We start from the raw sequence: 57,489 nt of genomic DNA on the forward strand, positions 1-57,489 counted from the left end.
GATTGCCGATTCACTGGATGTCGATGCTATTCAACGTCATTACAGGTGTGGCGATTGCAGTGATGATCCCAATTGCGGGAGCGTTATTGATATCAGCGATCATGGTGTTACCAGCTGCCATCGGAATGCGGATCGGTAAAGGGTTTAATACGGTCATCATTATTAGTGTTATTATGGGATTGATTGGCATGCTAACAGGATTGACGGGGTCTTATTATTTAGAAACACCGCCAAGTGCCAGCATCACATTGATTTTTATCGGATTGTTTATTCTTGTCAGCATTGTCCGTAAAGGATTGATGACTTTGCAAAGAAATAAGAAGATGAGTCAGCGATAAATTCGCTTAAACTAGCGTAAGATAAGAGGAAAAACGAAAGTTTTTTCTCTTATCTTCTTTTTTGTTTCTTAAATTGCGAACTATTTTTTATTTTTGCTAAAAAATGCTCGATTTTTTTTGGAAAACACCCTATAATAGGGAACGATAGATTGTAAGGGCGTATCATTTATTTTACCTATTAAAAAAATGAAGAACAAACCTATAAAAAATAAGGGATAATCATTATTCTAATGAATAACAACCCTTAAAGGAAAGAGGAGAAGAAGTGACAGATTCTAAAATTCGGAGAAGCGAACGATTGATTGATATGACACAGTACTTGTTGGATCATCCCCATACTTTGGTTTCTTTGACCCATTTTGCACAGCGTTATAAATCAGCCAAATCATCGATTAGTGAGGATTTAGCGATTATTAAAAAAACATTCAAACAAAGAGGGACAGGTATTCTTGAAACGATTCCAGGAGCAGCCGGTGGCGTTCGTTTTATCCCAGAAATGCCATACGAAGAGTCAAAAGAATTGGTTATGGCTTTGTGTGACCGTTTATCAGAACAAGATCGTCTGTTGCCAGGAGGATATGTGTATCTTTCTGATCTATTAGGACAGCCGGAATTGTTGCGCCAAGTTGGGAGAATTATTGCTTCTAAATATTTAGGTGAAAAAATCGATGCGGTGATGACAGTGGCGACAAAAGGGGTGCCAATCGCACAAGCTGTCTCCTATTACTTGAACGTGCCGTTTGTAATTGTTCGTCGTGACTCAAAAATTACCGAAGGCTCGACGGTTAGTGTGAATTATGTTTCTGGATCATCTGAACGAATCGAAAAAATGGAATTATCAAAACGTAGTCTAAAACGTGGTTCAAGAGTCTTAGTCGTGGATGACTTCATGAAAGGCGGCGGAACCGTTAACGGAATGAAGAGCCTGATTGAAGAATTTGAGGCGGAACTTGTTGGGATCACCGTGTTTGCAGAGTCTAAATTTAAAGGACAACGTGCGATCGAAGATTATACTTCGTTACTTTATGTTGAAGACGTGGATACGCGCACGAAAACAATCAATGTTGTGCCAGGAAATTATTTTGATAAATAGAGGTAAGATCAGCTATCAGAAATGGTGGCTGTTTTTGTTGAAAAGGTGGGAATTTGCATTTAAATGAGCGGACAAATGATTGGTGTAAAATGAGAAAAAACAACGAGCTACTTATCAAGTGATAGTAGATAATGAATTGGTTTGTTGTAAAGAGATAAGTAGCTAGTTGAAATTCGCAGGTTCTGCATCCCTGCTCGTTTTTTACTTAACGACCCATCTTCCGCCAGGCGGATCGTTAAGAATACTGATGCACGAGAAACAAATCTTACATTGTACCATTCAATCGGGTAAAACAAGTAGAGCGTTTATTTCGTTATTACTTTCTTAGGACGGTTCATTATACGCGCATTGACTTAGCTGCCTTTCTAGATTGAATGGGAAATGTATGGTAGTGATCGATTCTAGTAACATCAGCTCGCAAGCACTAATTGGTAGAATGTAAATACGAAAATATCGTATTTAAAAAGGAGAAAGAAGTGCTTGCTGTTTATAAAAAGAGCGAAAAAAGACGGTATTAGCCACCAACTAATACCGTACAAAAGTGCAACAAATAACTACCAACTGCTTCAAATGAAACAAGAATTGTAAAAAGTACTAGTATTTCTTACAAAAATTGAGTAAAATGAAAGAGTCGATATGAAAATATTGACTTCGGCAACTTATATTATTAGTTTGTGCTGATAATATGAGGCTCTGTATTCGGGTTACCGCCCTTGTACAGAGTGCCTTTTTATTTTGTTTTTCGCTCTAATTACCTGATTTTAAACACAAAAAAATGATATTAGTCAGCTACTAATACCATGAAGCGTTCGTTAAATAACCATTCACTAACAGTATTGAGCAAGAAAAAAGAATGGAAATCTCTTCTTACTTTTAGTACAATAAGGGTAGTCGATAAGAAATTATTGGCGAGGCAACTTGTATTATTAGTTTGTGCTGATAATACAGGGCTCTGTTTTGAAGATTACCGTCTTCTGACAGGGCGCCTTTTTTTATTTTATGTTGTAAATTTATTTTAACTTAAAGACGTTAGAAGAGTCAATAGCATAGTGGGAAAGAATTCAAATAGTCAAAATAGTCTAGAAAAATGGACAAATTTGATAAAAATGGTGGAATTTTTAAATTTCACTTGCGTTGTTTGAAGTTCATTCATAGGCGAATACTTGAGTGGCTAGAAAGGACTGTTTAAAATTCTTTTTACCTTGATTATCGACTATGCGGTGATTAGTTTATTTTGGAAAATATTGGGAGAAAAATGAGTGTGTAAAAAGTAGGGATACAAATAAAAAACAGTCAAAACGCTTCTTTTTATGGGATAAACTGAAATAAAAGTAGTTGAGATGAATAAAAACATTTGGTAAGATTAGGTTGTAGATAGTTTAAAACAAAAAAAGCCTGATTGGCGTCAGACTTCTTTTACTACTAATTTTGATACATAACATAAATAATTAGGCTTGCAAAAAAACAAGTTGGCATTCCTGATTTAGTATCAAAAAAAGTATTGTATTACATACTTATTTCTTTGAACGACCACAAGATGCCTTCGAAAACTTCTTGTTGGTCTTTTTTTTGCTTCTACATCTGATTTTGGTTCTTTTGGTTTTATAATGTTCCCTGATTATTGATTCAGGGACATTTCTAAATAGTACCAAAACAAACAAAATCACAGAACCCCACAAGGGGAATCCAATGATGTGGCTAAGCAAAAAAGTACTTACTGATGTACTTTGTTTCATTCTGACCCTCACGTAATTTAGTTACCAAAGTGAGTTTACAATCATTTTTCATGTATCACACTCCATTTGATAGTATTAGGAGTGCTACTTGTTTTCATTGTTCAATCTAGAATAGATCGTATAGAATACTCTTTAAAAAAGTAGTTCAGAGAAGTTCTTTAGTGGATAAAAGGATTCTATAAGTTTCCAGAATGATTTACATGCTAATTTTGTAGATATATAGGAGACCTCTGAAAGTAATACTTTTTTTGAATTATTTCATAAATTTCACATTCTGAACGAACGCTTCCAACTCTTCTCTACGCTCGATAGTATGATTATATTTTTCACTGTCATAGCAAATATAATTTCCACGCTTTGTATACACGCCATCACCTGATTCTTTCACCTTAGACAAAAACATCGAAACTTCTGACGTTTCATGACAAATCGGGCAGATGCCTTTTTGGGTTGTAGGAGAAATCGTTCCGGAAACACCAACTAGCTGTCCATCGATTACAGCGAGAATAAATTTTTTCTGTTTCCAGCTATAAAATGATCAACACTTTCTAAGAAAGTCTTGTACTTTTCAACATCAGTTGATTTCATTCACTGTGTTTCAAAGCAAAAGTGAAGCGGGCTTGTTTAATCTTGACAGAAAGAGTTGATTTATCTGCGCTCTGTTCCATAAGTTAACGGTACTAGCATAATGTTCATCCATTATAACGCAAACACCCAAAATTATAAATTGGTATAGCAAAAAAGTAATTGGTTCAGTTGAAAAACCATAAAGAGTAGGCTAAACTAAAACATGGCGCTATTTTGAAAGTAACAGAAACGATTGAAAATAAAACAAATCTTAGGAGTGAAGCAATTGGAAAACAGATATGTCATCATCCTGGCTGCTGGTAAAGGAACACGCATGAAATCAAAACTTTATAAAGTGTTACATCCTGTCGCTGGAAAACCAATGGTGGAACACATCATGGATCAAGTAGAAAAAACGAATCCAAGTGAAGTTGTGACGATTGTAGGTCATGGTGCTGAGGCAATCAAAAGCCACTTAGGCGAACGTAGCCAATATGCTTTACAAGCAGAACAATTAGGAACAGGGCATGCCGTGTTACAAGCAGAATCACATTTAGCAGGAAAACAAGGCACAACTCTTGTGATTACAGGGGATACACCGCTATTAACTGCTGAAACATTGGCGAATTTGTTTGACTATCACCAAGGGAAAAACGCCAGTGCGACGATTTTGACCGCTCATGCGGAAGATCCAACTGGATATGGACGTATTATTCGTGATCATGTGGGCATTGTAGAAAAAATCGTCGAGCAAAAAGATGCGTCTGAACAAGAAGCTCGCGTTCAGGAAATCAATACTGGAACGTTTTGTTTTGATAATGAAGCATTATTTAATGCGTTGTCTAAAATCAATACGAACAATGCACAAGGGGAATACTATTTAACGGATATTATTGAGATTCTTAAAAAAGAAGGCAAGACCGTTGCAGCATATCAAATGGCGGACTTTGAAGAAGCGATGGGAATCAATGATCGTGTGGCTTTAGCTGAGGCTAATAAAATCATGCACCGCCGCTTGAATACGATGCATATGAGAAATGGTGTATCATTTGTTGATTCTGATTCAACCTATATTGACGAAGGCGTTGTAATCGGTTCAGATACTGTGATTGAAGCTGGTGTTCATTTAAAAGGGAAGACAGTAATCGGTGAAGATTGTATGATCGGCGCACATTCAGAGATCGTTGATAGTGTGATCGAAGATAACGTAAAAATTACACAATCAGTTGTTGAAGAAAGTATTATTCGCAAAGATGCGGATATAGGGCCATTTGCGCATATCCGTCCAAAAGCTGAAATCGGGGAGCGTGTCCATGTCGGTAACTTTGTAGAAATCAAGAATGCGACCGTGGCAGAAGATACCAAAGTGGGGCATCTAACTTATGTTGGTGATGCGGATTTAGGGAAAGATATTAATGTTGGTTGCGGTGTAGTTTTCGTTAATTATGATGGAAAAGACAAACATCGGACAACGGTTGGAGATCATGCGTTTATCGGGTCGGCAACAAACTTGATTGCACCTGTGACTGTTGCAGCGAATTCAGTTATCGCAGCAGGTTCAACAATTACAGAGGATGTGGCAGAGTTTGACTTAGCGATTGCTCGTGCAAGACAAGTGAATAAAGAAGGGTATGGGAAAAACATGCCTTATATGAATAAAAAAAATAAAGAATAAAAAAGAAGGTGAACGCTGATGTTTTGGCGTTCACCTTCTTTTCTTGTCATACGGTAGAGTGTTGTTTTTGAAAGATGTTTCCAACATAAAATAAAAAATGATACATATTTTTATAGTTATCATTCTCTTTTTGTGTCATAATTAAATATAAGTGTGACATTAGGGTGATAATGTATTTTTTATCATGGAAAAGGAGTGAAATGTATGGCATACCATACCTATGAATTCTTAAAAAAACGACGAAATGATCCTAAATGGCGGTCAGCATATATTTCTGCAAGAAATAAAAAAATTATTTCTTTTTTAGTCTTGGGAAATATCATTCTTTGGGGTGCTATTTTTTGGCGATATATTGAGCGTAATAACATAGATGTGATGAGTTATCTGAATGAGCTTCAACAAAGAGTTCTGGATCGTTTAAACGAACTTTATTGAGAAGAGAATTAATGGAAAAATAAGAAGAGGTTGGGACAGGAGTTGCTTCTGCGCCCACCGTTTGTTCGGTTACTAAGAGCCTGAAACATAACCTTTTTAGTTATGTCCCAGGCTCTTCTTATTTTATCCGATTTTCCGTTTTCGATTATAGTCATACAAACCATAACCAGAAAGACCAATAATTAGTGAACCTAAACTACCATAAGCGACAATTGTTTCACCCATTTTCGGATAGTCCGCTGTTTTTCCTGCAGGTTTGGCTACTTTTACTTCGTCTGGTTTCGTTTTCATTGGATCTTTTGGATCTGGAGTTGGTACAGGTTCTGGTTTGTTTTTCTTATTGAACTCAGCTTCTGAAATAGAAATGATCCGTTCGCCTGGAAAGGCTTCTTTGTATTGTGCAAGATCGATAGTTGTTGCGGCATTGTATAGACGCAGGTTAGTTCCTTGTTTTAGATGATCGATGAAGATGGTATCTAAAGAAGGGCCTTCTTCACGTTTTCCACCTAACATATCGTAGCCATCGCCGCCTGCAGCTAAGAAATCATTCGTTGCCATATGATAAATTGCGTTTTCATCAATCGGTGCAAATTTTCCGGTCGTCCGGTCTTGAATCTCAACTTGTAAAACCCGTTCACCAACAATAGTTTTATCTGTACCGTTGCCTTCATCTGCGGGCAGTAGAGAGCCTTTTTTTGTTGAGTCGTAATGGACGCGAATCGTACTTGAAACATGAAGAAAACCTCCATTTGCACCTAGTTTTGGCTGCTTGTAATCGTCTAAAATAATGTCACCATCTGCATCTTTTTGCGCCATTGAACGAAGAGAAAGCTCAAACATTTCTTTGATTTCTGCTCCAGTAACGTCGATTTGAGAGATACTATTACCAAACGGCATGACCGCAATAATGTCTCCTAATGTCACTTTACCTGGTTCAATAGTTGCCCGAATACCACCGCCATTTGTGACAGCGAAATCCGTTTTATTTTTGAAACCATGCTGTCCATAAGTCAACATCGCATCGCCAATCAGATTTCCTAGATTTGTTTCTCTAGTCCGAACATTATCGCGTTCTCCGTTAAATTGATAAGGGTTATTTTCAATCACAACTTCTGATCCCCATGCTTCAAAGTTTGCTCTGGCTTGATCGACTAACGCTTTGACAGCAGGATCTTCTTCTAGATTTGCTAACGTTTGCGCTGGAGTTAATGAAGCTATTTTTTTGCTAATATCTGTCAAGTCAACGTCAACTAAGCCAACGTTGTTTAGATAATTTCCAGTTTGAGTGTACATTACGTTACCAAATTTTTTTCCGCCGTCAACAGCAGTATGTGAATGTCCGTCCAAAACAGTAATAGACAAATCGGGAAATTCTTTGCTTAATGTTTCAGCTAAAGTATCGCCACGCCATTCATGTGGAGTGGTTTCGTCAATTCCTAAATGACCTGTAACGACATAAGCGGTGATTGCTTCTCCTGAATTTTTGATGTCATTGATTGCTTTTTTTGTTTCAGTGATCGGATCTGCAAACGTCACATTTGCTACATTATTTGGATGGGTTTTTGTTGCCGTTTCTGGTGTGGTTACGCCGATAATGGCATATTTTTCGCTACCTTTTTCAACGACTGTAAAGGGTTCAAAAACGAGCTCTCCCTCTTTAAATGTATTATTAGATAGGATTGGGAAGTTTAATTCATCTTTATAGTCCAAAGCAGTGTCCAAGCTAAAATCAAATTCGTGATTTCCCACCGCCATTGCATCATAACCAACTTCATTCATCACTTTGACCATGTCTTTGCCTTTAGAGAAATTAGAAATCGGTAGTCCTTGGAATGCATCTCCTGCATCAATCAAAAGATCAGGATTTATGGCGTTTTTATAGGTTTTCAGACGTGCCATTCCTAAGACATCTTTTCCATTTCCTTCTAACCGACCATGAACATCATTGGTATGCATGATCGTGATCGATTCTGAATCAGGCTGGTAACCTGCATTTAGTACATCTTGTTTTGTGATTGGCTTGACATTAGGTGTTCGACCGTCAGCAGCAGGCGTTGTATGCAACGTACCATCGTTGACTAATTGGACGGCCAATTTCCGCCAGTTGTTAGTAAAATGATAGCCAATCACTTCCCAGTTATGCTCGATTTCTTCTGCTGGATCAAGGATTTGTTTGTTGCGAATATAATCCGCAATCAATCCGCGCAGTGTTTCAGGATCGGTGGATTTGATTGGTTCCTCTGTAACAAGCCCTTGTGTTAGTAAGCCTTCGTAACGATAATTATTCATAGCAATCGTATAGTTTGTAGTAGGATCAATGGGTTTCCCTTCGATTGTTGGGTTGATGATGCGTTGTCCACTTGGTTTAGAAATATCGATCTTATAAGAAACACCTGAAAAAATATCGTAGTTATACACACGGATTTTTTCATTAAAACTGATCGTTAAATCGTCTGGTCCTGGTGTATTATAATAATCTGCCTGACTTTCCATATACTTTAGCAGATTTTCTCCAGTAATATGGACACTGATTAGTGTATTTGGGTATTTATAAATATCAAAAATAGTGGAATACGAAATATCTCCTGCATTTAATTTACTGTCTGCTTTAAAAAGTGCAGAGGCAGCAAGCTGTGCCCCAGTTGCTTGTCGTTGCACATTGTTGATTAGAGAAATCATCGCTGTGGGACGAAGTTGAGCTTCAGGAATTCCATTTACTTCCTCAACGGGTAAGAAATCACCAGTCGCTGTTCCGATTTTTTCCGAGATAAATTCTCTTGTTTTGTCATGGTATTCTTTTGTTTCTGCTTTTAAGGCTTCGTCTGCTGGAACAGTCTTAGTATTTACGATAGCAGCATCACTGTTTTTGACGTGCCATTTGGCATCAATTTTTTCGACATCAAGGTCGATTTTAATCATTTCTGTTCCAGTATCTTTAGGACCAGCAACTGGAACAAGTCCATTTGGTCCTTGGATCTTCTCTGCGAAAGAGCGGTGATCATGACCCAAAATATAGGCATCGATACCAGCTACATTATTGATGACTTGATCAGCACTTGCAGAGAGATCAGTATTTTGACGGCCAGCATGTATCGAAGCGATGATAATATCCGCTTGATCTTTCAACTCAGCTACCGCTTTTTCGGCCTCTTCTTTCAATGGATTGAAATAGAGACTATCCACTTTAGCGCCGTCCCACAATGGAATTTGAGGTGTGGTTAGACCAATGATCCCGACAGTTAAATCTAAAGTACCATCGTTGTCTAAATCTATTTCCTTTTTCGTTGTGCCGCCAACAAATCGGTTGTCTGTTTCTTTTACATATGTGTTAGCAGATAGGATTGGAAATTCGGCTTCGGTATCGAGCTTTTTGATCAAGTCCAATCCAAAGTTAAATTCATGGTTTCCCAAAACCATGGCATCATATTTCATGTAATTCATGGCTTTGATCATTGGATTTGGCTGATCGATCAATGGTGTTTTATTATACAAATCATCTGTTAAAATTGTTCCTTGGTTCATATCGCCGTTATCAATCAGAATTGTACCATAAGGATTTTCTGACCGAATATTTTGTACAACGGAACTAACTTGAGAAAGTCCCACAGGTGTTTGTTTGTCATCTTCATATGACCAATCCCATAGCTGACCGTGAACATCTGAGGTACCTAAAATAGTCAGTCGCTGTGGTGTTTCCATCTTATTAGTTGGAGTGGTGGTATCTTGTTCTTCCGAAGTTGTGCTTGAAACAGTAGAATTTTCTGGTTGTGTTGTTTCTGTCGCTTGTTGTTCGATCGCCAATGCAGTAGTGGCAGTGGTACCTGCAAGTAAAATTGAAACCATCAATACTTGTAACCCAAGTTGTACTTTTTTCAAAACAGACTTTTTCACAAAATTCCTCCTTCTTTGCTGAAAAATGATAATACGCTTTCATTGTTGTATCTATTTAAATAGTAATATATATCTTGTGTATTGTCATTAGAAAATACACCCATTTTTTTAAAAGGAAAGGACAAAATCCACATATTTTGCCAGCTTTTATTTTTTTCCTATGAAGATGAGCTGATTTTTATTAGAAAATCGTATTAATTTAGAGGAATGCCTCAAAATCACTTGATTTATTTTGAAAAAGTGACTACTATTTATAAGGAGACTATTGTTCAGTAAAAGAAAGTGGAGGTCCTCATGTCAAAACATTATTTTGATCCTAGATTGAAAATCTTTTCTCTTAATTCAAATCGTCCATTAGCGGAAAAAATCGCTGCAGCTGTCGGTGTAGAATTAGGAAAATCTTCTGTCACTCAATTCAGTGATGGTGAAATTCAAGTAAATATTGAAGAAAGTATTCGTGGTTCTCACGTTTATATCATCCAATCAACAAGCAGTCCAGTTAATGATAATTTGATGGAATTGTTGATCATGATCGATGCCTTAAAACGTGCTAGTGCAAAAACAATCAACGTTGTAATGCCTTATTATGGTTACGCACGTCAAGATCGTAAAGCGCGTGCTCGTGAACCGATCACAGCGAAACTTGTAGCAAATATGCTTGAAAAAGCAGGAGCAACTAGAATGTTGACATTAGATTTACATGCCGTTCAAATCCAAGGATTCTTCGATATTCCAGTAGATCATTTGATGGGTGCTCCGTTGATTGCAGATTACTTTATGGAACATGGCATTCAAGGCGATGACGTTGTTGTTGTGTCTCCTGACCATGGTGGTGTGACACGTGCTCGTAAACTTGCGGAATATTTGAAAGCACCGATTGCGATCATTGACAAACGCCGTCCGAAAGCGAATGTTGCTGAAGTAATGAATATTATTGGACAAGTAGAAGGAAAAATATGTGTCTTGATCGATGACATGATCGATACAGCTGGGACAATTTCATTAGCTGCTAATGCGTTACAAGAAGCTGGTGCAAAAGAAGTGTATGCTTCATGTACACACCCCGTTTTATCAGGACCTGCTTTACAGCGTATTCAAGATTCTGCAATCAAACGTTTAGTGGTAACAGATTCAATCTATCTATCTGATGATCGCAAAATTGATAAAATCGATGAGATTAGTGTGGGTGAATTGATTGGTGATGCGATCAAACGTATCCACGAAAACAAACCTGTTAGTCCATTGTTTGAAACGAAACGTCGTTAAAATAGATAATGAAAAATAGAGACCTGAGCGAAACGAATTTAGTTTTGTTCGGGTCTCTTTAAATTATATGCTAGCTTTTTTTATCGGATAACAAATTTCCGTGATATATAATTCTTCCTGCTCCTCTGTCGCAGGACTAGAGTGATAAATGTTAAACACATTCCCAGAGAGAATATACTCGTTTAAACGAAGCCAAGTTTTCATATCTTCATGTACTTTGGGCATGCGTTCATAGGTACCGCTAACGACGACAGAAGCAATTAAACCAGGAGCGAATAACGTTGCCTTAGAATAAGTGGATTTGAGTTTCTTTGGAATACCGATCATGACTTCGATATCTATACTATCCGATAGATCATTTTGGAAGACCGCAATCGAGTTGCCTAAGGTTGCTCGATCCTGTAGGTTGATTTTAGCGAATAATGTCTGCCAAAGCTGCTCCTCATGATAATAGGATTCGACTTTTTGGCGATAAGGAAGAACAAGGGTCTCTTTCATCATTCGTACTTCGATAGGGTAATTTATTATTTCGCTATTTGCTGCTGCACTTTTTTCTTCTAGTAAGCCTAAGTAGGTTAATTGTAGCTTTTTCTCTGCTAGTTCGGTTTCAAGTAATGTTCGCTGTCTTGCTAAATAATCGCTCATGTCGTCTTCATTTTCTAAAAGCGACTTGATTTCTTTTAGTGGAATACCAATAGTTTTGAGTGAAAGAATTTGATTGGCTTGATTGATCTGTTCAGGAGTGTAATAACGGTAACCGTTCTCTTTTTGGATAGTCTTTGGTTTCAATACATTTAATTTGTCATAATGCCGCAACATGCGTGGACTTATGTTTGTTAGTTCCGAAAATTCGCTGATTTTAAACATTTTTAGGCTCCTTAGGTAGTGGAGAGTCGATTGTTATTAGTATACTTGACTTTGACAGTATGACAAGGTTTAAACTAAGGTTAAATGATGAATGGAAAGGAGTAATACTATGAGAACATATAAAAATAAACAAGAATTGATCAATGAAATCAAGAAAAGGTACGAGAAGTACGAGGCGGAATTTGACCAAGTACCCGAAGACTTAAAAAATGAACGAATTGAACAAGTAGATAAAACACCTTCTGAAAACTTATCTTATCAGCTTGGTTGGGTGAATTTAATTCTTCAGTGGGAACGTGAGGAGCAGGCAGGGAAAATAGTTCAAACTCCTGCGCCAGGATATAAATGGAATCATTTAGGCGATTTATATCAGTCGTTTTATGAAAAGTATGGTGTATATAGTATTGCTGAACAACGAGAGAGGTTAAACAATTCAGTGACGGAGTTATGCCAATGGCTTCAAACGCTCTCTGATGAGGAACTCTTTGAATCAGGACAAAGAAATTGGGCGACAACTAAAGCGATGTGGCCTGTCTATAAATGGGTTCATATCAATACAGTGGCTCCCTTTACAAATTTTCGCACAAAGATACGCAAATGGAAGAAATTAGCTAAGCTAAACGAGTAAAATTGACTAGGATAGAAGTGGAGGACACTTTTATCCTAGTCAATTTTATAAATAGTTCATGTATTTAATAAGTTTCTCTAATGTCTAAATGAGTTGTGTCATATAACACACGGGCATGATTTTCTTTGATTAATGTCTTTTCTAATAAATTACCTGTTCTTTTATCGATGCATTTTCTAAAAATTTGTCCATTACGGAATACTTGTCCGTTTTCTCTTGAGAAGTATTCATTTTCTGCACGAATATGATAGCTGTTTTTTTGTTCATTATCTGAACGAAGTTCGCCATTAAGATGTGTTTCACTTACAGAGATGATCAATTGATAGGTATTTTGTGTATTATTTTTAAAACGATAATCCAAATAATTATAAACAATCGATGTTCCCGTGCCAAAAGGGATTTTACGTCCATAGTCTGGGAAAAGATCTAAGCCGTCATGATGGTGATGCTCAGTGATTTCCAACGGCGAATGAAGAATGATCCAATGAATCAAGTTCGTAAATTGGCAGAGACCGCCACCAATTCCAGGACGAACAGCATCGTTAAAAATCGTTACCCCATTTTTATACCCTTTACTTACGGAACATTTACCAACTAAATGCCAAAAAGAAAAAGATTCATTAGGTTTTATCAAAATGTTTGATACTTTAGGTGCAGCTAACCGTAGATTAGTAGCTTTATTTTCTTGTAAGGTGAGATCTGTATTACCTAATTTTCTGTGTATTAAAGAAGCATGCTTGTAAACGGATACAGGTAAAAGCGTATCTGATTTAGTTTGGGCAAGCTTTTCTGGCTGAATAAAATCTTGTACGTTTCTCTGCAAAATATTTTTTTTAACTGATATTTCGTAAGTTAGTGGTGATAGTTCGCTAAACAATTTTCTTTTCATCATTTATAACCCCAATCCATTTTGTAATCTCATTGTAACACAAAAGACTTTTTTTAGAAATGGAAATGTAATAATTAAAAATTTTTAAAGAGTAGTGTTTTGTTAATGAAAAAAGAGCCAACCAGTATGAATGGTCAACTCTTTTTCTCAATCCTTTAAACGGTTAATAACTTTTCAACAGATAATTCAGTCATAGAAGCTACTTGCAAATCAGCTCCAGCTAAGTTTTCTGTCTCAGAAATTCCGACAGCATACATTCCTGCAGCTTTAATTCCTTCAATTCCTGCTTGAGCATCTTCGAAGCCTATTGCATCTTTCGACTCGATCTTGATACTTTCAGCTGCTTTTACAAAGATTTCTGGGTCAGGTTTTCCTTTTTTCAGCGTTTCTGGGTCAACGATATGCCCAAAGAAATCAAGAACCCCCAATTTTTCTAAAATCATCGGTGCATTTTTTGAAGCCGAAGCGATTGCGCAAGGAATGTTACGCTCTTTTGCTTGGACTAAAAAGTTGTGGACCCCAGGTAATAAGTCTTTTTCAGAAAGATCCGCTAATAGTTTAACATATTCCTCATTTTTCTTTTGGGCCAAAGCTTCCTTTTCTTCGGTAGTAAAATCATTTTCCTTGTGGCCATAAGCTAAGATTTTCTCTAATGAATCCATGCGGTTGATACCTTTTAATGTCTCATTGAAGGTTTCATTAATCGTTATTCCTAACTCTGCAGCTAAATTTTTCCAAGCAATATAATGGAATTTAGCTGTATCGGTAATCACGCCATCTAAATCAAAAACAAAGCCTTTTTTCATGTGTATTCTCCTATCTGATAATTAGTAGTTAATCATTGTGACTTTATCGGCCCTCAATTGATGTGGTTGATTTTGTACAATTACCGTTGTATCTTGTGATGGACAAACGTGGACAGTATTGTTTGTAATAAACAGATTATAATGAATTCCTTTGTGATCAATATTAAAGGCCATCTCAGTCCAATTTTTCGGTAGATTTGGTTGAATCATCAGGCGGTTCTTTTTGATATCGATTCCAGCATAAGTCGTCAAAGTAACATAAATTGTTGCAGCCATCACGCCTGTATGGATGCCTTCAGCGGTCGTTCCACCTTGAATATCTTGATAATCTGAGTACAGGGCTTCTTGATACAGTTTCCAAGATAAATCGTGAAAGGCGACTTGTTCTGCTAATTGTGCATGAACGATTCGTGATAAAGTTGAACCATGTGATGTGCGATTTAAATAGTACAACAGATTTTTCTCAAGATAATCTGCAGGTAAGTCGTAGTCAAGTTCCTCTAAAATTTCGTCGATTTTTTCTTTATTTAAATTGTAGAATAACATTAAAGTATCTGCTTGTTTTGACACTTTATAGTCATCAGGTGACTGACCTTCTGCTTTTAAAATACGATCCATTCGATAAATATTACCGTATTTCTCTTTTGCTTTTTCCCAATCGATTTCTTTTAAATCAAAATAGCCTTCATATTGGGCGATAATCCCATCTTCATTGACTTCAATGGATAGACGTTTACGAATAGCTTCCATTTCTTTCAGATTTTCTGATGTTACGCCAGTTTTATTGAATAATTCTGCTTGTTCTTGCGTATCTAATAGTGAAAGGATCGTTTCTAACTCTTCAAATAGCCAAACCACCATCAAATTGGTGTAAGCGTTATTTTTTAAACCGCTCTCGGGACTATCGGGATATGCTTCATGAAATTCATCAGGTCCCATGACTTTATCGATATAATATCGATTAGTCGTGTCATCAAACGTCGTGGCACTACGCCAAAAATTGGCGATCTCTACTAACATTTCTGCCCCATATTCTTTGATGAATCGATCGTCTCTTGAATTGTTCCAGTACATCCAGACATTGTACGCAATCGCTAATGAGACATGACGCTGAAGAATACTATGGTCTTCACCCCATTCGCCGTTCAATGGATTCAAGTGCAGTTTTTGTGTATCTTCGCTACCATCAAGACCCGATTGCCAAGGATACATCGCACCAGCGTAGTTGCTTTCGCAAGCATTTTCCTTCGCTTTTCCTAAGCGATTGTAGCGATACATCAACAGTTGTTTCGCTGTTTCAGGGAAATGCAGAATGTAAAATGGCAAGATAAAAATCTCGTCCCAGAAAATATGACCGCGATAGGCTTCACCATGTAAGCCACGGGCAGTTACAGAAACGTCTAAATCATTATTATTAAATGGAGAAGCAGATACTAATAAATGATACGTATGAATTCTCAATAATTTTTGAGACATTAGGTCGCCAGTGATTTGAACATCTGATTTGTTCCATAATGTTTCCCATGCTTGTTTGCTCTCATTGAATTCAGAGTCAAAAGAAGCTGCTGGAAGTAAGGTAGTTTGCCAATTTTCTTCTGCTATAGAAACTTTGACTTGGACTTGTTTTTCGAAAGTATATGTTTTATGTTGCTCAGCATAGAAGGTGATTTCTTGTTCAATACGTTCTTCGCCGATAGAATTTTTGATTGCATCAACATCAAAAAAATCACCCGTGATGGTTGCCATTTGTTGGACATTTATTTTCGATTGATTCGTTTGAACTTCAATCATTGAGGTGTTTTTTTCTGCCAGTAATTGTGTTATATGGAAATGCTTAGCGGTTAGATTACGATAGCGCTCAACATTAAAATTGTAGACAGAACCATCAGTTGTAGTTTTGACTGTAATGTTTTTAGAAAAGTTTAGTGGTTTGATTGAATATTTAATGCTGTAATTATTCTTTTTAGCCATGTTGACTATTTTTTGGGCTGTTATTTTTACTTGATGTTGGTGGGAATCTTCAAGAATCATATGAGAAGAGAATAAACCCGTTTTTAAGTCTAAATTTCGGTGCAAATAATGAAGCGAGGCTTTTTCAAGAGTTAGCCATTCATCGGCTCCGTCTACTTTTATGCGAATAAATTGATTGTTGGGTGTATTGACGAAGTCTTCATTTTCAACGATTTGCCCCGCAACTTCTGATTTTTCCTCGTTATAAAGTCCTGCAATATAAGTCGCAGGATAATGTTCTTTTGAAAGGGTCATTTCAGGAATTGTGCCACGTAAGCCCATAAACCCATTACCAATCGTCAATAATGACTCAACTGAATACTCTTCTTTACCAGGGGTATAGCCGAAGTAATCTAAATTCCAAGTTAAGTATTCTGATTTTTCTTTGAATGCTGCAGCTAAATCTTTGGCTGTGTCTAGTTCAGAAACGGTAAGAATCGGTAAATTCAGTAATTCTGAAAAATGTTTAATAATATTTTCTATCCCTACATTCAAAGCTGTTATTTGTGTGTGTTGGCTATAAAATTCAGGCGCTACGTCATTGAAAACAGCACCTGTAACGCTCGGAAATTGTTCTTTGATCTGTGTCGCTAATATTTCCGCTGTTTTAGGGAACTCAAAATCACTAAAAGGAATTGTATACTCTGAGAGTAGATTGTCTTGTTTTTTTTCTTGGATATGTAAGCTATTTTGCGTAAGTGTAAGGAAAAGAAAGTTCATTATGAAGGACTCCTAACTAAGATTTATTTAAACTTGTATAGACATGTTGTTGTTTTCGTTTTCATTATAGTATGAATCTCTTGTAAATACAAGTCGGATAATCTAAAAGAATTGTTTCAAGTCGAAAGCTTACTTGCTGAGAATGCTATTTTTTTAAGGAAGAATGTGCTATCATTTTCTGTGAGTATCCTAGGTTGGAGGGGTGGACATGAATAAATTTCATGATATATTTTTAGAGCTTGAAAAAGGGATTTTAGAGGGAGATTATCAGCCTGGAACATTATTACCAAGTGAAAATCAATTAGTTGAACAATATTCCGTTTCAAGAGAAACGATTCGTAAAGCATTGAATTTGTTGATCAATGCTGGGTATATCCAAAAACAGCAAGGTAAAGGATCAATTGTTTTAAATGTAAGAAAATTCGATCTACCGATTTCTGGTGTTATCAGTTATAAAGAGCTACAGAGTGCGCAACAAATACATAGTGTTACTAGAGTTGTGGAACTCAAAGAAGAGAGTGTCACTGAATCTTTGGCTCGTTTGACGGGTTGGGAGAAAGAAGCTGCAGTTTGGCGATTGGTTAGACAAAGGGAAATCGACGGAGAAGTAGTGATTATCGATATCGATTATTTACTAAAAGAAATCGTCAACGAGTTGCCAGAAGTTCGAGCCGCAGATTCTATCTATGATTATTTAGAGAACGATTTAGGACTAGTTATTAGCTATGCACAAAAAGAAATCACAGTGGAATCTGTAACAGAAGAGGATCACAAATTAATGGATATTAAAGAAGATACACATGTGGTCGTTGTTCGAAGTGTAGTCAGTTTAGAAGATACACGTTGTTTTGAATACACAGAATCTAGACATAGATTGGATAAATTCAAATTCGTTGATTTTGCTAGAAGAAGAAAAGCGTAAAGAAATAATAATTCTTAATTGGGGGAGGAAAAATAGTGTATATAGGGATCGTTTATTTTGTTGTCATTATTTTAGCGAATACAGTTGGTGCGATTTCAGGAATGGGCGGCGGCGTTATTATTAAGCCTGTGCTGGATACACTGCACTTTCATCCACTAGCAGCAATTTCATTTTATTCAAGTGTAGCAGTTTTCACTATGTCAATCGTCTCTACACTTAGACAAATGAAAAATGGATTGAAATTGGAAATCCCCATTGCAGCATTAGTGTCTTTGGGTTCTGTAATAGGTGGTATTTCTGGGAATTCGGTATTTGAATCCTTGTTGCGAATATTTACGGATGAAAAATATGTTCAATTGATTCAAATTATTTTGACAATCATAACGCTTCTTTTTGCTTATTTTTATACGAAAATGGGCAATGCGCGTTCATTAGAGTTGTCTCATCCTATTTGGTATGTGGTTGTCGGTTTATTCTTAGGATTTATTTCTACTTTGCTTGGGATTGGTGGCGGGCCGATCAATGTGGCGATATTGATGGTATGTTTTGGAATTCCAATCAAAGAAGCAACGGTTTATTCGGTTATTACAATATTCTTTTCCCAGGCCGCAAAATTAGTTACGATTGCACAAACAACTGGTTTTGGTCGGTTTGATCTTTCTATATTATTATACGTGATTCCAGCTGCTGTTTTAGGCGGTTTTATAGGAGCATTAATCAGTGGAAAAATTAGTTCTGAACGAGTGACACAAGTGTTTCAATTTGTTATTCTTTTAGTATTAATATTAAATTTATGGAATGGTATACAATTATTCATTTGATCGTTAAGCGGATCATTTTTATACTATCCAATGTACTGAGGAGGCCACATTAATGGAGTATCATGTAAAAGAATTTACAGAACTTACGACTAAAGAATTTTTAGAAATTGTAAAACTAAGAATCGCTGTATTTGTGGTTGAACAACACTGTCCGTATCAAGAAGTCGATGAAGCTGATGAGGGAGCTTGGCATACTTGGTTACAAGAAGGAGCTGATATTGTTGGCTATACCCGAATCATCGATAAAGGAGATATAGTAACGTTTGGCAGAGTAATAGTGAATCCTAAGTATCGTGGGAAAAAATTAGGAAATAAACTTTTAGCAGAAACGTTAAAAGTAGTGGAGGATAAGTACCCCAATCGTCCAATTGTTATCGGTGCGCAAGCGCATTTGACAGATTTTTATGGGGCTTTTGGATTTGAAGCAATTTCGGATGTGTATTTAGAAGATGATATTCCCCATATTCATATGAGGAAAAACTAACTAAAAAGTGGTCATGCACAATAATGCGTGCTTATTTTTTTCAATATAAACAAAAACTTCCCAAAAAATGCGAGTGTACTTGCATTTTTTGGGAAGTCCAGTTACAAAATTAAGTGAATCTAATCGTGAAGAGTTACTTTTTAATATCTTCCATATTCTCTTTCAAAACGCCAGTAGTTTTTGCAGCATTTTGTGCCGCTAACAAATCACGGATTTGTTCTAATAAATCATCTGTTGTTGGACCAGCAGCCTCTTCTTCTTCTTCAGGTTGTGGTTTCTTTTTCATCTTGTTGACAGCTTTTACGATTAGGAATAAAACAAAGGCTGTAATTAAAAATGTAATAAGAGCACTGATCACATCACCAATATTGAAAGCCACACCTTTAACGTTAAAAACGAGTGCACCTAATGCATCATCTGCGCTTTTTTCTCCGGTAGTCAACACGAAAACTAAGCTAACGAGCGGTGTGATCAATCCATTAACGATTTGTGTCACAATGGCAGTAAAAGCAGAACCAATAACAACCCCAACGGCTAAATCAAGGACATTTCCACGCATAATAAATTCTTTAAATTCTTTGATCATAAGTTTAACCTCCCTTTCTCAAATTCAGTATACAGAAAAAGTGAAAAAAATTGAAATGAAAGACTCTTACATCAAGGAAAGACAGTTGAGCTGTGCTATAATTAAATGGATATAGAAAATCTTAAAAAAACATTTAAAAGCAGCCAGATGATTGTATTTCAGACTGGACTTTATTATGATGAAAAACAAAGAGGAGCTGACAAGATGCCGATCACATTAGCACAAGGAGTCAACTTACATGTTGTTCCAACAGAAAAATATAAAACTGTGCGTATTTTGGTTCGTTTTAATACGCGTTTGAATAAAGAAACAATCACGAAACGGACACTTCTATCTAGTTTGCTAGAAACTAACAGCTTGAACTATCCCGATCAAGTGAAATTAAGCGAAAAATTAGCAGAGTTATACGGTGCTAGTTTTGGAATCAATGTGAATAAAAAAGGGAATTTACATTGGCTAAACCTTTCAATGAACTTAGTTAATGATAAGTATTTGGACAATAGTCATGTCTTAGCAGATGCTGCAGAATTTCTAAAAGAAATTTTATTTTATCCCAATATTAATGATGGCCAGTTTGAAGCAGAGACTTTCCAACGTGAAAAAGAAAATTTAAAAGCATACTATGAAAGTATTTCAGAAGACAAACAAGTGTATTCTTCTTTGGCATTACAAAATTTATATTTCAGTCAATCTGAAGACCAAAGAATTCCAAGTTTTGGGACGATTGCTGATTTAGAAAAAGAGACTGCTGAAAGTATTGCGGCATATCATCAACAAATGATCCGAGAAGACCAAGTGGATATTTTTGTTCTCGGAGATGTGGATGTAGCCGAAGTAACAGCACTATTTAGTACATTACCATTTGAAGATCGCGCATCTGGCAGTGCAGATATTTTTTATGCACAACCATCTAGAAATGTAATCGAAGAACGTTCTGAACAAGAAATTTTAGCGCAATCAAAACTGAATTTAGGTTATCATACAGATGTTTATTACGGCGACGAAAACTATTTTGCGCTACAAATTTTTAACGGTGTATTTGGTGGATTTCCACATTCTAAATTATTTATGAATGTCCGTGAAAAAGAAAACTTAGCCTATTATGCGTCTAGTAGTGTTGATACATTCCGAGGATTTTTAAGCGTTCAGACCGGAATCGATGGTAAAAATCGCAACCAAGTTCTGCGTTTGATTTCAGTAGAATTAGAAAATATACGTCAAGGTAAAGTGACAGATCTTGAAATTGAACAAACAAAAGCAATGTTAAAAAATCAATATTTACTTTCGCTAGATAACGCAGGTGCGGTGTTAGAAAATGAGTACTTAAATGATTTGATTCCCCACCTTCGTTTAAAAGATGATGAGTGGATTCGTCGAATGGAAGCTGTCACATTAGCGGATGTTCAACGTGTTGCAAAATTAGTACAATTACAAGCCGTTTTCTTTTTGGAAGGAGAAAAAGTCGATGAATAAAAAAGAATATCCTCAAATCAACGAAGTTCTCTATACAGAAGTCCTTGAAAATGGCTTAACTGTTTATTTATTACCAAAAAAAGAATACAACAAAACCTATGGCTTATTTACAACGAATTATGGTTCGATCGACAATGAATTTGTTCCAATCGGTGAATCAGACTTTGTAAAAGTACCAGATGGAATCGCTCATTTTCTAGAACATAAGATGTTTGAAAAAGAAGATGGAGATGTGTTCCAACAATTTGGCCGGCAAGGTGCTTCGGCTAATGCTTTTACAAGTTTTACGAAAACAAGCTACTTATTTTCAACAACAGATCAAGTAGAGAAAAATTTAGAAACATTATTAAATTTTGTTCAAGAACCATATTTTACCAAAGAAACAGTCGATAAAGAAAAAGGGATCATCGGACAAGAAATTCAAATGTATCTGGATGATTCTAACTGGCGTTTATTTTTCGGGACATTAGGCAATCTTTATCCAAAACATCCTCTGCATATCGATATTGCAGGAACCGTGGAAAGCATTGATGAAATTACAGCAGAAGATTTATATACTTGTTACAATACATTTTATCACCCAAGCAACATGACATTATTTGTTGTTGGAAAAATGGATCCTGAAGAAATGATGGCCTTTATCCGCAAGAATCAGTCGGTGAAAACATTCGCTGAAGCTGAACCGATCAAACGTCATTTTCCCAAGGAAACAGCGACAGATATTATTAAAGAAAGTTCTATTTCAATGGCTATCAGTCGTTCAAAAGTTATCGTTGGCTTAAAAGGGTTAGATGAAGTTCCAACAGATGGCAAAGCATTGCTGAAATATAAAACGACAGCGAATTTGCTCTTCCAATTATTATTTGGTAATACGTCACAAAATTATTTGACTATGTATAACGAAGGGTTGCTAGATGATAGTTTTGGCTATGAATTTAGCTTAGACCGTAGTTTCCACTTTGCAGATTTTGGTGGAGATAGTGATCAGCCTGAACAATTAGCGCAACGAATTGAAGAGATTCTGCTATCAGCTGACAATAGTCCTGAAGTCACAGAAGAAAATCTATCATTGTTGAAGAAAAAAATGATTGGTAAGTATTTCCAATCGTTAAATTCATTAGAGTACATCGCAAACCAATTTTCACAATCACTTTACGGTGAGACGACACTGTTTGATACGCCAGAAGTGATTGAAAGTGTTCAATTAGCGGATGTGAAGAGAGTAGCACAAGTATTTATCAACAAAGATGGATTGAGTCGTTTTTATATGTATCCCAAAAAATAATGAGGATTTAGTAGAAATGGATCGAGTGGTAATTATCTGATTTTTCTAGACTGCTGATTTTCTCATTTATAAGAAAAGTCAGCAGATAGTAAAGTTGGAATGTGTACGCTAAAAAAAGTCCAATATTTAGTCAAAAACTTTCAAAAATGTTATCCTCATCAGTATTTTTTTATGTTATCCTTAGAAGAGTTGGATGAATAGACGCTTCCAACTATTTTATTCAAATGTTTTACATAAGACAATTAGAGTCGTTAAACTTATAAAAAGCAGTTAGATAAAGAACTATTCAGAGGTGATTTATCTTGTTTATCAATACGCTGCAAATTAAAAATCGCCTGATCGATTTAGGCAAAAACTGATAAATTAGAAAGACTGGAGAAGATGGACGAGTGGCCAGCGTGAATATAGGAAAAAAATTAAGAGATGCACGACTGCAACGAAATATGTCGTTAGACGAACTGCAGCAAATTACTAAAACACAAAAACGCTATTTAGTAGCGATTGAAGAAAATGATTTTGATTCTATGCCAGGAACTTTTTACGTACGTGCATTTATTCGTCAGTATGCAAGTGCGGTTGGATTAGATGGTAATGAATTAGTTGAGATTTATGATGGAATAGATGAACCAGAAGATGTAGAGACCGAAATCCAATATGAGACATTGGATGAGTCTCGGACGCAAATGTATGATGAAAATAGTCAAACTAAACGTTTTATGCGTAGCTTACCTGCGGTTATTTTTTCTTTGATTGGATTAGCAATCGCAATCGTTGTCTTTTACATTACATGGCAAGATCGTCAGGCGGCACCTATCATTCAGCCGCCAGCCTCTGAAATAATCAGAGAATCTTCGTCCGAAGCAAGTTCTGAATCAAGTCAAGCATCTGCCTCAAGTAGCACAGAGACGTCAAGTTCTAGCTCTTCTTCGGAGCCGAAAGCACCAACGGAAGTGAAGTTTGAAAATGAATCTGGTGTAACAGTGAACATGAGTGCAGTGAATGTGGCAAATCCAGGTAAACTGGAGTTTAGTGCTGTAACTGGACCTTGTTGGGTGGGTGTTTATATTGCTACAGCAGCGAACAATGACAATGGGTACTATTATCAAGAGACTATCCAACCAGGCCAGCCAAAATCTGTTGATATTCCAGCTGGGACCGCGCAAGTAGTCATTAGTTTAGGTGCTTCTGAGTATATGGAATTCAAATTAGACGGTCAAGAAGCGAATTTCAACCCAAATAACACTGGGATTGGCCCGAGAAATATCAACTTAACGTTAGCTTATGCACAAACAGAACAATCACAGCCACAATAAAAAAAGAATAGTTTTATTTGTTCATAATAGATGAGCGAGAAAAATTTACGATGGACGATCAGCCGTGGTAAGTGTTTTTCTCGCTCATTTGTTGGGACTATGACCAAATAGAGCTAAGTAAAATAAAGTATGTCTTTTTTAGTGACACTGGCTAGAAGATAACGTAAAATAAAGAAGAAAAGAGAGGGGTAACAAGCATTGAATTTACCAAATAAATTAACCGTTATTAGAATATTTATGATTCCAATTTTTATTGCCATCGTTAGTATACCAATGGATTGGGGGACGATTACTGTTGCGGGGACATCGTTAGCAGTCACTCAATTAGTGGGGGCAATCATTTTTGCAGTAGCAAGTATTACCGACTGGCTAGATGGAAAGATAGCGCGTGCACGAGGGTTAGTTACCAACTTTGGTAAGTTTGCCGATCCATTAGCAGATAAGATGCTTGTGATGACGGCGTTTATCGTATTGGTGGGGCAACAAAAAGCACCAACTTGGGTAGTGGCGATCATTGTATGTCGTGAGTTAGCTGTTACTGGATTGCGTTTGCTACTAGTTGAAGGTGGCGAAGTAATGGCTGCTGCTTGGCCAGGTAAAGTGAAAACGGCAACGCAAATGGTTGCGATTATATTATTATTCATTAATAATATTCCATTCGCAGCAATTGGATTTCCATTAGATCAAATCATGTTATACGTTTGTCTATTATTCACAATTTATTCTGGAGTTGATTATTTTGTGAAAAATGCAAGCGTCTTTAAGGGATCAATGTAAAAATCGACTAAAAATTCTAGTAAAATCAAAAAATGCAGCTACCTGATGAAGGAGCTGCATTTTTTCGTTAAATCCATGGACCAATAACGACCGTATAGAGACTCAAAATAATCCCTGTAAGAATAAACAGGATACCTAAAGTAAACAAAGGGTTGAATTTTTTAGGGCGGTTCGTTCCTTTTTTAAATAATTTTGATAAGGCTGCAAATAAGAGCCCTAAAATAATGAGTAAACCATTCACGAAAAAAGTCGATAAGGCATTTTTTTTCTTACGTGTATTTGTAAGGACAGAGTTTTGTAGAGCTTTCAATTTTTTGGCATATTTGAATGAAACACTTGGCGTTTGGAGTGTAGGGGATACTTCTGCAAGTCCATTGTCCATCATTAAATTATTAGCGGATAAAGTGAAAGCCGGTTCGGTATTTTTTTGAATAAGACCGTAAAAATCCTGCTCTAAAATTATTTCTTCGTTATTTATCGTATTATTTCCTTTAGAAAGCAATTGTTTATACTCATACGTCGCGAAAGCTCGGTCAAAAATTGCATTACCAAAAGCATGACGCTGTAATTCCCCTTCTTGATCTTCCCAATTTCCTACACCTAGTACAATTTCTATTAGACGTGTATTGTCTCGTTTGGCAGTTGCTGCATAGTTAAATCCGCCAGTAGGACTAGAACCAGTTTTTAAGCCGTCTGCTCCGTCATAACCATAAGCAAGACCAGGTAGTGAATAATTGTGGTTTTCTAACACTTCAGCATAAGGTGTATTTTCCATGATCGTGATTTGAGTTGGACTGGTGTATGTCACCGTATCTGGATAATTTTTCAGTAAATGATAAGATAAAATAGCTAAATCTCTTGCTGTAGTAACGTTATCCGCATTTTGGTCGATTCCTGCCGGTTTGTAGTAACCGTTGAATGAGCCCGTTTCAGCACCGCTACAATTGTAAAACGTTGAATTTGTCATACCAAGTTCTTTGGCTTTATCATTCATCATATGAATAAATTTAGCTTCATCATTGGCAGTTACAAGGTTTGCTAGCATAACCGTTGCGACATTTGATGATTGTACGAGTGTTGCATACAATAAATCGCGAACAGGGTAATCGACCCCAGAAACGATTGAATTGTTACTTAATTCATAGATCTGTGAAATCGCTTGGTCGTTGTCTGTCGCTTTCACTGTGGTATCCAACGTAAATTGTCCCTTTGCCATTGCTTCAAATACAAGATAAACAGACATTAACTTAGCAATACTGGCGGGGTTCCATTTTAAATCTGGATTATCTGCCCAAAGGACCTGTCCCGTTTCTTCTTCGATTACAATTGAGGCCTTTGGTTTATATAATTCATTCGTTTGATACCCTGCATTTTGAGTGATTGTTAGAATATCTTCTTGAGCGTAAGCACTAGCAGTTGTAAAGAGGCCTGAAAAATAGCCTACGACCAATATTAGCAAGCACATTTTCAGTAAAACAGTTCTTTTCTTCATATAAACATCCTTTGTCATTAATTATTCTGTTATATAGATACGCCGGAAAGTTTCAGTTTCGGTTGCTAATTGTAAACGTAAAAGGTCGGCAATCTGAGTTTCGTTGATTAAATTAGGAAATAGAAAAAATAGGGTGCTAAAATAAAACACCATCTTCTATTAAACTATCGTTTTTTTGCAAAGTCAATGCTAAACCAAAAGTGTAACAGTTCTATTTTACGTGAAAAACGAATAAAATTGTTTCTTTTTCATACACTTTAAATAAAAAGTAATTTTTGAGTAGTTTTGGTATACTTAAAAAGACGGGGGTGGATGTGAAATGAAGATTGAACAAATGGTTGCTTCTCAATGGGACGATCTATCAGAACAGATTTCCCAAAGCCGATTACTATTGCCTTTTTATAGTACTCATACTTTAGCTAGACAAGAATTTAGTAAAAAAACGCGGGAAAATTCGGGAATTGCGTATGTTATCTATAGAGGAAAAAAACCATATATATTTTTGACTGTTGAAAAAGGCATCGTCACCAACCTATTGATAAGAGAATCAGTAAAGCTTAGTTGGTCAGCAATCTTCCTTACGATTGAACACCTTTTTAAACAAACATTTCAACCAACTATCACATTTATTTTTACTCAATCACTTACGATTCATTTACAAGAAGTCTTCTTGAGATATGGATATGCGATTCATGAGGATCGAATAAGTATAAAAGAGTTAAGCTATAATACGGCACTAGTATTAGGTGGCGGAGGGGCTCGAGGTGCATATCAAATCGGTGTTTGGCAAGCATTGGAAGAATTGGGCATCTCAGTGAATATCATAACAGGCACATCTGTAGGTGCCTTGAATGGTGCTTTGATTTTACAAGACGATTTTGAAGCTGCTAAAAATATGTGGGAAAAAATCGAGACGCAAAAGATATTGTCTTTTCCAACGACGACGGCATCAGCTGATACACTAAGCGGAATGGTCAGTCAAATCGGTTCATTTACGATCAATGCTATCCAATCAAAGGGTGTCTCCACACTACCATTACGAAATTTGATCAAAGATACTTTCTCGCAAGAAAAGATGCAACAGGTTGCGTTAGATTTTTATTTGGTAACCACTGAATTACCAAATTTACAAGAAAAAGATATTCACTTCAATACATGTCAAAGTGAGCGCTGGCAAAGTTGGTTATTGGCATCTGCTTCTTTTTTTCCAGCTATGGCAGCCACTCAGATTGATGGGAAATATTATGTAGACGGCGGTTATCGGAATAATATCCCAGTTGATATTGCGCTACAAAAAGGAGCGACAGAATGCATCGTAGTCGATGTCAAAGGCCCAGGAATAACAAAGCCAATCAAAATCCCAACAACGGCAACGGTGCTGAATATCCAATCATCGTGGTCTATGGGAGCAGTTCTTTTATTTGACGGAGCTCGTTCGACCCAAAACATCCAGTTAGGTTATTTAGAAACAATGAAAGCTATCGGGCGCAACTATTTAGGACACTGGTATACGTTTGATGAAACTCTGAAGAATGTTGAGACATTCCAACGTGAGTTTTTTGCTTACATTGAATACACGTATCAAATAAAATTATGGAACTCTACCGAACAAAAAAATAAAATCTGTAAAAAATTGCGTAAAGTTTATAAAGACAGGGTGTATACTGAAAATATTGGGTTGGTTTTGGTTGAGTTATTAGCAAAGAATCAGGAAATCTCTGCTTCTAAGCTATATAAGCTTCAAGAATTAGTAGAAACTCTTCAGCAAAGCGGACAAATGAAGGTTGAATTGGTGGATACGATCGGGATGATTTCTCTCCAAGAATGGCTAAAGAAATATTATGAAGACTACTTTTTACTTTCTGACAAACAACAGTTATCATTAATGAATAACTTACTGAATGCAGATGAGAAGGAAAAACCACAGCGTTTGGCTTTTTTATTAGATAAATTACCAACTCAAACGCTACAAATTTTAATGAAAGAATTTATACTACAAGGAGCGGATAAAGAATGAAACAAGAATTTTCATATGAAATCGTAGAAGAAATTGCCGTATTATCAGAAAATACGCAAGGTTGGCGCAAAGAATTCAATTTAGTTAGTTGGAATGGTCGTCCACCAAAATTTGATTTAAGAGATTGGTCTGCTGATCACGAAAAAATGGGCAAAGGAATCACCCTGACGAATGAAGAATTTGAGATCTTGTCTAAAGCAATAAAATCAATGTAGAGAGGACACCCTGTCGATGAAAAGTATGACTGGTTTTGGAAAAGAAACATTTTTAAATGACACGTATCAAATTGATGTTGAAATCAAGAGTGTCAATCAACGGTTTTTAGATATTCAGTTACGGATGCCAAAAGAGGTGAATCCTCACGAGATGGCTATTCGCCAATTAATGAAAGAGACAATACAGCGCGGTCGGATAGAGGCCTATATTAATATCAAACAAACTGGTAGCAGTAATAAAGAAGTGTTAGTTCATTGGAATCTCATTCATCAATTGTTGGGAGAGATTCAACAAGAATTAACAGCTAATTATCCCCAAGCTGAATTTGATGCTGCGCAAAATATCAATCAATTGCTTAATAATTCAGACTATGTTGAGGTCACAGAAAAACAAGAAGCAGACGAAACATTTGGTTTATTAGTTCTAGAGTGCGTGAAAACAGCGGTTATGCGAATCGATGCGAGTCGTTTGCAGGAAGGTCAAAAGATTCAACAGGTTCTAGCAACTTATTGTCAAGATTTCATAGCGTTGGTGATGGAGTTAAAAAGTTTTGTAGATATTTATGAAAAGGATTATCGCGAAAAATTTGAAGCAAAGTTAAATGATTGGCTAGGTAGCCAAGTTGATGAAACTCGTTTGTTGACGGAGTTAGCAATCTTACTTGAAAAAGGGGATATCCATGAAGAATTAGATCGTTTAGAGATTCATGTTGAGAAGCTGCAAGAATTATTGACGCAGTCAGAACCAGTGGGTCGGGAATTAGATTTTCTGATTCAAGAGATGAACCGAGAGGTCAATACGATCGGGTCCAAATCCAGTCCCATTGAGATCAAAAACATCGTAGTTCAAATGAAAACGATGCTCGAAAAAATTCGTGAACAGATTCAAAATGTCGAATAATAGAAAATAGTTTGTGATTCTAGGTTTTAAAGCTATAATTAGAGAGAAGAAAGCGAAGAGGTGAATAAGTATGTCAAAGTATTACGATGTAACGTTCCATGAATTAAGCGGGAAATCTGTGGTCAAAAGAGAAATCATTTCTGATAAAGAGCCGTTTGATGTTTGGGAAGATGCTTGTATGTCATTTACAGATGATGTTTTCAACATTCGTGTGAATGAAGAGGCGTTTGTGACATTAAACCGTCGTTTCGTAGTCCGAGTGGACGTTGAAGAAGTGGATGGGCCTGTGGATAAAAAAATCAAACGCCATGATGAAATTATGGGCGTTGTGAATACTTTATCGAATATGGGATTTTAAGAGAAGTAATAATCTAATGAGCCTGGGACATAACTAAAAAGGGTATGTTTCAGGCTCTTAGTAACCGAATAAACGGTGGGCGAAGAAGCAACTCCTTCGGAAATAAGCCGAAATCCACAAAAATTTGAAGAGCAATTTTCGTAAATTCCTTCTTATTTCTCGGAGTTAAACACATCATTCTGTCCCAACCTCTTGGTTTTTAGAAAAAGATAAACAGGCCAACTGCCGAAAGAATAGACAAAATTCCTAAACTAAATAGCAAACGGGTCATTGGAGTCGAGGCTTTGCGGCTACCTCTTCTAACACCAGCGATTCTTTTCTTAAATACTCTTGAAAGAATTAGCAGTAGTAAGCCGAAAACAGCTAGGATACCGATGGCCAAATAGTTATGACCTTCTTTTTTTGTAGATGAAAGTTGGACAGCCTTCTTTTTTTCTATCTTAACGGGCTTGTCTGTGGATCCTTTTTCGCTAACTTCTCTGTACTGAACACTTTTAGCAGGGATGTTCGGAGATACTTGACCGTATTCATTGGCTAAAGATAATTTTCCATCAGTCAATGTAAAACTAGGTTCGGTCTCTTTTTTAGCAAATCCGTAAAAATCTTGATCTAAAATAAGTTTTTTTCCATTGATCTTATTTGATCCTTTAGAAAGCAACTTTTTGTACTCATAAGTAGAGAAAGCATGCTCCAAAATTGCATTTCCAGCAAGATGGCGTTCATATTCTCCCTCTTGATCAGACCAATCACCCACGCCCAAAACAACTTCAATTAGTCGAGTATCGCCTTTTTTTGCTGTAGCGATATAATTAAAGCCACCAGTTGGACTTGATCCTGTTTTTAATCCATCTACTCCATCAAAGCCATATTTTGCACCTGGTAATGAGTAATTGTAAGTTTCAAACGTCTCAGCATAGGGTGTATTTTCCATCGTGGTCACAACGGGCTTGTTAGTGAACTGTAAAACCTCAGGGTATTTTTTAATTAAATTATAAGTCAAAATAGCCAAGTCTCTAGCAGTTGATTTATTATCGCCGTCTGGATCGATACCTGGTGCTTCATATAATCCATCAAAGGCGCGAATTTGGGCACCGCTACAGTTAAAATATGTTGTATTTGTCATACTTAATTCTGCTGCCTTTTCATTCATTTTGCGAATGAAACCAGCTTCATCATTATCAGTAACTAGGTTTGCCAGCATCAGTGTGGCAACATTAGAGGAGGGGACTGCTACCATTGAAAACAAGTCACGAACAGGATAGTCAACGCCAAGAGCAATCTTATTGTTGCTTAAGGCATAGATTTGAGAGATATTCACATATTTTTCCGTTGCAGTAACAGTAGTGTCTAAAGTGAATTTACCTTGTTCCATTGCTTCTAAGGCTAAATACATCGTCATGACTTTAGCGATACTTGCAGGACTCCACGATAAATCAGGTTGTTCCTCCCATAAAATTTGACCAGAGTCAGCATCAATTACGATCGAGGCTTTGGGACGGTAGGCTTCTTTGACGGGAAAACCAGATTTTTCTGCAAAGTCCATTAGATGTTCTTCTGCATAACTTGTCTGAATAAAACTCCCGAATGAAATACAAGCAGCCAGCAGAAGAAAACTAATTATTTTTAAAGGTGTGTTTCTTGTGAACATAGATTTAAATCCCTTCGTTTTTTATACATTAATTTCTGTGGGTGATGCAGTTGCTAAAGTATAAAAGTACATATTAACTCTATTTTACTTGAAAAATTGGTAAAGTATATACTTTTTTTGCAAATAATTTTGTAACAGAGGTAACAATTTTGACAGCTAGTAAATCAAATAAAATGAGGGGGATAGAATGAAATGCAAGAATGGAAATTAGACTTCACCATATAAAATGATTTTATTCGATACCTAAATAGAAAAGTATATTCATTTTTTGACAATATTCTACAGTAAAGCCTTGAAAATTACTGAAAAAAAGTGCATTATAGAACTAATACTTTATTAACTTATCTAGCTTTACGAAACAGGGTCGTTCAGCTTTTAAATTATTTAGCTTTATGAGCCAGTTCTTCGGAAAAAAGATGAAAGTTGCTAGTGCCAAAGAACGGCACGATCTACTTTCCCTATTTTTCAGTCAGAACTAATCAGCTTCATTCAGCTTTTAACGAAAGGAAGTCATCATGTCAGAGCGTGGGTTATTAATTGTACTATCAGGTCCTTCCGGAGTCGGTAAAGGAACAGTACGGAAAGCAATTTTTGATAGTGAAGAGAATGATTTTCAGTACTCAATTTCTATGACTACCCGTAAGATGCGGGAAGGCGAAGTAGAAGGAGTCGATTACTACTTCCGCACAAAAGAAGAATTTGAAGCAATGATCGAAGCTGGTGAAATGTTAGAGTATGCGCAATATGTAGGGAACTACTACGGAACGCCGCTTTCTTACGTTAACCAAACGCTTGATGAAGGAAAAGATGTCTTTTTAGAAATCGAAGTCCAAGGAGCCGAGCAAGTGAAAGAAAAAGTGCCGGACGGCGTATTTATTTTTCTAACACCACCGGATTTATCTGAACTAAAATCACGAATCGTGGGTCGGGGTACTGACGATCATGATGTGATTGAAGAAAGAATGCGTGTGGCTCGCGAAGAAATCGAAATGATGGCATTATATGATTATGCTGTTGTGAATGATAAAGTACCATTGGCAGTGAAACGAATCAAAGAAATTATCGCGAGTGAACATTTTCGCGTTGATCGAGTAATTGGTAACTATATTAAAATGTTGAAGGAGATGTAGCCTTATGATGCTAAAACCATCTATTGACTCATTGTTAAAAGAAGTACCATCAAAATATTCGCTTGTTATCTTAGCAAGCAAACGCGCTCACGAATTAGACGAAGGTGCACAACCAACACTAGAAGGTTTTGAATCTGTAAAAAGTGTAGGCCAAGCACTAGAAGAAATCGATGCTGCAACAGTGATCAATGATCCTCGTCCAGAAGAAAAACGCGAAAGAATGCGTATGGCAAAAGAAGAACAAAAAATGAGACACGAACAAGAACAAAAAGAACTTGAAAATCGTATTCGCGAAGAAAAAAGTCTATAACATATATATAACTGGGATGAAACTATGTTAAGGTTTCATCTCAGTTTTTATATGTTTAGAAACCAAACAATGAACATCTGCTTTAATTTTTGGTAACAGAAATCAGAGGAACAAGACAAATGCTTGATTCTTTAGTACAATAGGCAAAGAAAAGCTGAGCAGATCATCTAGTAATGGCATAATTCAATAAATACAGAATGGAGGAATGTTTATGAGAAAAGCGGCGCAAGTGATTGTTGATGTCCCAACGATGCAGACAGACCAACCCTTTACTTATTTGATTCCTTTTAATTTAGAAGAACAATTAACAGTCGGCATGCGGGTGGAAGTTCCTTTCGGGAATGGAAATCGGCATCTTCAAGGCTTTGTTTTAGCGATAGAGGATGTTTCTGAAGAAGTGATAACAGCTCAAAAGTTTGAATGGAAGGAAATTCTTTCTGTTTTAGATTTAAAACCAGTTCTCAATACTGAATTGTTGGAGTTGGCAGATTACATGAAAGAAAAAACATTTGCGTTTAAAATCACTTGCCTACAAACTATGTTGCCTAGCGTAATGCGTGCAGATTATAGCAAATACATATATTTAACAGATGAATTAGAGGAAGCACTACAAGAGGAATTGTTTTATGGATTAAACGAAATCGCTTGGGAAGATGCGTTGACTCGAAATATTTTACCGCAATTAATGCAACTGAGAAAACAGCAAAAAGTCGATATCCGTTACGAAGTGAATACACGAAATCGAGTGAAAATGATCCGTTACATTCAAGCATTGAAAGACTTTGAGCAATTGGAAGAGGCGCGTCTGGAGCTTAGAAAAGGTTCACAAAAAAAAGAACTGCTAATCAATTATTTGCAGCAATTAGGGTTAGAAAAAATGACCACGGTCAAAGAGATGAAAGAACTAGGATTTAGTACCGCGGTGTTAAATGATGGGGCGAATAGACAGTGGTTAACGTTCGTGGAAGCGGAAGCCTATCGTGATCCATTTGCGGATCATACCTTTGAAAAAACGACAGCGCTAGCCTTAAACAATGAGCAGCAAAACGCGGTAGAAAAAATTCTAAGCTCCATGAATCAAAGGATAAGCAAAACATATTTACTGGAAGGAATCACTGGTAGTGGAAAAACCGAAGTATACCTCCAAGTAATCGCTGAAGTTTTAAATCAAGGGAAAACGGCCATGATGCTAGTACCGGAAATTTCGTTGACGCCGCAGATGGTTCATCGTTTTAAAAGCCGGTTTGGAGAGCAAGTAGCGGTGATGCATAGCGCTTTGTCACAAGGGGAGAAATACGATGAGTGGCGTAAAATCGAACGGGGTGAAGCACAAGTCGTAGTGGGTGTCCGTTCTGCTATTTTTGCTCCTTTAGAAAATCTTGGTGTTGTAATTATCGATGAAGAGCACGAAGCAAGTTACAAACAGGAAGAAACACCGCGTTATCATGCACGAGATTTGGCAATCTGGCGTGGGGCTTACCATCATTGTCCAGTGGTTTTAGGGAGTGCGACCCCTTCATTAGAGACCAGAGCACGGGCACAAAAAAAGGTGTATGAACGACTAGTATTATCGAAAAGAGCCAATCAAACTGCAACATTACCAACAATTGATGTGGTAGACATGCGTGAAGAACTTCAAAATAAAAACACCTCCTCTTTTTCGGTAGCACTTCAAGAAAAAATTCAAGATCGTTTGGCTAAGAAGGAACAAAGTGTTCTGTTATTGAATCGTAGAGGTTATTCCTCTTTTGTAATGTGCCGAGATTGCGGGTATGTTTTACCTTGTCCAAACTGTGATATCTCATTGACGCTTCATATGGATACGAAAACGATGAAATGCCATTATTGCGGCCATGAAGAACGAATTCCTTATCATTGCCCGAACTGTAGCGGAGATAAAATCCGTTATTATGGAACTGGGACACAAAAGGTGGAAGAAGAGCTAAAAGCTTTGTTTCCTGACAGTCGTGTTTTGCGAATGGATGTGGATACAACAAGGCGAAAGGGAGCTCATGAGAAAATTTTGACAGCTTTCGGTAATCATGAAGCAGATATTCTGCTAGGAACACAAATGATCGCGAAAGGGCTGGATTTTCCCAATGTAACGCTAGTTGGTGTTTTAAATGCGGATACGGCACTTAATTTACCAGATTTCCGTTCAAGTGAACGAACGTTTCAGTTATTAACTCAGGTCAGCGGAAGAGCAGGAAGAGCAGAAAAACCTGGAGAAGTCATCATTCAATCGTTTAATCCAGAACATTATGCGATCCAATTAGCCAAAGCACAGGATTATGAAGACTTTTACCAAAAAGAAATGTACGTCCGGCATCGTGGAGACTACCCGCCATTTTTCTTTACGGTACAAATCACAGCGAGCCATCCAGAAGAAAATCAAGCGGCTAAGCAGATGTTTGAAATCGTCAAAGAGCTAAAAGAAGGATTATCTGATCAAAGTATTTTACTTGGGCCAACACCGAACGCCATCATGCGGGTCAATAATCGTTACTTTTATCAAGTAATCATTAAATATAAAAACGAACCTAATTTACAAAATATCTTGAAAAAAATACTGACCGACACTCAAAGAGCAACAGCACATGGGTTGAAATTATCGATTGATGCTGAGCCGATGAATTTTATATAAGCGATTCAACCTTATAAAAGAAAGGAAACTTTATGCGCTATCCTATATTAATACACCCTAATGAACGTCTGAAACAAAAAGCAAAACCAGTAACGATGATCACAGATGAAACGATCACTCTTTTAGAAGACATGTACGAAACGATGATTGCTCACGATGGAATTGGTCTAGCAGCCCCTCAAATCGGCAAAAATCTTCAGCTTGCAGTTGTAGAAGTGGATGAAGAAACAGGTTTATTTGAATTGATCAATCCTGAAATCATTGAGCGCAAAGGCAGTGACATTGATGTGGAAGGTTGTTTAAGTATCCCAGAAACGTATGGCACAGTCGAACGAGCAGATGAAGTAACAGTTCGCTATTTTGATCGTGAAGGAGACGAAATCGAAGTAACAGCGTATGGCTATCTTGCCAGAGCGTTTCAACATGAAATCGATCATCTAAATGGTGAACTATTTATTGATAAAATCATTGACCCAATCAAACCGGAAGAGTTAGAGGCATATATGGAGGAACATTTAGATGACTAAATTAATTTTTATGGGAACACCGGCATTTTCAGTGCCGATTTTAGAAGGACTGATCGAAAATGGTTATGACATCCAAGCCGTTGTCACTCAGCCAGATCGCCCAGTTGGACGAAAAAAAGTAATCACACCAACACCTGTGAAAGAAGCGGCCCTAAAACATAACTTACTTGTGTTACAACCAGAAAAAATCTCAGGTTCACCTGAAATGGAAAAAATCATCGAACTTGCACCAGATCTAATTGTGACAGCCGCTTTCGGTCAATTTTTACCAGAAAAGATTTTAAATGCACCTGAATTTGGCGCTATCAATGTTCATGCGTCACTATTACCGAAATACCGCGGAGGCGCCCCAGTTCATTATTCGATCATTGAAGGAGAAAAAGAAACAGGTGCCACAATCATGGAAATGGTGAAGAAAATGGACGCGGGAGATATTCTTTCCCAAAAAGCAATCCCAATCACTAAAGCAGATGATGTAGGGACGATGTTTGATCGACTAAGTGTCGTTGGGAAAGAGTTGCTGCTAGAGACTTTACCTAAACTGTTAGCAAATGACATCACACCGATTCCGCAAGATGAGAGTCAAGTAACCTTTTCTCCGAATATTACAAGAGAACAAGAGCGTATTGATTGGAATAAAACAGCAGAACAAATCGACAATCAAGTCCGTGGTATGCGCCCATGGCCAACGGCGTTTACAATATACAACGAAATCAACTGGAAGCTATGGGAAGTCACACCTTTAGAAGAAACAACAGAGGCTGTACCTGGCACAATCATCAAGCGCAGTAAAAAAGAATTATGGATTGCCTGCGGAGAAGGAACGGTTCTTTCTATCAATAAGATTCAGCCGTCTGGTAAAGGAAAGTTATTCATTCAAGATTTCTTAAATGGCGTCGGTAAAACAGTTGCAGAATCAGATAAGGTGGGCTAATCAATATGGGGAAAAAAATACCAGCAAGAGTAAAGAGTTCTGTTCGCTATGTAGCGCTAAGAACAATTGAGCGTGTGGATAACGGTGGCGCTTATTCAAATTTATTATTAAATGAAATGATCAACAAATCTGCTTTAGGAGAAAAAGACAGCCGTTTATTCACGGAGCTTGTCTATGGTACAATCAGTCGTAAGTTATTACTTGAGTATTATTTGACACCATTTATTACCAACCCTAAAAAAGTAGACAGCTGGGTAAAAAACTTACTTAGTTTGTCGATTTACCAGTTAGTATTTTTAGATAAAATTCCGGATCATGCCATCATTAATGAAGCAGTAGAAATTGGAAAACATAGAGGAAATGTTGGAATCGGTAAATTTGTTAACGGTGTGCTTCGTGCCTTTCAACGTGAAGGGGCTCCAAGTTTAGAGACTATCAAAGATCCAGTCGAACGTTTGTCAGTTGAAATCAGTATGCCAGTATGGTTGACGGAAAAGCTGATCAAACAAATGGGCATGGATGAAACGAGAAAATTAGGCTTATCACTTTTTGAAAAAAGTCATGTCAGTGGCCGTGTCGATACTCGTGAAATCAGTATCTCTGATGCGTTGGAAGAAGTACAAAAAGATCACATTGAAGCCTCTGCCAGTCAAGTTTCACCGTATGGTGTGGTTGCAGATAAAGGGTTTCTTGCAGGAAATTATTTGTTTGATGCGGGTAAGCTGACGATTCAAGACGAGAGCTCTATGCTAGTTGCGCCAGCAATGCAAATCGAAAAAAATCATGTCGTTTTAGATGCCTGCGCCGCACCAGGTGGGAAAACAACTCATATTGCAACGTTTCTTGATGCTTCACAAGGTGGCCGTGTGAAGTCTTTGGATATTCATGACCATAAAATCAAATTGATCAAACAAAATGCAGAACGTCTACACGTGAAGGATGTTGTGGATACTGAAAAATTAGATGCACGCAAAGTAGGAGAAGAATTCCCTGCTGAATACTTTGATCGAATCTTAGTGGATGCACCTTGTTCAGGTTTGGGGTTGATGCGTCGTAAACCAGACATTAAATACAATAAATCAGCACAAGATTTCGAACAACTGCCTAAAATTCAATTAGAAATTCTAGAAAGTGTTGCCCAAACATTGAAACAATACGGTATAATGGTCTATAGCACATGTACGATTGCCGAAGAAGAGAATCAGGAAGTAGTTGCAGCATTTTTAGAGAAGCATCCAGAATTTAAAAGAATCGATGTAAGTGTTAGTGAGGCAGTTCAGCCTTCTATCCAGGAGCAAATGCTCACATTATACCCACATCAATTAGGGACGGATGGATTCTTTATCTGCTGTATGCAGAAAGTTTGTTAAACGAGGTGAAGCATAGTGGAAATCAATTTTCAAACAGATGTCGGAAGAAAACGAAATACCAACCAGGATTATGCTGGTCTATTTGAGAACCAGACAGGAGTTTCTTTAGCTATCTTAGCGGATGGAATGGGTGGTCATCAGGCAGGGGATGTTGCAAGCCAGATGGCGGTCAATAATCTTGGGGAGCGTTGGCAAGAAAGTCTTATCGATACACCGGAAAAGGCAGCGCAATGGCTAATCAAAGAAATCCAAGACGAAAATACAATGATATACGAAAAAGGTCAATCTCGACCTGAATATGTAGGAATGGGGACGACTATTGTTAGCGCAGTGTTGTTGGACCAGTCATTTGTATTGGCTAATATTGGTGATAGTCGAGCTTATTTGGTTCGCAATAATCAATTACGCCAACTGACAGAAGATCATTCCTTGGTTAATGAGTTAGTTAAATCTGGAGAAATCACACGTGAAATGGCTGCAAATCATCCAAGAAAAAATGTTTTAACACGTTCATTAGGGATGCCTAGAATGGTAGAAGTGGATGTAGCGAATCATCTCTGGGTGCCGGATGACTATATTTTACTATGCTCAGACGGATTAACAAATATGGTGTCAGAAGAAGATATTTTGACTATTTTACTTTCAGAAAAACCATTAAATGAAAAAGTTGAAACATTGATTACGACAGCCAATGAAGCAGGGGGCGCAGATAATATAACTGTCCTCGTGATCCATTTTGATGAACAGAAGGAGGAAGACCAATGATCGAGATCGGCAGAAAATTGAATGGTCGATATCATATTATTGGCAATATCGGTAGCGGTGGAATGGCCAATGTCTTTTTAGCGCATGACTTGATTTTGGATCGTGACGTAGCCGTCAAAGTCCTTCGTTTTGACTTCCAAAATGATCAAGCAGCTATTCGACGGTTTCAAAGAGAAGCCTTAGCTGCGACTGAATTGGTTCATCCCAATATCGTTAGTGTCTATGATGTAGGTGAAGAAGATGGGTTGCAGTACTTAGTGATGGAGTATGTTAAAGGAATGGATCTAAAACGGTTTATCCAGACCCAATACCCCATTCCATATGCAAAAATCGTTGATATCATGGAACAAATTTTATCAGCTGTTTCACTCGCTCACGAACATAGAATCATTCATAGAGATTTAAAACCACAAAATATTTTGATGGATGAAAGCGGCGTTGTAAAAATCACCGATTTTGGGATTGCCATTGCGTTAACGGAAACCTCAATCACGCAAACCAATACCATGTTAGGATCTGTTCACTATTTATCTCCAGAACAAGCTCGCGGTAGTATGGCGACTAATCAGTCTGATGTTTATGCGGTGGGGATTATTTTATACGAAATGCTGACAGGCAATGTACCATTTGATGGTGAATCAGCTGTTACAATTGCGTTGAAGCATTTTCAAGAAGAGATGCCTTCTGTTAAAATGTTTGACCCTAATATTCCGCAATCATTGGAAAATGTGGTTTTACATGCAACAGCCAAAGACCCAGCTGACCGCTATAAAACGGCCGAAGAGATGTCGCGTGATTTATATACTGTATTGGCTGCAAACCGTTGGAATGAGCCCAAGTGGCAACCAACGGGTTTGATGGGCGAGACCAAAATTTTAACGCCAATCACTGATGACATGGCGATGCCGTCTTCCTTCAATTCGATGGAAACACCATCAGAAGAACAAAATGAACCAGAAGAAACCGACCCGCAAGTAGAGGTGAAAAAGAAGACAAAGAAACCTTTAATCTTTCTGATCATTTTATTAGTTTTAGGTTTGATTATCGGTGGCGGTGTCTTTTTAGCAGGACAAGGTAGTGGCGAAGTCAAGATTCCTAATGTAGAAGATAAGACGGAGTCTGAGGCACGTAAGATGTTAGAAGATGCTGGACTGAAAGTTAAAGAGACGACGAAAGAAATTCCAGATGACTCAATCGCTGAAGGAAAAGTCGTTAAAACAGACCCGGCTATAGATTCTACAGTGAAAAAAAATCGTGAAATTGAACTTTATATAAGCTCTGGGAACAAGAAAATCAAGCTTGATGATTATGTTGGAGAAGACTATAAAGATGCTATCGAAGCATTAGGTAAATTAGGTTTCAAAGAGAGTCAAATCAAAATTACAAAGGAAACAGATTCTAAAGTAGACGAAGACAAAGTCATCAGTCAGACACCAGAACAAGGTGAAGAAGTCGATCCGAAAACAGATGAAATCACATTAATTGTTAGTGAAGGACCGGAAGATATCTATTTAGCTGATTACGCAAGTTTAGGCTACAGCTACAATAATGCGGTGACTGAGTTGTTGAGTTATGGAATCAAAGAAAATCAGATTACTCGAGTGGATAAACCAAGTGATACAGTAGCAAAAGACTTAGTGATGGCTCAAAATCCAGCTGCAGGGAATCCGTTTAATCCTAAAAAGGGGAAAATTACCTTAACCGTAAGTTCTGGACCAGATAAAACAACAACGTCTAGTTCTGAATCAAGTACAGTTGTTTTAGGTAGTTATGCAGAAAATTATACGTACGATAACGCAGTAAATGCGTTGATTAATTTAGGGATAAAAGAGAACCAAATCTCAAGGGTAGATGAAGCTAGCGATTTGCCTAAAGGAACTGTTATTTCACAAGATCCAGGTGCAGGTGCAACATTTGATCTTAAAAATGGTAAAATTACGCTAAAAGTTAGCACAGGACCAAGTAATGTGAGTATCCCAAATTTAATAGGACTTTCTTCAGCTGAGGCTAAGGCTCAAATTGAAGGTGCTGGCTTGAAGTATGTAGAAGGCTCTGGGGATACGTCAAAAGGAAAAGTAACCAGTATTTCACCAAGTGTTGGTGATAGTGTTGCAAAAGGGACGTCTGTTACCGTCAATTTCTCAACTACAAATGACCCAACCAATGATGGGGCTAATTAAATAAGTACCATAAAGTGATTAAGATAAACAACGTCTTAATCACTTTTTTTATGTGAAAAAGCGATTTATCTAGCCCTGCGTTTAGCTTTTCTTCAACCTATGGTAAAATGGAACCAATAGAAACGAGGAGGTGGCATTTCTGAAAGGTCAAATCAGAAAAGCATTAAGTGGGTTTTACTACATTTATGCAGATGGTGCAACATTTCAAACGAGAGCCCGAGGGAATTTTCGCAATCGAAAAATCACCCCGTTGGTTGGCGACGAAGTCATGTTTGAGAGCGATAACCCAACCGATGGCTATTTGCTTGAAGTTTTTCCAAGACATAACGAATTGGTGCGCCCACCTGTGGCGAATGTAGATCAAGGAGTCATCGTTATGAGCATGATCGAACCTAATTTTTCGTACAATCTAATGGATCGCTTTTTAGTCACACTAGAAGACAAAAAAATCGCCCCAATCATTTATTTAACAAAAGTCGATTTGCTAGCTGGAACAGAATCAGTGAGTGTAGCAGAGGTCAAAAAAGTTTATGAAGAAATCGGTTATCCTGTGATTGCTGCAACAAAGGCCAATGATGAAGAAGCAGTTCGGACTTTGGAGCAGTTTTTCCCTGAACGCTTGACTGTTTTTATGGGGCAATCAGGTGCAGGGAAATCCACTTTATTAAATAAAATTTCTCCTGACTTACAACTAGCGACGGATGAAATTTCTGAATCATTAGGTCGAGGAAAGCATACGACCCGACACGTGGAACTTTTACCGCTATATGATGGCTTAGTTGCAGATACACCAGGATTTAGTTCCATTGACTTTTTAGAAATGGAAACAACAGAGTTACCAAAACAATTTCCCGAATTTGTAGAAGCCTCATCTTCCTGTAAGTTTCGTGAATGTATGCATCGTAAAGAACCAGGTTGTGAAGTGAAAGAACGCGTAGAATCAGGAGCAATTGCTCAGACGCGTTATGATAACTATCTGCAGTTTTTACTAGAAATTGAAAATCGCAGACCAATATATAAGAAAAAATAGAACTGACTTAGCATAGAATGAGTATCACTATTCATAGTTATGTAACCTACTGACGTAGTGTCAGCGAGTAAACAGACCTAAAAAAATAAAAGGAGTGGCTTCAATGAAACTAGCACCATCGATTTTAAGTGCCGATTTTGCCAATTTAGAAAGAGATATTCAGTTAGTCGAAAAATTAGGAGCAGACTATATTCATGTGGACGTAATGGATGGTCAATTTGTCCCTAACATTACTTTGGGACCTAACGTGGTTTCAGCGATTCGACCAGTGACTAAGTTACCACTGGATGTTCACTTGATGATTGTTCAGCCAGAAAATTACATTGAAGCATTTGCGAAAGCTGGAGCAGATATTATTACTGTTCATGCAGAATCAACGACACATATCCATCGTGCTATCCAAATGATCAATGCATCAGGAGTGAAGTCGGGTGTTGTGATCAATCCGGGGACCCCTTTGTCTGCGATCGAATATGTACTGGATTTAGTTGATCAAGTTTTGATTATGACAGTGAACCCAGGATTTGGAGGACAATCATTCATAGAAAGTTCTTTGAACAAAATCGCTCAGTTAAAAGAGTGGAAAGAAACAAAAGGCTATACTTATGATATTGAAGTGGACGGTGGAATTGTTCCAGAAACTGCGAAACGTTGTAAAGAAGCGGGTGCAAATGTGTTTGTAGCAGGTTCATATATCTATGATTCAGAAAGTCCTAAAGATCGGATCGACGCGTTGAGAGCTGTGTTGGATTAATGAAAATTCTTCTTGTGGCAGGCGGTTCGCCAAAGGAGTGGCCGCAGTTTGACTCGGTAGATTTTGATTATTTTGTGGGAATCGATCGAGGCAGCTTATATATTTTGGAACAGGGCTGGTCATTAGATTTGGCAGTGGGAGATTTTGACTCTTTAACGAATGATGAACAGCAGATCGTTCGAAAACAAGCCAAAGAACTAGTTAAAGCACAAGCAGAAAAAGATGATACAGATACACAACTAGCTTTGGCGCTTGCAATCAAAAAATTCCCAGAGGCACAAATCATGATCATCGGCGCAACAGGTGGTCGTTTGGATCACTTTTTAGCCAATTTGTGGTTGCCATTTGAACCCCGTTTTCAAGCGTTTGCCCATCAAATAAAAGTAAAAGATCATCAAAATAGTATCGCGTATTATCTTCCAGGGGAATATGTGATAAAAAAAGAAACAAAGATGGATTATTTAGCTTACTGTTGTTTAACACCGGTTAAAAACCTGACGTTAACAGATAGTAAATATACACTAGATCATGTGAATGTTGCGATTCCTACTTCTTACGCAAGTAATGAATTTATAGGAGAAACGGCTGGGTTTTCATTTGATACAGGAATGATTGCTGTGATTCAAAGTCGCGATGATAAATAAAAAAAGCTGAACGGCATGCCGTTCAGCTTTTTGATGACGTTCTATTAAACACGCTCGATTTTACCAGATTTCAAAGCACGAGTTGACACCCAAACTTTTTTAGGTTTACCGTCTATTAATACACGAACTTTTTGCAAGTTAGGTTTAACAGTACGTTTAGTAGCGTTCATTGCATGTGAGCGGTTATTGCCGCTGCTTGTCTTACGACCAGTAAAGTAACATACTTTTGCCATTTTTAGTTTCCTCCTTTGCTTTGATCTCGGAGCGATGATTTTCAGCTCATACTAACTTAATTTATCATAGAAAACAGTTTTTTGCAAGGGGGTTTTCAAATCAGTTTGACATTTCCCCTGAAACGATGTAAATTATACAATTATTGGCAAATTAGATGAGACGCTCTATAATTATCTAGATAAGTTCCTTTTCATTGAGGTACGGCTATGTTAAAATATTATAGAAGAAAATAGGGCAATTGTGCTCTTTAAGGAGGCTTTCATCAATGGCTGTAAAAATCAAAACACCAGCAGGCACCATTGAGATTACCAATGAGGTTATTGCCACTGTAGTTGGCGGTGCTGCGACAGATATCTACGGAATCGTCGGTATGGCTAGTAAAAACCAAATCAAAGATAATTTAAATGGCATTTTGCGCAAAGAAAATTATTCTAAAGGCGTGGTCGTGCGACAAGAAGAAAATGGCGTTGCGGTCGACGTATATACAATCGTAAGTTATGGAACAAAAATTTCAGAAGTATCTCGTAATGTCCAAGAAAAAGTAAAGTACAACCTTGAAACACTATTAGGTGTGACTGCTAATTCAGTCAACGTATTTGTGCAAGGTGTTCGTGTGTTGCCTGACTAGGTAGCCAGCTGTTAGCAATGATTTAGCGATTTACTTTTTTGAAGTTTGGCTGGACGTGATTGTTCCACTTTTTATTGATCTAGCTCCACGAACCAGACCTCTCAACAAATAGATAAAATGCCGAAAAGACAAAAAGCATCTTTCCTGCATTTTCCTAATTTGTTCGAGGGCTAAGCGGTTCGTTTCGCTTTTCTATGCAACAGGAATCTCAAAGGAGGATTTTTTAGGTGAATGTAACAGAAATCAGTGCAAGTCAGTTCCAAGAGATGGTTCAGGCTGGTGCGAGTCGTTTGCATGTGAATGCAGAGTATGTCAACTCATTGAACGTTTTCCCTGTGCCAGATGGCGATACAGGAACAAATATGAACTTATCTATGACGAGTGGAGCGAAGGCTGTAGCCGATTCTCGCTCTGAAAAAGTCGGAGAACTAACAACAATTCTGTCAAAAGGATTATTGATGGGTGCTAGAGGGAACTCTGGTGTTATCTTATCACAATTATTCCGTGGCTTTTCTAAACAAATTCCGGATGTTGAAACGTTGAACGCAAAAGATTTAGCAGCAGCGTTTACGCACGGTGTGGAGACTGCTTATAAAGCAGTGATGAAACCTGTAGAAGGTACAATTCTGACTGTTTCTCGTGAAGCTGCCCGTTCTGGTGAACGCAAAGCAAAAGAAACCGACGACTGTATCGAAGTAATGCAGGCCGTTGTGAAAGGTGCAAAACGTGCGTTGGCTAAAACACCTGATCTTTTACCAGTATTAAAAGAAGTCGGTGTAGTCGATAGTGGTGGCCAAGGCTTATTATTTATCTATGAAGGATTTTTAGAAGCATTGTCAGGTGAATTTTTAGCAACAGAAGTGTATGAGCCAAGTCCTGGTGAAATGGACGAGATGGTCAATGCTGAACATCACCGTGGCGTTAGCGGACATGTTGCGACTGAAGACATCAAGTTCGGTTACTGTACAGAAATCATGGTTCAAATCGGTGAAGGTCCAACTGTGGACAGTGATTTCGATTATGAAACATTTAGAAACTACTTAAACGAATTGGGTGATTCGTTACTTGTCGTAAACGACGATGAAATCATCAAGGTTCATGTGCATACTGAACATCCAGGTGAAGTGATGAATTATGGTCAAAAATTCGGTTCATTAGTGAAAATCAAAGTAGATAACATGCGTTTACAGCATGAAACGTTAGTTGAGCATGACGCTCAAGCGGCAGTTGTTCAAAAAGCACGCGTTCCTTACGCAGTGATTGCAATAGCAGCAGGAGAAGGTGTTCAAGACTTATTCCGCAGCCTTGGTGCAAGCTATATCATTAGTGGCGGTCAAACAATGAATCCTAGTACTGAAGATATCTTGAAAGCTGTTAAAGAAGTAAACGCTGACCAAGTGATTATCTTGCCTAACAACAAAAACATCTTCATGGCAGCTGATCAAGCGGCAGAAGTAGCAGATATTCCAGTAGCGGTCGTGCCAACAAAAACAATCTCTCAGGGAATGACAGCGATGCTTGCATTCAATGATCAACAAACACTTGAAGAAAATAAAGCAACAATGACAGAAATGATCGAAAGTGTTGTTAGCGGGCAGGTAACAACAGCTGTACGTGACACAACGATTGATAACGTTGAAATCAAAAAAGATGACTATCTAGGGATGATCGACGGCAAAATCGTAGTATCTGAACCAGATATGTTTAAAGCATCATTGGACACATTGAAACGCATGATCGATGAAGACACAGAAATCGTAACAATTATTGTCGGTGAAGGTGGTACAATGAAAGAAGCTGAAAAATTTGTAGAAGCGTTGACTGCTGAATATGAAGAGATAGAAACAGAACTTCATGAGGGCGGACAACCGGTTTATCCATACCTGTTTTCAGCGGAATAATAAATGACTTATTGAAGAGCCTGGGACATAACTAAAAAGGTTATGTTTCAGGCTCTTAGTAACCGAATAAACGGTGGGCGAAGAAGCAACTCCTTCGGAAATAAGCCGGAATTCACAAAAATTTGAAGAGTAATTTTCGTAAATTCCTTCTTATTTCTCGGAGTTAAACACTTCTGTCCCAACCTCTTTTTCTATAGAGAATAAACAAATGAAAAGTAATACACGTATCTATTTAATGAGAGGAGGAAGAGTGGTGAATTTATCGGATGATATCAGTGTCTTGACAGGCGTTGGGCCAAAACGTGCTGAGAATTTAAAGGAATTAGGCATTTATACAATAGAAGAGTTATTGTCCTACTATCCTTTTCGATATGATGATATCCAAGAAAAGGAATTAAATGAAATTCAGGATCAAGAAAAAGTCACGCTAAAAGGTTTAGTTGTATCCGAACCAGTCGTGAGCCGTTATGGCTATAAAAAAAGTCGCATGATGTTTCGGATGATGCAAGACCATGCGGTAATCAACGTGTCCTTCTTTAATCAACCGTATTTAAAAGACAAAATCGTGATGTCTGAAGAAATCGCAGTTTATGGAAAATGGGATGCGAAACGGAAATCATTAAACGGCATGAAAATTTTAGCAGCTCAAAATGACGGAGAAGATTTCGCTCCGATCTATCATGTAAACAAAAAAGTTCGACAAAGTAGTTTGATCCAGCTGATTCGCACTGGCTTTGAAAAGTACGGGAATTTTATTCCAGAGTTTTTGCCAGAAACATTAGTAGAGAAATATCGCTTAATGCCAAGAAAAGAAGCGATGTTTGCAATGCATTTTCCAAATAATCCAGAAGAAAGCCATCAAGCGAAGCGGCGTGTTGTTTTTGAAGAATTTTTCTTGTTCCAATTGAAAATGCAAGGGTTGAAGAGAAGAGAAAAAGCAGAAAAAAATGGGTTGAGTGTTCAGTACGATGTGGATCGCTTAAAGACATTTACGCAGAAACTCCCTTTTGAACTGACGGACGCTCAAAAGAAAGTAACAAACGAAATTTGTCGGGATTTAATGAGCCCGAATCATATGCAGCGTTTATTACAAGGCGATGTAGGGAGTGGGAAAACGGTTGTTGCGGCAATTGCTCTTTACGCGACGATGACAGCTGGCTTTCAGGGTGCTTTAATGGTGCCGACAGAGATTTTGGCGCAACAGCATATGGAAAGCCTTCAGCAATTGTACGATCCCTTAGAAGTTCGTACAGCCCTACTAACTGGATCGACTAAAACTAAAGAGCGACGAATGATTCTTGAACAGCTTGCGACAGGTGAGATCGATATTATTATTGGAACGCACGCATTGATTCAAGAAGATGTCCGTTTCCGCCGACTAGGTTTAGTCATTACAGATGAACAACATCGATTTGGTGTGAATCAACGCCGAATCTTAAGAGAAAAAGGGTTAAAACCAGATGTTTTATTTATGACCGCAACACCGATCCCAAGAACATTGGCCATTACGGCTTTTGGTGAGATGGATGTTTCGATCATTGATGAAATGCCAGCAGGTCGGATTCCAATAGAGACACGCTGGATAAGACCTCCTCAACTAGATACAGTTTTAGAGTGGATGGAAAAAGAATTGGCACATGGGCACCAAGCCTATGTGATTTGCCCGTTGATCGAAGAATCAGAAGCGCTAGATGTAAAGAATGCTACGGAGATTTTTGAACATATGTCGGCATTCTTTAATCCTACATATCAAGTTGGTTTGCTTCATGGAAAAATGAAAAACCAAGAAAAAGAAGAAATTATGCAGGAGTTCAAAGAAAATAACTTGCAGTTGCTAGTTTCTACAACAGTGATCGAAGTCGGAGTCAATGTTCCAAACGCCACAGTCATGCTTATTATGGATGCTGATCGATTTGGACTAGCGCAATTGCACCAGCTTCGTGGACGCGTTGGTCGAGGTTCAGAAGCTTCTTATTGTATTTTAGTTGCTAACCCAAAGAACGAAATGGGTGTGGAGCGAATGAAAATTATGACAGAAACGAATAATGGGTTTGTACTAAGTGAAAAAGATTTAGAGTTGCGAGGACCAGGCGAAGTCTTTGGCGCTAGACAATCAGGTGTGCCGCAATTTGCTGTAGGCGATATTGTGACAGACGTCAATATTTTGGAGGTTGCGCGTCAAGAAGCGAGTACGATTTGGACAAAAGAGCAATGGTGGGTCTTGCCAGAGTATCGTGGTATTGCTGATAAGATTAAGCCAAATGATGACGAGCAACAGTTTTTTGACTAATCGTATTAAGACATTACAAAGAACTAAAGGCAAGTATGAATGCATTCTCGTTGATCTAGCTGTATGAGTCAGCTCTTCGGAAAAAAGATGAATGTTATTGGTGATAAAGAACTCACAAACAGAATTCCCTATTTTTCTGCCAGAGCTAAACGACACATTCAGCTTTTCGTTGATCCAGCTACACAAATCAACTCTCAAGGAAAATAGACAATCTGTCTATGAAACCAAAAGCGTTTCTTAGTCAGATTCCTAATTTTCATGAGAGTTAAACACTTTGTTCCGCTTTTCAATATGTTATACTATTTATTGTAATTTACCTAGGAGGGACTATGTTATGAAGATTGCAGTTGATGCAATGGGTGGCGATCATGCGCCGCAAGCTATTGTTGAAGGCGTAATGTTAGCCAAACAGGATTTTCCAGAGGTTGAGTTCTTGCTTTATGGAAAAGAAGATGAAATTAAAAAATATGTAACAGATGAAACGAATATTACGATTATTCATACGGATGAAAAAATCAACAGTGATGATGAGCCAGTCAAGGCCATTCGTCGTAAGAAAAATGCTTCAATGGTACTCGCTGCACAAGCAGTAAAAGAGGGAGAGGCGGATGCCATTTTTTCTGCGGGTAACACAGGAGCGTTATTAGCTGCTGGATTATTTATCGTTGGACGGATCAAAAATGTTGAACGTCCGGGCTTGATGTCGACTTTACCAGTAATCGGTCAACCGGATGGTGGGTTTGATATGTTAGATTTGGGAGCGAATGCTGATAATAAACCAGAGCATCTTGTTCAATATGCTGTACTAGGTTCTTTTTACGCTGAAAAAGTTAGAAATATCTCAAAACCTCGTGTGGCTCTTTTGAATAATGGCGCAGAAGAAACCAAAGGCAGTGAGTTAACTAAAAAAGCATTTGAATTACTTTCAGAAGAAGAGGAAATTCATTTTATCGGTAATGTGGAAGCGCGTGAGTTGTTAAGTGGGGCAGCAGATGTTGTTGTGACAGATGGTTTTACAGGAAATGCTGTATTGAAATCAATTGAAGGAACAGCCTTAAACATGATGGGACTTTTAAAATCATCGATCCTTGCAGAAGGAGTCAAAGGAAAGATGGGTGCGTTGCTTTTAAAGAATGCGTTACGTGGTATGAAAGATGAGATGGATTACTCTAAACATGGTGGAGCCGTTCTTTTTGGCTTAAAAGCACCTGTCATTAAAACACATGGTTCGACAGGGCCAGAAGCAGTGCGTTATACGATTCGTCAGATCCATACAATGCTGAAGACAGAGGTTGTACCTCAGCTTGTCAGTTATTATGAAACAAAAAAATAGTACTGTTCGCAACCTGTTTGCAACCCTTTTGTAATAGTTCTGCAAAAAAAGATGGACAAATCGATCATTTGTGAGTACAATGTATCATAGCGTTCAACTCAAACGTGAGGAACGCTTTTCAAAAGCAGTGGAGGTGAATACAGTTGACTCGTGAAGAAGTACTTGAAAAAGTAGCGAAGATTATCTCAAACCACTTTGATATTGAAGCTGAGAAAGTGACAGATCAATTAAACATTAAAGATGACTTGAATGCAGATTCAATTAGTGTAATGGAATTTGTTTTAGAGCTAGAAGATGAGTTTGGTACAGAAATTTCTGATGAAGACGCAGAGCAAATTGAAACAGTTGGTGCCGCTGTAGATTATATTATGAATAACTTATAAGTTGAAATGAAGAAAGAGGCTGGGATAGAAGCGCTTAATCCCGAGAAATAGGAAGGAATTCACAAAAATTGTTTGTCAAATTTTTGTGAATTTCAGCTTATTTCCGCAGGGATTGCTTCTGCTCCCACCGTTTATTCACATTTAGGGTGTGGAACAAAAGTGATTTTTACTTTTGTTCCACACTTTTTTTGCTTATTTAGAAAAAATTTACATTACCAAAATGTTGCAATTTTTACAATTTTTATATACAATTGCTTAAATATGAGTACAATGAGAATATGAGTTTGTTAAAAACGATTACAATGAGTAGAAAAGAAGTAATTATTAAAAAAAGAAGTGTTTTTAATAAGTTTTCTTGTTGTAATACGCTATTTAATTGAGTATAGAGGAGTGTATTAAAGTGAGTGATAGCAATCAATTGTTAGATGTTCAGCATCTACATACAGGATTTCGTATCAAAGATGAGTACTATGATGCTGTTGATGATGTGTCATTTGAATTAGGAAAAAATGAAATTTTAGCAATCGTTGGTGAATCGGGTTGTGGGAAAAGTACTTTAGCTACAACAATAATTGGGTTACATGATGCAAACAATACTCGTGTAACTGGAGAAATTCTATACAAGGATTTAAATTTAACTACATTTAACGAACAACTATATAATAAAATCCGTGGTAACGATATTGGGATGATATTTCAAGATCCTTTGTCAGCGCTGAATCCACTAATGAAAATTGAAGATCAAATCAAAGAAAGCCTAACCTACCATACGAATATGAATGCGGAGCAAAAACAAGCACGGGTGATCGAATTGTTGACACAGGTGGGGATTCCTAATCCTGAACGAGTTGGTAAGCAGTATCCGCACGAATTATCTGGTGGAATGCGTCAACGTGTGATCATTGCAATCGCTATTGCATGTAAACCGGCAATCATCATCGCAGATGAACCGACAACAGCATTGGATGTAACGATCCAGGCGCAAATTTTAGATTTACTGAAGGATTTGCAAGAGGAGACTGGCTCCGGAATTATTTTGATCACGCATGATTTAGGTGTCGTAGCTGAAATGGCAGATAAGGTAGCTGTGATGTACGCAGGGCAATTTGTTGAGGTAGCAACTGCTGAAGAATTGTTTAATAATCCAAAACATCCCTATACACGCTCATTGTTACAATCTATTCCGCAAGAAAATTCAGATGATAGTCAGTTGCACGTGATCGAAGGCGTGGTCCCATCATTAAGCAAGTTACCAAGAGAAGGATGTCGTTTTGCGCCGAGAATTCCTTGGATTCCAGAGGACGCTCATGAAGCAGAACCGATATTGCATGAGGTGTCAGAAGGACACTTTGTTCGCTGTACATGTTATCAGCATTTCCATTTTAGAGACAATCAGGAGGAAGTATAATGGCAGAAATCATTCAAATCAAAGACTTGAAAGTTCATTATCCTATCCGCAGTGGTTTCTTTAATCGAGTGACCGATCATGTGTTGGCAGTTGATGGTGTTGACTTTATTATCGAAAAGGGTAAAACGTACGGTTTAGTTGGTGAATCAGGTTCTGGAAAATCTACTACAGGAAAAGCAATCATCGGGTTAGAAAAAGTAACTAGTGGTAGTATTTTATATCAAGATCAAGATGTGACGAAAGCTCATAATCGTAAAGCGATGAAATATAATAAAGATGTTCAAATGATTTTTCAGGATTCAATGTCTAGCTTAAACCCAAAGAAAAGAGTGTTGGATATCATAGCAGAACCAATCCGCAATTTTGAACGGTTGAGTGATCAAGAAGAAAAGAAAAAAGTCAAAGGGCTTTTAGATATCGTTGGGATGCCAGAAGATGCATTGTATAAATACCCACATGAATTCTCAGGTGGACAACGCCAACGTTTAGGCGTAGCTAGAGCTGTTGCGACGAATCCTAAGTTGATTATTGCAGATGAGCCGGTTTCTGCATTGGATTTATCTGTTCAAGCACAAGTATTGAATTTTATGAAAAATATCCAAGAAGAATATGGCTTGAGTTATTTATTCATTTCACATGACTTAGGTGTTGTAAAACATATGTGTGATAATATTGCGATCATGTACAAAGGGCGCTTTGTAGAGATTGGGACTCGTCAAGATATTTATACAAATCCACAGCACATTTATACGAAACGGCTATTATCAGCAATCCCTAAAATTGATGTTGCGCATCGTGAAGAGCACAAAGCACAGCGTCGTCAAGTAGAAAAAGAATATATCGAACATCAAAAAGAGTATTATGATCAAAACGGCCGTGTGTATGATTTACGAACAATCAGTGATACACATCAAGTAGCGTTAAAAGATGGAGGTGCAATCTAATGTGGAAGACGATTTTACGACGTGTACTCTTTATGATTCCTCAAATCTTGATTTTAAGTGTACTGATTTTCATGTTAGCTAAAATGATGCCAGGAGATCCTTTTACAGGTCTGATCAATCCAAATACGGATCCAGCAGTTATTGAGAAAATGCGTGAATCAGCAGGGTTGAATGATCCTTGGACAACGCAATATGTACGTTGGATCGTCAATGTTTTCCATGGTGATTTTGGGGAGAGTTTTATTTTTAAATTACCAGTTTCAACATTGATCGGCAGTCGTGCAGTGAATACAATTCTTTTATCCTTAGTAACCGTTGTGATCATGTATGCGATCGCTTTGCCATTAGGCGTTTTATCAGGTCGTTATCAAAATTCGATTTTGGACAAATTTGTCGTGGTCTATAACTTTTTCAGTTTTGCAGTACCACCCTTTATTTTTGCACTTGTTATGCTGTTTATTTTTGGTTACCGTTTAGATTGGTTCCCAACGACAGGGTCTGTTTCCAGTGGTGTTGAGCCAGGGACTGGAGCCTATATTTGGGATCGTTTCTATCATTTGATTTTACCAGCATTATCTCAAGCACTTTTAGGAACAGCAATCACGATTCAATATTTACGGAATGAAGTGATTGACTCTCAATCATTAGATTATGTTCGGACAGCTCGTTCTAAAGGGGTACCGACAAATAAAGTCTATACAAGACATATTTTCAGAAATGCTTCTTTACCAATCGTTTCTCAACTTAGCTATGAAATCACAGCTTTGATCAGTGGTTCTGTGGTTATCGAAAAAATCTTTGGTTATCCAGGAATTGGGAAATTATTTATCGACTCGATCGGACAACGTGATTATGCAGTGATCACCGCCTTAGTATTGATTTTAGGAGTTGCAACGCTCGTCGGAAATCTGATTTCAGATATCGTCATGAGTCTTGTAGATCCGCGGATTCGAGTTCAATAGAAAATCAATTTTAAGGAGAGGAAGAGACGAGATGGATAAAAATAAAGAAAATACAGCAGTTGCTGTACCAGAAACGATCCCACCGATGGGATTTCGAATGATTGCAAGAGAGTTTAAAAAAGACAAATTAGCAATTTTCTCACTTGTACTGTTAGTAGCCATTTTGTTGGTTGTTTTTATTGGTGCTCTATTGACTGATCAAGACAAAGTAATGACAGTAAGTATTTTAGATAAATATGCCGAGCCTGGTGGAAACTTCATATTGGGAGCCGACGAAGGTGGACGTGATATACTTGGTCAATTGATTATTGGCGCTCGTAATTCGGTTGTAATCGGTTTTGCAATCACGATATTGACATCAATCATCGGGGTAGGAATCGGTATTGTTTCAGGTTATTATGGTGGAATGTTTGATAATGCAGTGATGCGTGTCGTTGATTTTATTATGATTTTACCGATCATGATGATCATCATTGTATTTGTTACAATCATTCCTAATTATAATGTTTGGTCTTTTGTAGGAATTATGAGTGCTTTTTACTGGGTTGCAAAAGCCCGACTGTTTAGAAGTAAAACGTTATCTGAGGTCCGCAGAGACTATGTGAGTGCCTCAAAAACTTTAGGGACAAGTGATTTTAAAATCATGTTTCGAGAAATTATGCCTAATTTAAGTTCATTGATCATCACGAACTTAACCATCAATTTTGCGGCAAATATCGGGATTGAAACAACACTGACGTTCTTAGGATTTGGGTTGCCGACCAATGTACCAAGTTTGGGAACATTGATCGGATATGCTAGCAATGGTGATGTTTTAGCGAATAAAACATGGATCTGGGTACCTGCATCAGTACTGATTTTAGTAATGATGTTATGTATAAATTATATTGGCCAAGCGTTCAAGCGTTCAGCAGATGCAAGACAGCGTTTAGGTTAAGAAGAGGAGGAAGTAGTGTGAAAAGCAAAAAACTTTTGGGTTTAATTACATTGATAGCAGTGGCAACAGTGACATTAGCTGCATGTGGCGGAGGTAAAAAATCAGATTCAGGTAACAAAAATGTAGAAACTGAGGATATCAGTAAGTTTACAATGACGGTCAAAAATGACAAAGAGGCAATCAAAGGCGGGACTTTGGATGTAGCAGTTGCGTCAGATACTCAGTTTAAAGGCTTATTTTCAGAAGTCTATTACCAAGATGCGTACGACAATTATTATATGCGTCCTTCCCATGAAGGATTATTCTCATATGATGATGATTTCGTCATCACAGATGATGGAGCTGCTAAATTAGATTTAGATGTTGACAATAAGAAGGCTACAATTACATTGAAAGACAATATTAAATGGTCAGATGGTGAAGCTGTAACTGCTGATGATTTGATTTACCCATATGAAGTAATTGGAAATAAAGAATATACTGGTATTCGTTATGATGACGACTTTACGAATGTTGTAGGGATGGATGAATACCATGATGGCAAAGCAGATACTATTTCTGGAATTAAAAAAGTAGACGATCAAACAATCGAAGTAACATATAAAGAAATGAATCCGGGAATGCTTCAATTAAGTGGCGGTGTTTACATGAGTGCAATGCCAAAACATGTCTTTAAAGATATTCCAATCAAAGACCAAGAAAAAAGTGATGCTGTCCGCAAAAATCCTGTAACATTCGGTCCTTACTACATGAGTAAAATCGTAACAGGAGAGTCAGTGGAATATTTACCAAATGAACATTATTATAAAGGGAAGCCTAAGTTAGATAAAATCGTCTTTACAAACGTACCAACAGCGTCAATCGTTGAAGCGGTAAAAGCGAAAAAATATGATATGGTTTACGCAATGCCAACAGATAATTATCCAACATATAAAGACTCAGAAGGCTATCAAATGTTAGGTCGTGAAGAATTAGCATACACATATGTTGGCTTTAAATTAGGAACATATGATAAAGAAAAAGGCGAAGTTGTAATGAATCCAGATGCAAAAATGGCTGATGTAAAATTACGTCAAGCAATGGGATACGCAATGGATAACGACGCAATTGGGCAAAAATTCTATAATGGGTTGCGTACTGGTGCGACAACCTTGATTCCACCTATTTTTAAAACATTGCATGATACAGACATAAAAGGGTATCAATATGACCTGGATAAAGCGAAGAAAATTTTAGATGATGCTGGCTATAAAGATACAGATGGTGATGGACTTAGAGAAAATCCTAAAGGGGAAAAATTAACGATCAACTTTGCCTCAATGGCAGGTGGCGAAACAGCTCAACCTTTAGCAGATTACTATCTACAACAATGGAAAGAAATTGGTTTAGATGTGAAATTAGCAACGGGCCGTTTAATCGATTTCCAAGCATTCTACGATAAAATCAAAAATGATGATCCTGAAATCGACGTTTTCCAAGCGGCTTGGGGAGTAAATAGTGCACCATCACCAGCCGGCTTATACGGGCGTAATGCAGCATTCAACTACTCTCGTTTTGCTTCAGAAGAAAATGACAAACTATTGAAAGCAATTGACTCTAAAGCGTCATTTGACGATACAAAACGTAAAGAAGCATATGATGCTTGGCAAGAATATATGTTTGAACAAGCACCAGTTATTCCAACATTGTACCGTAATGAAATCATGCCAATTAATGACCGTGTAAAATCATTTACATGGAATTATGAAGATACTAGAGATTACTATGATATTGAATTAACAGCTGAAAAACGTTAATCTACTGTAATGAAGATGACGATAATGTAGAGGTTGGGACAGAAGTATTTAACTCCGAGAAATAAGAAGGAATTTACGAAAATTGCTCTTCAAATTTTTGTGAATTTCGGCTTATTTCCGAAGGAGTTGCTTCTGCGACCACCGTTTATTCGATTACTAAGAGCCTGAAACATAACCTTTTTAGTTATGTCCCAGGCTCTTTCCTACGATTAGTCAAGAGGAAAATAAAGAAATAGTCAATGATTTTAAAAATGATATGAATTTTAGAACAGACGCCATACTAAATAACCCTGATCATCGTTTATTTTTTCAAGTCAGAGTAGTATACTTTATTTACAAGGCGTTGCCTTATTGGTCCATAGAGGCCGTGTACGCATAGTCGTACTTCGTCTCGTTCTTAATCATAGAATAGAGACACTTCAGTAGTTTGTTCATACAAGCTACAGTCGCAACCTTATCCTTTTTGGGGATAGGTTGCGTTTTTAATTTGTAATAGTAATCCACAATGTGGTTCGAAGCAGCGGCTTGTTGGCGAATCATATTCTTCACAGTAAAATAAAGGATTTTGCGTGCTTTAGGATTTCCACGTTTATTGATATGATCTTGAGCTAGGTATTTGCCAGATTGATACCTACGGGTATCAATTCCCACAAAGGCATTCACCTTCTTATGGTTCTCAAATCGGCGAATATCTCCAATTTCACCAATGAGTAATGCTGCAGAAACTTCACCAATACCTGGAACACTTTGGTAAAGATCAAACTCGGATAATGCTTTAGTTTGTTCAATAAGTTGCTTAGACAAAGTTTCCTTTGATTGAATAAGCTCTTTTAACTGATGGGCATAATACTGAACCTTCTGTACTTGAATGCTCGTTTTTGTGGTCGCTGGATAAGAATTTGAAGCCAATAAAAGGAGCTGTTGCGCTTTTTCTAACACTTTTTTATCAGAGAGTCGTTTGTCTGTGCTCTTTTTCAAGATATTTTTCACCTGCGTTTGACTCAATCCAGCTAAGTATTCTGGATGAGGAAACAGTTCAATAAGATTTAGTGATAGTTTTGATAAACGGCTCGAAAAAAGGATTTCTAGTTCTGGAAAACTAAGTTCAAGAGCTGTGTGTAAGTACATTCTTAGTCTCTTGATTTCTGTTTCTACCTCTTGATAAAAGCGAG

The 57,489-nt window shown here is 37.5% G+C and carries 48 protein-coding genes (1 of these 48 cut by a window edge); 38 read left to right on the plus strand and 10 right to left on the minus strand.

The window, feature by feature from the left end; genetic code table 11:
- From BCR22_RS01605 to BCR22_RS01625, 4 genes are all read left to right on the plus strand, one after another.
- Positions 1–338 carry the end of a metal ABC transporter permease gene (locus BCR22_RS01605; protein WP_069653261.1) on the plus strand. Its footprint begins 499 nt before the window's first position, so 338 of the gene's 837 nt are visible here — the last part of the coding sequence; its start codon lies off the left edge, out of view; it ends in the stop codon at positions 336–338.
- A 265-nt stretch (positions 339–603) separates the two neighbouring features.
- A complete protein-coding gene (gene purR, locus BCR22_RS01610; RefSeq protein WP_083241719.1) occupies positions 604–1,431 on the plus strand; it encodes a pur operon repressor in 828 nt (275 codons plus the stop codon).
- A gap of 2,589 nt (positions 1,432–4,020) precedes the next feature.
- Positions 4,021–5,409 carry a bifunctional UDP-N-acetylglucosamine diphosphorylase/glucosamine-1-phosphate N-acetyltransferase GlmU gene (gene glmU, locus BCR22_RS01620; RefSeq protein ID WP_069653262.1) on the plus strand — a complete coding sequence of 463 codons (1,389 nt, stop codon included), beginning with the start codon at positions 4,021–4,023 and terminating at the stop codon, positions 5,407–5,409.
- Between the two features lie 204 nt (positions 5,410–5,613).
- Positions 5,614–5,844, plus strand: coding sequence for a hypothetical protein (locus tag BCR22_RS01625; protein ID WP_069653263.1), 231 nt, complete (start codon positions 5,614–5,616; stop codon positions 5,842–5,844).
- Between the two features lie 123 nt (positions 5,845–5,967).
- Here BCR22_RS01625 and BCR22_RS01630 read toward each other — a convergent pair whose 3' ends face one another.
- On the minus strand, positions 5,968–9,735 hold the full coding sequence (locus BCR22_RS01630) for a 5'-nucleotidase C-terminal domain-containing protein (protein ID WP_083241720.1): 3,768 nt from the start codon (positions 9,733–9,735) through the stop codon (positions 5,968–5,970).
- Between the two features lie 294 nt (positions 9,736–10,029).
- Here BCR22_RS01630 and BCR22_RS01635 point away from each other — a divergent pair, with 294 nt between their 5' ends.
- Positions 10,030–11,001 carry a ribose-phosphate diphosphokinase gene (locus BCR22_RS01635; protein WP_069653264.1) on the plus strand — a complete coding sequence of 324 codons (972 nt, stop codon included), beginning with the start codon at positions 10,030–10,032 and terminating at the stop codon, positions 10,999–11,001.
- A 63-nt stretch (positions 11,002–11,064) separates the two neighbouring features.
- Here the strand turns inward: BCR22_RS01635 and BCR22_RS01640 are convergent, their stop codons facing one another.
- On the minus strand, positions 11,065–11,868 hold the full coding sequence (locus BCR22_RS01640; RefSeq protein WP_069653265.1) for a MerR family transcriptional regulator: 804 nt from the start codon (positions 11,866–11,868) through the stop codon (positions 11,065–11,067).
- A gap of 109 nt (positions 11,869–11,977) precedes the next feature.
- On the opposite strand from BCR22_RS01640, the gene BCR22_RS01645 reads away from it, so the two are divergent.
- Complete coding sequence (locus tag BCR22_RS01645; RefSeq protein ID WP_069653266.1) at positions 11,978–12,496, plus strand: ClbS/DfsB family four-helix bundle protein; 519 nt, start codon at positions 11,978–11,980, stop codon at positions 12,494–12,496.
- 64 nt (positions 12,497–12,560) lie between these two features.
- Here the strand turns inward: BCR22_RS01645 and BCR22_RS01650 are convergent, their stop codons facing one another.
- The 3 genes from BCR22_RS01650 to BCR22_RS01660 all read right to left on the minus strand — a co-directional run bounded on the left by BCR22_RS01650 (position 12,561) and on the right by BCR22_RS01660 (position 16,921).
- A complete protein-coding gene (locus BCR22_RS01650; protein WP_069653267.1) occupies positions 12,561–13,385 on the minus strand; it encodes a VanW family protein in 825 nt (274 codons plus the stop codon).
- A gap of 155 nt (positions 13,386–13,540) precedes the next feature.
- Complete coding sequence (gene pgmB / locus BCR22_RS01655) at positions 13,541–14,191, minus strand: beta-phosphoglucomutase (protein ID WP_069653268.1); 651 nt, start codon at positions 14,189–14,191, stop codon at positions 13,541–13,543.
- Positions 14,192–14,212: 21 nt separating this feature from the next.
- On the minus strand, positions 14,213–16,921 hold the full coding sequence (locus BCR22_RS01660) for a glycoside hydrolase family 65 protein (protein ID WP_069653269.1): 2,709 nt from the start codon (positions 16,919–16,921) through the stop codon (positions 14,213–14,215).
- A 208-nt stretch (positions 16,922–17,129) separates the two neighbouring features.
- Here BCR22_RS01660 and treR point away from each other — a divergent pair, with 208 nt between their 5' ends.
- Genes treR through BCR22_RS01675 form a run of 3 tightly spaced genes read left to right on the plus strand, consistent with a single transcriptional unit; the run spans position 17,130 to position 19,148 of the window.
- Positions 17,130–17,843, plus strand: a complete 714-nt coding sequence (gene treR, locus BCR22_RS01665) for a trehalose operon repressor (RefSeq protein WP_069653270.1) — start codon at positions 17,130–17,132, stop codon at positions 17,841–17,843.
- A 35-nt stretch (positions 17,844–17,878) separates the two neighbouring features.
- The gene (locus tag BCR22_RS01670; protein WP_069653271.1) at positions 17,879–18,664 is read left to right on the plus strand and encodes a sulfite exporter TauE/SafE family protein; all 786 of its coding nucleotides are present in this window, start codon (positions 17,879–17,881) and stop codon (positions 18,662–18,664) included.
- 52 nt (positions 18,665–18,716) lie between these two features.
- The gene (locus BCR22_RS01675) at positions 18,717–19,148 is read left to right on the plus strand and encodes a GNAT family N-acetyltransferase (RefSeq protein WP_069653272.1); all 432 of its coding nucleotides are present in this window, start codon (positions 18,717–18,719) and stop codon (positions 19,146–19,148) included.
- Positions 19,149–19,281: 133 nt separating this feature from the next.
- Here BCR22_RS01675 and mscL read toward each other — a convergent pair whose 3' ends face one another.
- A complete protein-coding gene (gene mscL / locus BCR22_RS01680) occupies positions 19,282–19,734 on the minus strand; it encodes a large conductance mechanosensitive channel protein MscL (protein ID WP_069653273.1) in 453 nt (150 codons plus the stop codon).
- Between the two features lie 204 nt (positions 19,735–19,938).
- On the opposite strand from mscL, the gene yfmF reads away from it, so the two are divergent.
- The 4 genes from yfmF to pgsA all read left to right on the plus strand — a co-directional run bounded on the left by yfmF (position 19,939) and on the right by pgsA (position 24,582).
- Entirely contained in the window at positions 19,939–21,207 is a 1,269-nt protein-coding gene (gene yfmF / locus BCR22_RS01685) for an EF-P 5-aminopentanol modification-associated protein YfmF (RefSeq protein ID WP_069653305.1), read from the plus strand.
- Positions 21,200–22,492, plus strand: coding sequence for an EF-P 5-aminopentanol modification-associated protein YfmH (gene yfmH / locus BCR22_RS01690; RefSeq protein ID WP_069653274.1), 1,293 nt, complete (start codon positions 21,200–21,202; stop codon positions 22,490–22,492). Before yfmF ends, yfmH begins: the two co-directional genes overlap by 8 nt.
- Positions 22,493–22,881: 389 nt before the next feature.
- Positions 22,882–23,805: a helix-turn-helix domain-containing protein gene (locus BCR22_RS01695; RefSeq protein ID WP_069653275.1), complete on the plus strand. Its 924-nt coding sequence runs from the start codon at positions 22,882–22,884 to the stop codon at positions 23,803–23,805.
- 198 nt (positions 23,806–24,003) lie between these two features.
- Positions 24,004–24,582 (plus strand): CDP-diacylglycerol--glycerol-3-phosphate 3-phosphatidyltransferase, encoded by a 579-nt coding sequence (gene pgsA / locus BCR22_RS01700; protein ID WP_069653276.1) that lies wholly within the window; start codon positions 24,004–24,006, stop codon positions 24,580–24,582.
- Between the two features lie 67 nt (positions 24,583–24,649).
- Here the strand turns inward: pgsA and BCR22_RS01705 are convergent, their stop codons facing one another.
- Entirely contained in the window at positions 24,650–26,074 is a 1,425-nt protein-coding gene (locus BCR22_RS01705; RefSeq protein WP_069653277.1) for a DUF1958 domain-containing protein, read from the minus strand.
- A gap of 319 nt (positions 26,075–26,393) precedes the next feature.
- Between BCR22_RS01705 and BCR22_RS01710 the strand changes: the two genes are divergently transcribed.
- From BCR22_RS01710 to BCR22_RS01725, 4 genes are all read left to right on the plus strand, one after another.
- Positions 26,394–28,091, plus strand: coding sequence for a patatin-like phospholipase family protein (locus BCR22_RS01710; protein ID WP_069653278.1), 1,698 nt, complete (start codon positions 26,394–26,396; stop codon positions 28,089–28,091).
- Positions 28,088–28,306: a YdbC family protein gene (locus BCR22_RS01715; protein ID WP_025870292.1), complete on the plus strand. Its 219-nt coding sequence runs from the start codon at positions 28,088–28,090 to the stop codon at positions 28,304–28,306. Before BCR22_RS01710 ends, BCR22_RS01715 begins: the two co-directional genes overlap by 4 nt.
- 16 nt (positions 28,307–28,322) lie before the next feature.
- On the plus strand, positions 28,323–29,207 hold the full coding sequence (locus tag BCR22_RS01720; protein WP_069653279.1) for a YicC/YloC family endoribonuclease: 885 nt from the start codon (positions 28,323–28,325) through the stop codon (positions 29,205–29,207).
- 70 nt (positions 29,208–29,277) lie between these two features.
- On the plus strand, positions 29,278–29,565 hold the full coding sequence (locus BCR22_RS01725; RefSeq protein WP_069653280.1) for a hypothetical protein: 288 nt from the start codon (positions 29,278–29,280) through the stop codon (positions 29,563–29,565).
- Positions 29,566–29,764: 199 nt separating this feature from the next.
- Here BCR22_RS01725 and BCR22_RS01730 read toward each other — a convergent pair whose 3' ends face one another.
- Positions 29,765–31,108, minus strand: coding sequence for a DUF1958 domain-containing protein (locus tag BCR22_RS01730; protein ID WP_420841164.1), 1,344 nt, complete (start codon positions 31,106–31,108; stop codon positions 29,765–29,767).
- 620 nt (positions 31,109–31,728) lie between these two features.
- Between BCR22_RS01730 and gmk the strand changes: the two genes are divergently transcribed.
- The 11 genes from gmk (at position 31,729) to BCR22_RS01785 (ending at position 43,501) form a co-directional block, all read left to right on the plus strand.
- On the plus strand, positions 31,729–32,343 hold the full coding sequence (gene gmk, locus BCR22_RS01735) for a guanylate kinase (RefSeq protein WP_069653282.1): 615 nt from the start codon (positions 31,729–31,731) through the stop codon (positions 32,341–32,343).
- 4 nt (positions 32,344–32,347) lie between these two features.
- Complete coding sequence (rpoZ, locus tag BCR22_RS01740) at positions 32,348–32,653, plus strand: DNA-directed RNA polymerase subunit omega (protein ID WP_069653283.1); 306 nt, start codon at positions 32,348–32,350, stop codon at positions 32,651–32,653.
- A gap of 211 nt (positions 32,654–32,864) precedes the next feature.
- Positions 32,865–35,297 (plus strand): primosomal protein N', encoded by a 2,433-nt coding sequence (gene priA / locus BCR22_RS01745; protein WP_069653284.1) that lies wholly within the window; start codon positions 32,865–32,867, stop codon positions 35,295–35,297.
- Between the two features lie 32 nt (positions 35,298–35,329).
- On the plus strand, positions 35,330–35,824 hold the full coding sequence (def, locus tag BCR22_RS01750; protein ID WP_069653285.1) for a peptide deformylase: 495 nt from the start codon (positions 35,330–35,332) through the stop codon (positions 35,822–35,824).
- The gene (gene fmt / locus BCR22_RS01755) at positions 35,817–36,758 is read left to right on the plus strand and encodes a methionyl-tRNA formyltransferase (RefSeq protein ID WP_069653286.1); all 942 of its coding nucleotides are present in this window, start codon (positions 35,817–35,819) and stop codon (positions 36,756–36,758) included. The genes def and fmt overlap by 8 nt, the downstream gene beginning before the upstream one ends.
- A 5-nt stretch (positions 36,759–36,763) precedes the next feature.
- Positions 36,764–38,128 carry a 16S rRNA (cytosine(967)-C(5))-methyltransferase RsmB gene (gene rsmB / locus BCR22_RS01760; protein WP_069653287.1) on the plus strand — a complete coding sequence of 455 codons (1,365 nt, stop codon included), beginning with the start codon at positions 36,764–36,766 and terminating at the stop codon, positions 38,126–38,128.
- A gap of 15 nt (positions 38,129–38,143) precedes the next feature.
- Complete coding sequence (locus tag BCR22_RS01765; protein ID WP_069653288.1) at positions 38,144–38,893, plus strand: Stp1/IreP family PP2C-type Ser/Thr phosphatase; 750 nt, start codon at positions 38,144–38,146, stop codon at positions 38,891–38,893.
- Positions 38,890–41,073: a Stk1 family PASTA domain-containing Ser/Thr kinase gene (gene pknB / locus BCR22_RS01770; RefSeq protein ID WP_069653289.1), complete on the plus strand. Its 2,184-nt coding sequence runs from the start codon at positions 38,890–38,892 to the stop codon at positions 41,071–41,073. Before BCR22_RS01765 ends, pknB begins: the two co-directional genes overlap by 4 nt.
- Positions 41,074–41,203: 130 nt before the next feature.
- Positions 41,204–42,103: a ribosome small subunit-dependent GTPase A gene (rsgA, locus tag BCR22_RS01775; protein WP_069653290.1), complete on the plus strand. Its 900-nt coding sequence runs from the start codon at positions 41,204–41,206 to the stop codon at positions 42,101–42,103.
- 103 nt (positions 42,104–42,206) lie between these two features.
- Positions 42,207–42,857: a ribulose-phosphate 3-epimerase gene (rpe, locus tag BCR22_RS01780; protein ID WP_069653291.1), complete on the plus strand. Its 651-nt coding sequence runs from the start codon at positions 42,207–42,209 to the stop codon at positions 42,855–42,857.
- Positions 42,857–43,501 carry a thiamine diphosphokinase gene (locus BCR22_RS01785; RefSeq protein ID WP_069653292.1) on the plus strand — a complete coding sequence of 215 codons (645 nt, stop codon included), beginning with the start codon at positions 42,857–42,859 and terminating at the stop codon, positions 43,499–43,501. Before rpe ends, BCR22_RS01785 begins: the two co-directional genes overlap by 1 nt.
- Before the next feature lie 44 nt (positions 43,502–43,545).
- Here BCR22_RS01785 and rpmB read toward each other — a convergent pair whose 3' ends face one another.
- Complete coding sequence (gene rpmB / locus BCR22_RS01790; protein WP_010761898.1) at positions 43,546–43,734, minus strand: 50S ribosomal protein L28; 189 nt, start codon at positions 43,732–43,734, stop codon at positions 43,546–43,548.
- Positions 43,735–44,000: 266 nt separating this feature from the next.
- Here rpmB and BCR22_RS01795 point away from each other — a divergent pair, with 266 nt between their 5' ends.
- The 10 genes from BCR22_RS01795 to BCR22_RS01840 all read left to right on the plus strand — a co-directional run bounded on the left by BCR22_RS01795 (position 44,001) and on the right by BCR22_RS01840 (position 56,317).
- The gene (locus BCR22_RS01795; protein WP_010761897.1) at positions 44,001–44,363 is read left to right on the plus strand and encodes an Asp23/Gls24 family envelope stress response protein; all 363 of its coding nucleotides are present in this window, start codon (positions 44,001–44,003) and stop codon (positions 44,361–44,363) included.
- Between the two features lie 227 nt (positions 44,364–44,590).
- On the plus strand, positions 44,591–46,264 hold the full coding sequence (locus BCR22_RS01800; protein WP_069653293.1) for a DAK2 domain-containing protein: 1,674 nt from the start codon (positions 44,591–44,593) through the stop codon (positions 46,262–46,264).
- Between the two features lie 235 nt (positions 46,265–46,499).
- The gene (gene recG / locus BCR22_RS01805) at positions 46,500–48,554 is read left to right on the plus strand and encodes an ATP-dependent DNA helicase RecG (RefSeq protein ID WP_083241722.1); all 2,055 of its coding nucleotides are present in this window, start codon (positions 46,500–46,502) and stop codon (positions 48,552–48,554) included.
- 334 nt (positions 48,555–48,888) lie between these two features.
- A complete protein-coding gene (plsX, locus tag BCR22_RS01810; protein WP_069653295.1) occupies positions 48,889–49,887 on the plus strand; it encodes a phosphate acyltransferase PlsX in 999 nt (332 codons plus the stop codon).
- A gap of 143 nt (positions 49,888–50,030) precedes the next feature.
- Entirely contained in the window at positions 50,031–50,270 is a 240-nt protein-coding gene (acpP, locus tag BCR22_RS01815; RefSeq protein ID WP_010761893.1) for an acyl carrier protein, read from the plus strand.
- A gap of 400 nt (positions 50,271–50,670) precedes the next feature.
- Complete coding sequence (locus BCR22_RS01820) at positions 50,671–51,678, plus strand: ABC transporter ATP-binding protein (protein ID WP_069653296.1); 1,008 nt, start codon at positions 50,671–50,673, stop codon at positions 51,676–51,678.
- Complete coding sequence (locus tag BCR22_RS01825; protein WP_069653297.1) at positions 51,678–52,622, plus strand: ABC transporter ATP-binding protein; 945 nt, start codon at positions 51,678–51,680, stop codon at positions 52,620–52,622. The genes BCR22_RS01820 and BCR22_RS01825 overlap by 1 nt, the downstream gene beginning before the upstream one ends.
- Positions 52,622–53,584: an oligopeptide ABC transporter permease gene (opp4B, locus tag BCR22_RS01830; protein WP_069653298.1), complete on the plus strand. Its 963-nt coding sequence runs from the start codon at positions 52,622–52,624 to the stop codon at positions 53,582–53,584. The genes BCR22_RS01825 and opp4B overlap by 1 nt, the downstream gene beginning before the upstream one ends.
- A 31-nt stretch (positions 53,585–53,615) precedes the next feature.
- Positions 53,616–54,521 (plus strand): ABC transporter permease, encoded by a 906-nt coding sequence (locus tag BCR22_RS01835; protein ID WP_069653299.1) that lies wholly within the window; start codon positions 53,616–53,618, stop codon positions 54,519–54,521.
- A gap of 17 nt (positions 54,522–54,538) precedes the next feature.
- The gene (locus BCR22_RS01840) at positions 54,539–56,317 is read left to right on the plus strand and encodes an oligopeptide ABC transporter substrate-binding protein (protein ID WP_069653300.1); all 1,779 of its coding nucleotides are present in this window, start codon (positions 54,539–54,541) and stop codon (positions 56,315–56,317) included.
- 348 nt (positions 56,318–56,665) lie between these two features.
- Here BCR22_RS01840 and BCR22_RS01845 read toward each other — a convergent pair.
- Positions 56,666–57,489: transposase (locus BCR22_RS01845; RefSeq protein ID WP_069653306.1), on the minus strand; the 824-nt coding region annotated here is incomplete at its 5' end.

The organism is Enterococcus plantarum (assembly GCF_001730295.1).
Lineage (GTDB): Bacteria > Bacillota > Bacilli > Lactobacillales > Enterococcaceae > Enterococcus_L > Enterococcus_L plantarum.

Excerpts from the sequence above, each read along its gene's own strand:
- BCR22_RS01730 (WP_420841164.1), bottom strand. The coding sequence starts at position 31,108 with ATGGACTTTGCAGAAAAATCTGGTTTTCCCGTCAAAGAAGCCTACCGT.
- BCR22_RS01825 (WP_069653297.1), top strand. The coding sequence starts at position 51,678 with ATGGCAGAAATCATTCAAATCAAAGACTTGAAAGTTCATTATCCTATC.
- BCR22_RS01640 (WP_069653265.1), bottom strand. The coding sequence starts at position 11,868 with ATGTTTAAAATCAGCGAATTTTCGGAACTAACAAACATAAGTCCACGC.
- opp4B (WP_069653298.1), top strand. The coding sequence starts at position 52,622 with ATGTGGAAGACGATTTTACGACGTGTACTCTTTATGATTCCTCAAATC.
- BCR22_RS01720 (WP_069653279.1), top strand. The coding sequence starts at position 28,323 with ATGAAAAGTATGACTGGTTTTGGAAAAGAAACATTTTTAAATGACACG.
- BCR22_RS01635 (WP_069653264.1), top strand. The coding sequence starts at position 10,030 with ATGTCAAAACATTATTTTGATCCTAGATTGAAAATCTTTTCTCTTAAT.
- BCR22_RS01835 (WP_069653299.1), top strand. The coding sequence starts at position 53,616 with ATGGATAAAAATAAAGAAAATACAGCAGTTGCTGTACCAGAAACGATC.
- rsmB (WP_069653287.1), top strand. The coding sequence starts at position 36,764 with ATGGGGAAAAAAATACCAGCAAGAGTAAAGAGTTCTGTTCGCTATGTA.
- pgmB (WP_069653268.1), bottom strand. The coding sequence starts at position 14,191 with ATGAAAAAAGGCTTTGTTTTTGATTTAGATGGCGTGATTACCGATACA.
- plsX (WP_069653295.1), top strand. The coding sequence starts at position 48,889 with ATGAAGATTGCAGTTGATGCAATGGGTGGCGATCATGCGCCGCAAGCT.
- rpoZ (WP_069653283.1), top strand. The coding sequence starts at position 32,348 with ATGATGCTAAAACCATCTATTGACTCATTGTTAAAAGAAGTACCATCA.
- BCR22_RS01785 (WP_069653292.1), top strand. The coding sequence starts at position 42,857 with ATGAAAATTCTTCTTGTGGCAGGCGGTTCGCCAAAGGAGTGGCCGCAG.
- BCR22_RS01715 (WP_025870292.1), top strand. The coding sequence starts at position 28,088 with ATGAAACAAGAATTTTCATATGAAATCGTAGAAGAAATTGCCGTATTA.
- recG (WP_083241722.1), top strand. The coding sequence starts at position 46,500 with ATGAGAGGAGGAAGAGTGGTGAATTTATCGGATGATATCAGTGTCTTG.
- gmk (WP_069653282.1), top strand. The coding sequence starts at position 31,729 with ATGTCAGAGCGTGGGTTATTAATTGTACTATCAGGTCCTTCCGGAGTC.
- def (WP_069653285.1), top strand. The coding sequence starts at position 35,330 with ATGCGCTATCCTATATTAATACACCCTAATGAACGTCTGAAACAAAAA.
- BCR22_RS01725 (WP_069653280.1), top strand. The coding sequence starts at position 29,278 with ATGTCAAAGTATTACGATGTAACGTTCCATGAATTAAGCGGGAAATCT.
- priA (WP_069653284.1), top strand. The coding sequence starts at position 32,865 with ATGAGAAAAGCGGCGCAAGTGATTGTTGATGTCCCAACGATGCAGACA.
- yfmH (WP_069653274.1), top strand. The coding sequence starts at position 21,200 with ATGAATAAAAAAGAATATCCTCAAATCAACGAAGTTCTCTATACAGAA.
- BCR22_RS01675 (WP_069653272.1), top strand. The coding sequence starts at position 18,717 with ATGGAGTATCATGTAAAAGAATTTACAGAACTTACGACTAAAGAATTT.
- BCR22_RS01645 (WP_069653266.1), top strand. The coding sequence starts at position 11,978 with ATGAGAACATATAAAAATAAACAAGAATTGATCAATGAAATCAAGAAA.
- BCR22_RS01650 (WP_069653267.1), bottom strand. The coding sequence starts at position 13,385 with ATGAAAAGAAAATTGTTTAGCGAACTATCACCACTAACTTACGAAATA.
- BCR22_RS01710 (WP_069653278.1), top strand. The coding sequence starts at position 26,394 with ATGAAGATTGAACAAATGGTTGCTTCTCAATGGGACGATCTATCAGAA.
- BCR22_RS01660 (WP_069653269.1), bottom strand. The coding sequence starts at position 16,921 with ATGAACTTTCTTTTCCTTACACTTACGCAAAATAGCTTACATATCCAA.
- yfmF (WP_069653305.1), top strand. The coding sequence starts at position 19,939 with ATGCCGATCACATTAGCACAAGGAGTCAACTTACATGTTGTTCCAACA.
- pknB (WP_069653289.1), top strand. The coding sequence starts at position 38,890 with ATGATCGAGATCGGCAGAAAATTGAATGGTCGATATCATATTATTGGC.
- treR (WP_069653270.1), top strand. The coding sequence starts at position 17,130 with ATGAATAAATTTCATGATATATTTTTAGAGCTTGAAAAAGGGATTTTA.
- BCR22_RS01705 (WP_069653277.1), bottom strand. The coding sequence starts at position 26,074 with ATGAAGAAAAGAACTGTTTTACTGAAAATGTGCTTGCTAATATTGGTC.
- BCR22_RS01795 (WP_010761897.1), top strand. The coding sequence starts at position 44,001 with ATGGCTGTAAAAATCAAAACACCAGCAGGCACCATTGAGATTACCAAT.
- fmt (WP_069653286.1), top strand. The coding sequence starts at position 35,817 with ATGACTAAATTAATTTTTATGGGAACACCGGCATTTTCAGTGCCGATT.
- BCR22_RS01625 (WP_069653263.1), top strand. The coding sequence starts at position 5,614 with ATGGCATACCATACCTATGAATTCTTAAAAAAACGACGAAATGATCCT.
- mscL (WP_069653273.1), bottom strand. The coding sequence starts at position 19,734 with ATGATCAAAGAATTTAAAGAATTTATTATGCGTGGAAATGTCCTTGAT.
- rpmB (WP_010761898.1), bottom strand. The coding sequence starts at position 43,734 with ATGGCAAAAGTATGTTACTTTACTGGTCGTAAGACAAGCAGCGGCAAT.
- rpe (WP_069653291.1), top strand. The coding sequence starts at position 42,207 with ATGAAACTAGCACCATCGATTTTAAGTGCCGATTTTGCCAATTTAGAA.